The sequence below is a fragment of the Micromonospora sp. NPDC050795 genome (genome assembly GCF_044456785.1).
Classification (GTDB): Bacteria; Actinomycetota; Actinomycetes; order Mycobacteriales; family Micromonosporaceae; genus Micromonospora.
Genome location: NZ_JBITGE010000047.1, coordinates 1 through 42,783 on the forward strand (window position 1 = coordinate 1; position 42,783 = coordinate 42,783).

Annotated in this window: 41 protein-coding genes and 3 pseudogenes; 34 read left to right on the forward strand and 10 right to left on the reverse strand. The window is 69.5% G+C overall.

Annotation, left to right across the window (positions count from 1 at the left end; translation table 11 throughout):
• Nucleotides 1–345: 345 nt before the first annotated feature.
• Together dprA and ACIBEF_RS29165 are read right to left on the reverse strand one after the other, a co-directional pair.
• Complete coding sequence (dprA, locus tag ACIBEF_RS29160) at nucleotides 346–1,563, reverse strand: DNA-processing protein DprA (protein ID WP_396796497.1); 1,218 nt, start codon at nucleotides 1,561–1,563, stop codon at nucleotides 346–348.
• Nucleotides 1,560–2,217 (reverse strand): annotated as a pseudogene (locus ACIBEF_RS29165) (ATP-binding protein); the annotation flags it as partial. The pseudogene ACIBEF_RS29165 and the gene dprA, both read right to left, overlap by 4 nt.
• Nucleotides 2,218–2,327: 110 nt before the next feature.
• Here ACIBEF_RS29165 and ACIBEF_RS29170 point away from each other — a divergent pair.
• The 5 genes from ACIBEF_RS29170 to ACIBEF_RS29190 are packed head-to-tail and all read left to right on the forward strand — an operon-like array spanning nucleotide 2,328 to nucleotide 5,941.
• The gene (locus ACIBEF_RS29170; protein ID WP_396796498.1) at nucleotides 2,328–2,942 is read left to right on the forward strand and encodes a helix-turn-helix domain-containing protein; all 615 of its coding nucleotides are present in this window, start codon (nucleotides 2,328–2,330) and stop codon (nucleotides 2,940–2,942) included.
• The gene (locus tag ACIBEF_RS29175; RefSeq protein ID WP_396796499.1) at nucleotides 2,939–3,106 is read left to right on the forward strand and encodes a hypothetical protein; all 168 of its coding nucleotides are present in this window, start codon (nucleotides 2,939–2,941) and stop codon (nucleotides 3,104–3,106) included. Before ACIBEF_RS29170 ends, ACIBEF_RS29175 begins: the two co-directional genes overlap by 4 nt.
• Before the next feature lie 11 nt (nucleotides 3,107–3,117).
• Nucleotides 3,118–3,849 (forward strand): DUF2637 domain-containing protein, encoded by a 732-nt coding sequence (locus ACIBEF_RS29180; RefSeq protein ID WP_396796500.1) that lies wholly within the window; start codon nucleotides 3,118–3,120, stop codon nucleotides 3,847–3,849.
• Nucleotides 3,846–5,600 carry a helicase HerA domain-containing protein gene (locus ACIBEF_RS29185; RefSeq protein WP_396796501.1) on the forward strand — a complete coding sequence of 585 codons (1,755 nt, stop codon included), beginning with the start codon at nucleotides 3,846–3,848 and terminating at the stop codon, nucleotides 5,598–5,600. The genes ACIBEF_RS29180 and ACIBEF_RS29185 overlap by 4 nt, the downstream gene beginning before the upstream one ends.
• Nucleotides 5,597–5,941, forward strand: coding sequence for a hypothetical protein (locus ACIBEF_RS29190; protein WP_396796502.1), 345 nt, complete (start codon nucleotides 5,597–5,599; stop codon nucleotides 5,939–5,941). The genes ACIBEF_RS29185 and ACIBEF_RS29190 overlap by 4 nt, the downstream gene beginning before the upstream one ends.
• A gap of 138 nt (nucleotides 5,942–6,079) precedes the next feature.
• Here the strand turns inward: ACIBEF_RS29190 and ACIBEF_RS29195 are convergent, their stop codons facing one another.
• Entirely contained in the window at nucleotides 6,080–6,283 is a 204-nt protein-coding gene (locus tag ACIBEF_RS29195; protein ID WP_396796504.1) for a hypothetical protein, read from the reverse strand.
• 220 nt (nucleotides 6,284–6,503) lie between these two features.
• On the opposite strand from ACIBEF_RS29195, the gene ACIBEF_RS29200 reads away from it, so the two are divergent.
• The 11 genes from ACIBEF_RS29200 (at nucleotide 6,504) to ACIBEF_RS29250 (ending at nucleotide 12,624) form a co-directional block, all read left to right on the forward strand.
• Complete coding sequence (locus tag ACIBEF_RS29200) at nucleotides 6,504–6,662, forward strand: hypothetical protein (RefSeq protein ID WP_396796505.1); 159 nt, start codon at nucleotides 6,504–6,506, stop codon at nucleotides 6,660–6,662.
• Between the two features lie 437 nt (nucleotides 6,663–7,099).
• Nucleotides 7,100–7,552, forward strand: coding sequence for a hypothetical protein (locus ACIBEF_RS29205; protein WP_396796507.1), 453 nt, complete (start codon nucleotides 7,100–7,102; stop codon nucleotides 7,550–7,552).
• Nucleotides 7,553–7,891: 339 nt separating this feature from the next.
• A complete protein-coding gene (locus tag ACIBEF_RS29210) occupies nucleotides 7,892–8,080 on the forward strand; it encodes a hypothetical protein (RefSeq protein ID WP_396796508.1) in 189 nt (62 codons plus the stop codon).
• Nucleotides 8,077–8,220: a hypothetical protein gene (locus ACIBEF_RS29215; RefSeq protein ID WP_396796510.1), complete on the forward strand. Its 144-nt coding sequence runs from the start codon at nucleotides 8,077–8,079 to the stop codon at nucleotides 8,218–8,220. The genes ACIBEF_RS29210 and ACIBEF_RS29215 overlap by 4 nt, the downstream gene beginning before the upstream one ends.
• Nucleotides 8,217–8,420 (forward strand): hypothetical protein, encoded by a 204-nt coding sequence (locus ACIBEF_RS29220; protein WP_396796512.1) that lies wholly within the window; start codon nucleotides 8,217–8,219, stop codon nucleotides 8,418–8,420. Before ACIBEF_RS29215 ends, ACIBEF_RS29220 begins: the two co-directional genes overlap by 4 nt.
• Nucleotides 8,417–8,989 carry a hypothetical protein gene (locus ACIBEF_RS29225; protein ID WP_396796514.1) on the forward strand — a complete coding sequence of 191 codons (573 nt, stop codon included), beginning with the start codon at nucleotides 8,417–8,419 and terminating at the stop codon, nucleotides 8,987–8,989. Before ACIBEF_RS29220 ends, ACIBEF_RS29225 begins: the two co-directional genes overlap by 4 nt.
• Before the next feature lie 305 nt (nucleotides 8,990–9,294).
• Nucleotides 9,295–9,540 carry a hypothetical protein gene (locus ACIBEF_RS29230; protein WP_396796516.1) on the forward strand — a complete coding sequence of 82 codons (246 nt, stop codon included), beginning with the start codon at nucleotides 9,295–9,297 and terminating at the stop codon, nucleotides 9,538–9,540.
• Nucleotides 9,541–9,575: 35 nt separating this feature from the next.
• Nucleotides 9,576–10,061, forward strand: coding sequence for a hypothetical protein (locus ACIBEF_RS29235; protein ID WP_396796518.1), 486 nt, complete (start codon nucleotides 9,576–9,578; stop codon nucleotides 10,059–10,061).
• Nucleotides 10,058–10,297: a hypothetical protein gene (locus ACIBEF_RS29240; RefSeq protein ID WP_396796519.1), complete on the forward strand. Its 240-nt coding sequence runs from the start codon at nucleotides 10,058–10,060 to the stop codon at nucleotides 10,295–10,297. The genes ACIBEF_RS29235 and ACIBEF_RS29240 overlap by 4 nt, the downstream gene beginning before the upstream one ends.
• Before the next feature lie 109 nt (nucleotides 10,298–10,406).
• Complete coding sequence (locus ACIBEF_RS29245; protein ID WP_396796521.1) at nucleotides 10,407–11,468, forward strand: hypothetical protein; 1,062 nt, start codon at nucleotides 10,407–10,409, stop codon at nucleotides 11,466–11,468.
• A 661-nt stretch (nucleotides 11,469–12,129) separates the two neighbouring features.
• Nucleotides 12,130–12,624 (forward strand): hypothetical protein, encoded by a 495-nt coding sequence (locus ACIBEF_RS29250; RefSeq protein WP_396796522.1) that lies wholly within the window; start codon nucleotides 12,130–12,132, stop codon nucleotides 12,622–12,624.
• Nucleotides 12,625–13,133: 509 nt separating this feature from the next.
• On the opposite strand, the gene ACIBEF_RS29255 is transcribed toward ACIBEF_RS29250, so the two are convergent.
• The 3 genes and pseudogenes from ACIBEF_RS29255 to ACIBEF_RS29265 form a co-directional block, all read right to left on the reverse strand.
• Nucleotides 13,134–14,696, reverse strand: coding sequence for a recombinase family protein (locus ACIBEF_RS29255; RefSeq protein ID WP_396796524.1), 1,563 nt, complete (start codon nucleotides 14,694–14,696; stop codon nucleotides 13,134–13,136).
• An 88-nt stretch (nucleotides 14,697–14,784) separates the two neighbouring features.
• Nucleotides 14,785–15,699: pseudogene (locus tag ACIBEF_RS29260) on the reverse strand (YifB family Mg chelatase-like AAA ATPase); the annotation flags it as partial.
• Between the two features lie 30 nt (nucleotides 15,700–15,729).
• Nucleotides 15,730–16,089 carry a YraN family protein gene (locus tag ACIBEF_RS29265; RefSeq protein ID WP_396796525.1) on the reverse strand — a complete coding sequence of 120 codons (360 nt, stop codon included), beginning with the start codon at nucleotides 16,087–16,089 and terminating at the stop codon, nucleotides 15,730–15,732.
• 167 nt (nucleotides 16,090–16,256) lie between these two features.
• Between ACIBEF_RS29265 and ACIBEF_RS29270 the strand changes: the two are divergent.
• From ACIBEF_RS29270 to ACIBEF_RS29305, 8 genes and pseudogenes are all read left to right on the forward strand, one after another.
• Nucleotides 16,257–17,304, forward strand: a pseudogene (locus ACIBEF_RS29270) (hypothetical protein).
• A gap of 266 nt (nucleotides 17,305–17,570) precedes the next feature.
• Nucleotides 17,571–18,470 carry a 30S ribosomal protein S2 gene (gene rpsB / locus ACIBEF_RS29275; protein WP_357205559.1) on the forward strand — a complete coding sequence of 300 codons (900 nt, stop codon included), beginning with the start codon at nucleotides 17,571–17,573 and terminating at the stop codon, nucleotides 18,468–18,470.
• A gap of 134 nt (nucleotides 18,471–18,604) precedes the next feature.
• On the forward strand, nucleotides 18,605–19,432 hold the full coding sequence (gene tsf / locus ACIBEF_RS29280; protein WP_091400300.1) for a translation elongation factor Ts: 828 nt from the start codon (nucleotides 18,605–18,607) through the stop codon (nucleotides 19,430–19,432).
• A 161-nt stretch (nucleotides 19,433–19,593) separates the two neighbouring features.
• Entirely contained in the window at nucleotides 19,594–20,361 is a 768-nt protein-coding gene (pyrH, locus tag ACIBEF_RS29285; protein ID WP_030335195.1) for a UMP kinase, read from the forward strand.
• 83 nt (nucleotides 20,362–20,444) lie between these two features.
• Nucleotides 20,445–21,002 (forward strand): ribosome recycling factor, encoded by a 558-nt coding sequence (gene frr / locus ACIBEF_RS29290; protein ID WP_088946658.1) that lies wholly within the window; start codon nucleotides 20,445–20,447, stop codon nucleotides 21,000–21,002.
• A 271-nt stretch (nucleotides 21,003–21,273) separates the two neighbouring features.
• The gene (locus ACIBEF_RS29295; RefSeq protein WP_396796527.1) at nucleotides 21,274–22,677 is read left to right on the forward strand and encodes a phosphatidate cytidylyltransferase; all 1,404 of its coding nucleotides are present in this window, start codon (nucleotides 21,274–21,276) and stop codon (nucleotides 22,675–22,677) included.
• A 104-nt stretch (nucleotides 22,678–22,781) separates the two neighbouring features.
• Nucleotides 22,782–23,939 carry a 23S rRNA (adenine(2503)-C(2))-methyltransferase RlmN gene (gene rlmN / locus ACIBEF_RS29300; RefSeq protein ID WP_355005223.1) on the forward strand — a complete coding sequence of 386 codons (1,158 nt, stop codon included), beginning with the start codon at nucleotides 22,782–22,784 and terminating at the stop codon, nucleotides 23,937–23,939.
• Between the two features lie 31 nt (nucleotides 23,940–23,970).
• A complete protein-coding gene (locus ACIBEF_RS29305) occupies nucleotides 23,971–25,125 on the forward strand; it encodes a DivIVA domain-containing protein (protein WP_396796528.1) in 1,155 nt (384 codons plus the stop codon).
• 86 nt (nucleotides 25,126–25,211) lie between these two features.
• Here ACIBEF_RS29305 and ACIBEF_RS29310 read toward each other — a convergent pair whose 3' ends face one another.
• Nucleotides 25,212–25,433, reverse strand: coding sequence for a DUF2631 domain-containing protein (locus ACIBEF_RS29310; RefSeq protein WP_036412111.1), 222 nt, complete (start codon nucleotides 25,431–25,433; stop codon nucleotides 25,212–25,214).
• 198 nt (nucleotides 25,434–25,631) lie between these two features.
• On the opposite strand from ACIBEF_RS29310, the gene ACIBEF_RS29315 reads away from it, so the two are divergent.
• Nucleotides 25,632–27,212, forward strand: a complete 1,581-nt coding sequence (locus ACIBEF_RS29315) for a Rieske 2Fe-2S domain-containing protein (protein WP_396796530.1) — start codon at nucleotides 25,632–25,634, stop codon at nucleotides 27,210–27,212.
• A 96-nt stretch (nucleotides 27,213–27,308) separates the two neighbouring features.
• Here the strand turns inward: ACIBEF_RS29315 and ACIBEF_RS29320 are convergent, their stop codons facing one another.
• The gene (locus tag ACIBEF_RS29320; RefSeq protein WP_396796532.1) at nucleotides 27,309–28,904 is read right to left on the reverse strand and encodes a phytoene desaturase family protein; all 1,596 of its coding nucleotides are present in this window, start codon (nucleotides 28,902–28,904) and stop codon (nucleotides 27,309–27,311) included.
• 124 nt (nucleotides 28,905–29,028) lie between these two features.
• Nucleotides 29,029–29,868 carry a YhjD/YihY/BrkB family envelope integrity protein gene (locus tag ACIBEF_RS29325; protein ID WP_396796534.1) on the reverse strand — a complete coding sequence of 280 codons (840 nt, stop codon included), beginning with the start codon at nucleotides 29,866–29,868 and terminating at the stop codon, nucleotides 29,029–29,031.
• A 51-nt stretch (nucleotides 29,869–29,919) separates the two neighbouring features.
• On the opposite strand from ACIBEF_RS29325, the gene ACIBEF_RS29330 reads away from it, so the two are divergent.
• From ACIBEF_RS29330 to ispG, 7 genes are all read left to right on the forward strand, one after another.
• On the forward strand, nucleotides 29,920–30,471 hold the full coding sequence (locus ACIBEF_RS29330) for a GNAT family N-acetyltransferase (RefSeq protein WP_396796535.1): 552 nt from the start codon (nucleotides 29,920–29,922) through the stop codon (nucleotides 30,469–30,471).
• A gap of 450 nt (nucleotides 30,472–30,921) precedes the next feature.
• The gene (locus ACIBEF_RS29335; RefSeq protein ID WP_396796536.1) at nucleotides 30,922–34,893 is read left to right on the forward strand and encodes a CARDB domain-containing protein; all 3,972 of its coding nucleotides are present in this window, start codon (nucleotides 30,922–30,924) and stop codon (nucleotides 34,891–34,893) included.
• A gap of 325 nt (nucleotides 34,894–35,218) precedes the next feature.
• Nucleotides 35,219–35,668, forward strand: a complete 450-nt coding sequence (locus tag ACIBEF_RS29340) for a hypothetical protein (protein WP_396796538.1) — start codon at nucleotides 35,219–35,221, stop codon at nucleotides 35,666–35,668.
• A gap of 149 nt (nucleotides 35,669–35,817) precedes the next feature.
• The gene (locus ACIBEF_RS29345) at nucleotides 35,818–36,480 is read left to right on the forward strand and encodes a Uma2 family endonuclease (protein ID WP_396796539.1); all 663 of its coding nucleotides are present in this window, start codon (nucleotides 35,818–35,820) and stop codon (nucleotides 36,478–36,480) included.
• Between the two features lie 202 nt (nucleotides 36,481–36,682).
• Nucleotides 36,683–37,894 (forward strand): 1-deoxy-D-xylulose-5-phosphate reductoisomerase, encoded by a 1,212-nt coding sequence (gene dxr / locus ACIBEF_RS29350; RefSeq protein ID WP_396796541.1) that lies wholly within the window; start codon nucleotides 36,683–36,685, stop codon nucleotides 37,892–37,894.
• Nucleotides 37,894–39,144 (forward strand): M50 family metallopeptidase, encoded by a 1,251-nt coding sequence (locus ACIBEF_RS29355; RefSeq protein WP_396796542.1) that lies wholly within the window; start codon nucleotides 37,894–37,896, stop codon nucleotides 39,142–39,144. The genes dxr and ACIBEF_RS29355 overlap by 1 nt, the downstream gene beginning before the upstream one ends.
• A 9-nt stretch (nucleotides 39,145–39,153) precedes the next feature.
• The gene (gene ispG, locus ACIBEF_RS29360) at nucleotides 39,154–40,326 is read left to right on the forward strand and encodes a flavodoxin-dependent (E)-4-hydroxy-3-methylbut-2-enyl-diphosphate synthase (RefSeq protein WP_112588507.1); all 1,173 of its coding nucleotides are present in this window, start codon (nucleotides 39,154–39,156) and stop codon (nucleotides 40,324–40,326) included.
• Nucleotides 40,327–40,475: 149 nt separating this feature from the next.
• Here ispG and ACIBEF_RS29365 read toward each other — a convergent pair whose 3' ends face one another.
• Nucleotides 40,476–41,069, reverse strand: a complete 594-nt coding sequence (locus ACIBEF_RS29365; protein ID WP_357200254.1) for a PadR family transcriptional regulator — start codon at nucleotides 41,067–41,069, stop codon at nucleotides 40,476–40,478.
• A 206-nt stretch (nucleotides 41,070–41,275) separates the two neighbouring features.
• Here ACIBEF_RS29365 and ACIBEF_RS29370 point away from each other — a divergent pair, with 206 nt between their 5' ends.
• Both ACIBEF_RS29370 and ACIBEF_RS29375 read left to right on the forward strand, forming a co-directional pair.
• Nucleotides 41,276–41,575 (forward strand): hypothetical protein, encoded by a 300-nt coding sequence (locus ACIBEF_RS29370; protein WP_396796544.1) that lies wholly within the window; start codon nucleotides 41,276–41,278, stop codon nucleotides 41,573–41,575.
• Nucleotides 41,576–41,580: 5 nt separating this feature from the next.
• Nucleotides 41,581–42,420: a DUF4081 domain-containing GNAT family N-acetyltransferase gene (locus tag ACIBEF_RS29375; RefSeq protein ID WP_210815761.1), complete on the forward strand. Its 840-nt coding sequence runs from the start codon at nucleotides 41,581–41,583 to the stop codon at nucleotides 42,418–42,420.
• Nucleotides 42,421–42,783 lie beyond the last annotated feature (363 nt).

Consider the following 42,783-nt stretch of genomic DNA (forward strand, 5'->3'; position numbering starts at 1 on the left):
TCCATCGATCACTGAGCGTAGACAACTCTGATGATCGATTCCCGTGCCTGCTTGCTACATCGGAGTACCCGCCTGTCCGGATCTTGGACGCCTACTGCCGGTCGCTCTTAGCGACGGTTGTTCCTCTTGCTCAGCAACACGACCAGGCCGACAACGAGCACGGCGGTCACGGCGAGACAGAAGAGCACGCTGATGTGCCACGGCTTGATTGCACCCATGAGCGGGCACGGTACCGGCAGTGTCGGCTGGCCGGGATCCCGACGGCGAGAGGCTGCCGGGATCCCCACCACGACAGGACGCGGGCATCCGGACGACCACGCCGGCCAGGCAACGGTGACGCATCCCTCAGGCAACAGGCCGACCGGACGTCTCCGCCGGCGCACGCCGCTGTCTGGCGGGTGCGGCGAGGGCGTAACCGTCGTCGCGACGGACCACCATGGACAGTTCCTCCAGCAAAGACAACTTGCGCAACGCCGTCCGTACGTCGACGCCGGCGCGCGCGGAGAGCCGGTCCACGCCCATCGCGCCACGGCGGGGCAGCGCCTCCAGCAGCGACCGCGCGTCGTCGTCCAACGCGTCGGTGGCCAGCTGCGGTCCACGCACCAGCGGGGCCAGGTCCGCGCCGATCCGACCCACCTCCTCCAACACGTGCGCCACCCCGGTGACCAGCCGGACCTTGTCGGGGAACTCGCGCAGGAACTCGTGCGCGCCGACGGACATCGCCGAGGTCACCGGCCCGGGCACCACCATGGCCACCCGATCGGCGTGGACGGCTCGACGCGCGGTCTGCGTCGCGCCACTGCGCGCCGACGCCTCCACCACGACGGTGCCCCGGGTGCCTGCGGCGATCACCCGGTTGCGGATCAGGAACCGGGGCCGCAGCGGCTCGGCACCGGGCGGCCACTCGCTGACCAGCAGCCCCGTCTCGGCGATCCGGTCGAAGAGGGCGGCGTTGCCCATCGGGTACGGACGGTCGAGCCCGCAGGCGAGCACCGCGACGGTCAGACCGCCAGCGGTGAGTGCGCCCCGGTGGGCGGCGGCGTCGATGCCGAACGCGCCACCGGACACTATTGTCCAGTCCCGCTCCGCCAAGCCGTACCCCAGCTCGGTCGCGACGTGCTGCCCGTATCCGGTGGCCGCCCGCGCCCCGACCACGGCCACCGAACGATCCAGAGCCTCGCCGAGCGGCCAGCTTCCGCGCACCCAGAAGCACAGCGGCGGGGCGGTCTCAGCGTCGACCCGGCGGCTGACATCCGGCAGCCGCAACGCGGCCAGGCTGGCGACCTGGGCCGGCCACTCCTCGTCGTCCGGCGTGACCAGGCGGGCACCCAGTCGGTCGGCCCGCTCCAGGGCCTCCGCGGCCACTGCCCTCGCGTCGCCGGCCGCCGAGCGTGCGGCGACAGTGGTGTGCAGCCAGCCGTCCGGACTGCCCCCGTCGAGCAGCAGTTCCAGGGTTTCCACCGGACCGTGCCGTGCGACCAGGTGATGCACAGCGCGCGTGCCCGGCTCCGCCAACCAGGTCAGGGCGACCCGGGCCAGCCGTCGTTCCTCCTCGGCGCTCACGTCGCCTCCCCCGTCCGTAGTTGAAGCGCTTCCCGGACGTCGTCCTGGTCAGGTCGGTCGCGGCCGTCGAGATCGGCGATGGTCCAGGCCATCCGGATCACCCGGTCGAAGCCGCGCGCCGACAGCGAGCCGGAGTCGAGCCGGCCCCGCAGTTCCACGGTGACCCGGGCCGGCAGCCGCCACGGCGGTCGGCGCAGGTGCGGCCCTTCCACCTCGGCGTTGAGCCGTCGGCCGAGGTCTGCCCAGCGGCGGGCCGCCGCCTGCCGGGCCGCCGCCACCCGGGCGGCGACCGTCGCCGAGGGCTCGACGCCGCCGTCGGTCGCCATCAGCTCGGCTGCCCGCACCGGCATCAGCCGTACCTGGACGTCGATCCGGTCGAGCAGCGGCCCGGAGAGCCTTCCCAGGTAGCGACGGCGAACCAGCGGCGAGCACTCGCAGTGCGCGTCGCCAGCCGGTTTCGCGCACGGACACGGGTTGGCAGCCAGCACCAGCTGGGTCCGGGCCGGATAGACGGTGCCACCCCCGCTGCGGCTCAGCTGGATGCGGCCGTGCTCCAGTGGCTGGCGCAGCGCCTCCAGCGCACCCTTGCTGAACTCGGGAGCCTCGTCGAGCGATCACCATTGACTCCGCCAACGAAGCGGCCCCGGCAGACGCGCCAACGTCTGTGATCCGGGGCCTTGACGGACACTGGAGGTCCGCCCGCCATGAGCATAGAGGCTGTCTCATGGGCGCTGAACGATGCGCCCGATGTGCCCCCGCAGTGCATGACCGTTCTGATCGGTCTCGCCAACCACGCCCACGCCAACGGCCGGGCTGCGTTCCCGTCTCAGGATCGGCTCGCCCACTACGCCCGGAAGTCTGTCCGGTCGGTGCAGCGGGACCTGACCGAGCTTGCCCACCTCGGGATCATCCGGCGTGGCGATCAGCGGCACGTCGCCTTCATCCCCGTTGACCGTCGCCCGGTCGTCTGGGATCTGGCGATGGAGCGTCGGCGGATCGTTCCCGGCTCGCTCGACCCGTTCGCCGAGCCGGCATCCGGCAAGCCGACCGAGGTCCCCGAGCCTGTGGATAACCGGGGCGACGCTCACGTCATCCCGCTCGACCGGGGCGACGTACACGACCGAGCGGCACGACGTACACGACCGAGCGGGGCGACGCCTACGTCGTACAAACCGTCCTTGAACCATCAAGAACCCTCAAGCCGCGCAAGCGCGGGAGAGTCCTCTCCGAAGATCAAGGGCAAGAAGACCTTCACCCCCCGCGCTCTCACTGGTGCCGCTCTGCCTGTCGCTGGCACCGAGCAGTGCCCGCGTCACCGGGGCAGCTCGGCTGCCAACTGCGGCCCGTGCCGTTCCGAGGCTCTGGCTGGTGGGCGATGAACGAGACCGCTGCCTACGCGCTCGCCCTGGTCCTCATCGGCGGACCCCTGGCGATGCTCGCGCCGTTCGTCATCGCTCGCCTGCTGGTCGACCAGCACGGCGACCAGGTCGCCGACCACGTCGCCCACCTCTCGGACGTTCCGAACGTCCCCACCAAGTTCTGAGGAGTCAGCCCGTGTCCCGTACTGCCATCACCTCACGGCTGACCACCGCCCTGGTTGCCCTGGTCGCCGGCTACGCATCGTTCTCCCACATCTTCAAGGTTGCTCGGCAGGCTGGCGAGCACGTCTCGGTTGCCGCCGTGCTTCCGCTGTCCATCGATGGTCTGATCCTGGTTGGCACGCTGGCGATGCTCGATGACAAGCGCAGCGGCCGGAAGCCTCGCCTGTCTGCTCGGCTGGCCGTGGCGTTCGGCATCGTCGCCACCCTTGCCGCCAACGTGGCATCCGCTCACCCGACGTGGACTGCCCGTGCCGTTGCCGCCGTTCCTCCGGTTGCCTTCCTCATCGCTGTCGAGGTGCTGAGCCGTCGAGGCAAGCTGATCCACCCTGAGCCGGTTGCCCCGGTCGAGCCGGTCACCGCTGAGCCGGTTGCCGTCGAGCCGGTTGCCCCGGTCGAGCCGGTTGCCGTCGAGCCGGTCGAGCCGGTCAAGGCTCAGCGGGTCAAGGCTCAGCGGGTCAGCGAGCCGAGCCGCAAGCCTGTACCCCGGTCGCTCACGTCGGCTGACCGGATCATGTCGGCTCACCTCGCCGAGCCAGACGCCACCCATGGCCGGATCGCTGAGCTTGCCGGGGTGTCCCTGGCGACGGTGAAGCGTTACCGCCCGACCCGCTCGGCTTCCACGGCGCAGCCTGCCGAGGCTGTCGTCAGCGAGCGCGCACCTGAGCTTGCGGGGGTGGCGGCATGACGGAGCTTGAGCGGGCTCTCCGCAAGCTACAGCGCAAGCACACGGTCTCCCGCGTGGCGTATCGGTACCTGTCTGGTCGGCCGCTCAGCGGCAAGCCTGGCTACCCGTACCGCCACCGGGGACCGGGCCGGCTGGCCGGCTGGCAACGTCAGGTGATCCGGCTCAGCGTGCCGGCTACGGCTGCACTGGCTGTGGCTCAGCCCGAGCAGGTCGGCTCACTGGTTGGCTCGGCTGCCCTGGTCGTGAGCTACCGGCTCAGGCGTCGGTTCACCATGCGCCGGTTCAACCGGGAGTACGTGACCCCGACCCTGGCTGCCCTTGCCCCGGCCATGGGTCTACAGACCGGCGTGAGCCTGCACGTTGATCCCTCGCTCGGCAACCTCACGCCCCGGCTGGCGAAGCCGCTGAGCCCGGCTGAGACGGCCGTACGCACCTGGTACGGCGAGAAGGTCGAGCCGGTCATCCGGTGGCTTCCTGAGCGCGCTCAGCGGGCAGCCTGGTCGGTGCAGCGCAAGGCTGAGCCGGTCACGTCCAAGCTGGCTGTGTTCCGCCGTCCGGTCGATGGCGACCAGGGGCCGCGTATCGAGCTGACCGCAGACACCCCGTACCTGACGAAGGAACAACGGCAGCTTGTCTCTTCCATCATCGGCAGCAAGATCCCCGTTGCCGACCTGGTCGAGTCGTGGCACCAGGTTGGCCCTCGGGTGCGTGCCGTCTGGACTGTGCGCAAGCGTCCCCCGGCCCGGGTTGGTGTCGACCAGGTAGCCGAGCACCTGCCCCGGCTGGCTGAGTGGGAGTTCTACATCGGTCAGGGTGCTGGCGATCGGCCGGTGACCCTGTCCCTGCGGGACGACTCTCCCCACCTCGCGGTGAGTGCGGGATCCGGCGCGGGTAAGAGTGTGCTTGCCGAGCTGATCGCCGTTCAGGTGCTCGCCCGTGGCGGACGGGTGGTCATCCTCGATCGGAAGGGCTCGCACCGCTGGGCGGTCGGCTTGCCTGGCGTCGACTACTGCACCAAGCCGGCGCAGATGCATGACGCCCTGGTGCGCCTCGCCGCTCTGGCCGACGAACGGAACACCCTCGCCCTGCATGCCCCGGAAGACTGGGATCCAGGCGCGCGGGTGCTGGTCATCTGCGAGGAGTTGAACGCGACCATCGGGCAGTTGGTCAACTTCTGGGCCGAGGCACGCGGCAAGGGTGACCCCAAGCGGTCCCCTGCCGTGTCGGCCCTGGCTGACCTGCTGTTCATGGGTCGCAGCGCCAAGGTCAACGTGCTGGCCATCGCGCAGATGTTGACCGCTCGGGCGATCGGCGGACCCGAGGCGCGGGAGAACTTCGGCATCCGCTGCCTTGCCCGATACACCGCGAACAACTGGAAGATGCTGGTTCCCGAGGCAGCCATGCCCCGGGCATCCCGCACCCTCGGACGGTGGCAGATCGTGATCGGTGGTCAGGCGACAGAGACGCAGGTCGCCTACCTGACCGCTGCCGAGGCTCGGGAGTTGGCTTGTCCCCGGTCCCTGGGGACATCCGAGGTCAGCGGCCTATCAAGCCCTGCCAGGGACTTCCTGACGCTGCGGCAGGCAGCCGAGGCGGGAGTCATCCCGTGGAAGCTCGACGCAGCCAAGAAGCGACTACAGCGCGGAGTCGGTGAGGTGCCTGCACCGAGGGGCAAGGACGGGAACGCCGACCTGTACGCACGTCAGGATCTCGCCCGCTGGGCAGGGACCGGAGAGAGGATCAGCCAGTGATCGAGACCATCAACTACGCGGACCACGTTGCCCACCTGGACCCGATGACCGGTGAGGGGCTGTTGGTGCTCCCGTTGGTCGCCGACGACATCGACCCGCTCGGCGGCATGGTCACCTTGCAGGCGGCCGGCTGGGACCACGCGATCAGGGATCTCAACCGGCGAGGCTGGGAACCGACCGAGGATGACGACGGCGGAACGATGCACGTCGGCACCACGGGGGACGGGCGGCCGGTCATCGGTCTGTACGGACGGGAGCCGATCACCTCTGAGCCGAGCATCGAGCAGGCGGCCGAGTCGCTGCGGGAGCTGCTTGCCGTCGCCCTGGTCGTCACCGAGTAGCCGAGCAACGAAGATGCCCCGGCACCCATCACGGGTGACCGGGGCTCTTGCTGTCGTTGGGGTGAGCCCGGTCACGAGCGCGCAACAAACGCCAGGCTGAGCCGGAATAACTCTTGAGAGGGTTCCTCGTCCGCCGGGTCAGTCAGCCTGGTCGGGTCGGTGCTCAGCGATCCAGCGGGCAACGTCTCGCCGACGCCACACCTTGCCCATGGCGAGCACGGCAACCGGGTCAGGGAAACCCTTGCTGTTCGCGATGATGCTGACCCGCTGGCGGGAGATGCCGCCGAGCATGTCTCGGATCTCCGCAACGCCGACGAGGTCCACGCCCTTGACAGTAGGCAACGACGCATGGTAACCGAGCGGCAACGCGTCACGTTGGTGATGCACGTTGTTGACGCATGCCATCCCACACCGACAGCATGTGAGCATGCCGTCACGCCACGCTCCGTCTGGTCACTGCCTGCCGATCTCCGTTGGTCACGCGCCCGTCCGTCCGATCTGGCACTGCCGCCGAGGCTGCGGAGTCTGGCCATGCCCGACTGCCCGACTGACACTGCGGGCTGTGTTCGACGGCGATCCGGTCGGGCTGTCGATCGAGATGGCCGGCTACCTGTTCGACGCGACCGGAGACCTGGTGAAGCTCAACCCTCACGAGGTGCCCGGACCTGATGCGCTGTTCATCCGGTTCATCGGGTGGACCCGTCGCAGGCTGGTCGAGTGACGGAGCAACTGCCAGGAGTGACCGAGGATCTTGTCCTATCGTTGCAGGTCAGAGCCAAGATCCACTCACCTCAACTCAGCTTCAACTACGTTCTCGCAGCTCAGAGGGGGGTCGACTGTCCACAGTGAAAATGTTATGACACCTTGCGCCGGATCGGGGCAGTTGCTGTCATAGCTGAGTGAGACACGGGTCACATACCACACAAGTTCTTGCAGGTCAAGTACCCCGCCAGAATGAGTGACCCAGGACACAGATCAACAAGTCGGCCAAACGAAGATCAACTGCCGACTTATACATGTAGGCGTAACGCGCTCCGGGCTCGGCGAACCGGTCCCGTGACGGTCCGCCCACCCTGACAACCGAACATCCTGACACCCTCGCTGGCCCGGCAACCGCCGGGCCTTGCTGTCGTCCCCAACCGGAAGGACCCCCACCCCTTGGACCTCTACGACATCGACCTGATCAAGATGGAAGACGGCACCGTGCGTACCCGGCGATCCGTCTACCCCGCCGAGATGATCGACCTGCCCCGGCGGGACGACGCCAAGCAGGATCCGTACGCCTGGCGGACCAACATCATCCGCCGCCTGTGGGTCGACTCGCTCGACGGCATGGCGGACAGCCTGGCGGACCTACGCGGCAACCAGGACTCGCACTGGTTCTGGCTGGGTGCTCACCAGTCGGACGGGCGAGCGGTGATCCGGCTACGAGGGAAGGTCAAGAGCATCCCCCGCGTGCTGTGGACCCTGCTGCGTGGCGGTAGCCCGGACACCCGCCGAGTGGTCAAGCGGACGTGTGACCATGCCGAGTGCGTCAACCCGTTCCACCATGAGCTGATGAAGCGTGGTAGCTGGCAGACGAAGGGCACAGAACCGCAGGTCAACCGATAGTGAACCAAGAGTAGGTAGAGCCGGTACACACACCGACCGGGCAGTCTGCCTGCCGTCAGGTGCTGTGAGTTCCGTGACCCCGGCCACAGCGATGGTGCCAAACGCCAAGCTGGGACCGAATAACTTGTAGAGGCTCACCGCCGAGCAGGTCGACCAGGCAGCCAGGTGACCCCGGTCACGACGGTGGCTAGAACGCCAAGATCAACCCGAATAACTTGTAGAGGCTCACCGCCGAGCAGCCCACCAGCACCACCCAGCCCGTACCCGATCAGGGGTGCGGGCTTCTTGCATTTCCCATCGATCCGTAACACACCCACCTACGACAGGAGGAACTACCCCGTGGACATCTTCACCATCAACGGCGTCGAGGTGGTCGACACCAACACCGCCGCAGCCATCCTCGGACTACAGCCCCGCACCCTGATCGCTGCCCGCTCCGAGGGTCGCCCGCACGCGAAGGTCATCAAGCACGGCGGTCGGGTCTGGTACGACCTGGCCAGCGTCTACGCGGCGGCGAGTGCGGCATGACCGAGATCCTTGCCGAGCTGCGGCACGCCCCGATCAACCAGGCCACCCGCCAGAGGTTGGCCAACCTGCTCGACCGGCTGACCAGCCTGCCCCGGTGGCAGCGCGACGGCGACGACCACCAGGAGGTGGCCGAGCTGTGAGCGAGCGCAAACCCGTGCGGCTGGCGACGGCAACGACCAGCCCGCCGTTCCGCATGACCGTCGAGGAGTGGGCAAGGGACACCGGCCTGACCGTCGAGCAGGTGCACGAGAACATCGACTCTCTGGTGGCCAAGGGGTGGCTGATCCCCCTCGCCCCCGATACGTGGATCTTGACGGTCCCGCCGGGGGACACCCCGTGACGAAGAGGAACGAGTTCGACGTGCTCGGCACCATGCGAGCCGTTCGAGGCGATGTCGAGCTGTCCGCCACCGAGAAGGCCATGGTGGTGTTCGCTGCGCTGAGGACGAACAACGGCGACGGCAAGGTCAGAGCCAGCTTGGAGATGATCGCCGAGGATGCCGGGCTCTCCCGCAAGACTGCACACCGAGCGTTCGGCGAGGATCGGCCCGAGGTGCTGAAGTACTTCCGGCAGGTTGAGCGGAGCCGGCGACGGGTCGATCTCTGGTTCAAGCTCCAGCCCGACCGGGTCGCCGAGAGGGACAGAGAGTCCCACTCGCAGCCCGAGCAGGCAGAGCCGAGAGGGACAGAGAGTCCCACTCGCGAGAGGGACAGAGAGTCCCGCTCAGAGCCGAGAGGGACTCTCTGTCCGCCGAGAGGGACAGAGAGTCCCACTGAGAGGGACACAGAGTCCCGCCATCTACCTCTATCTACCTCCTCATCTACTACAGAGATCCCCCCTCTCAGGATCTTCTTCCGGCCGAGCCAGGTCGAGGAACCCCCGTTCGACCCCTGGGCAGGGCTTGAGTAGCCCTGTGCGTCTTGCGCTACGCGCGCCGTCGCGCTGCGCTCCGGGTAGACCAGCGGCGGCGAGGAACGTCAAGACCTGGTCAACCGAATGGGCCACGAAGTGGCCACCAGCGGCTACCTGCCCTGCCTGTTGATGGCCCCTGACGGGGCCTCATCGATCTGCCGCCGATCTTCCTGCCGGTGCCCTCTGGCGCTCCGGTGCTCGGCTTCGCCCTGGACCACTGCGCCGGGAAGCCAACCCCCACCGATCACCTTGCCGGCGACAGCCGGCGCTCACCCATGCCCACGAACAGGAGACCCGTCCCCGTGTCCGAGCAACCCAAGCCGGAGAAGTTGACCAAGGCCGAACGGCTCGCCCGTGAAGCTCTCGCACAGCAGCGATACGCCTGCGCGTTCGACATCAAGCACCGTGCCGCCGATCGGCTCGCCCGGCTGACCGCTGATCCCACCTCCACTGCCGAGGAGATCCGCCAAGCCGTCGATGACTTCGAGCAGGCGAGCAGGAACCTTCTCACCGCTCGTTCGGCCACTGGACCGGACGGCACCTGGTGACCATCCCCAACCCCCGACAGGAGAACACCCTCCCCGTGTCTGAGACCTTCATCCGCACCCGCACCCGCAAGCGTGACCGTTCGATCCGTCCCAACCGGATGTGGAACGCCGAAGGCATGATCCTGCCGACCCTGGTTGTTCAGGTGCTCACCAACGCCCACGGCGACCGCTTCCACGTCTACGCCCATCCCGACCAGACTGGCGACTCTCGGCCCGAGGTGCTTCCGGCGATCCGGGTTCGGTCGAAGGCTGCTCCGTGGACCCATCAGGGCCGGATGTTCGGACGGTTGACCGTCGTCACGTTCACCCCGGACGGCATCCCGCCGATCATCGACCCGCTCACCCTGGTCGACCCGCTGACCGGCGATGTGCTGCCTGAGTACATGGCCGGCATCCCCGGAGTGTCGTTGCGCCTACGCGCTCTCGCCGATGAGCCGGTCATCCGTGCCGGCGACCCCACCAAGTCGAGCTACAGCGCGGTCTACTGGTCCGCCGTGGCGACCATCGGGGATGCCCAGTGAGCGGCTACCTGAGCCCGCGTCTGCGGCGTCTCATCGCCAAGGCCGACGAGCTGTACCCCGACGACGAGCACCAGGCCGACGAGGTGAACGGCGACCAGGCGGACGACGACGAACCGGCCACCCCGGAACACCTGTCCGGCGGGATGGACCCGCACGACACCGGCGGCACCTTCGGCCCCGACCAGTGGGCCTATCACCGGGCGATCGGAGCGAACCGGCCGCGTAGCCGGTACTGACCAGCACGACCAGCACCAACCGAACACGCACCACCACCCAACCGGGGCCGGCAACCATGTCGGCCCTTCTTGCTGCCCGGACTCGGGCACCCACCCAAGGAGTAACCCAGTGGCGAACGCTGCCAAGAAGACGAACACCACCACCACCACCGACCCGGTTGCCGACGCTGCGCGGGTACTCGCTGATGCGCGGGAACTGCTGGTCATCCGTGAGGCTGACGCCGAGCAGGCCACCGAGGGCGAGTTGGTCGTCAAGTCCCGGCTCAACCAGGGCGACGCCGACGTAAAGGCGGACGACATCATGCGGGCACGGTTCGAGGTCGAGCGGACCGCCGGCCTGGTCAACGCGGCCAAGGGTGCGATCAACGCCGCCGAGCGTGCCCTGTCTGCCGCCATCGCCGAGCATGAGCCGCACCTTGCCGAGCGGGTTGCCGAGTCCATCCGCACCAACGGTTGGGGCTGGGGCCTGCACGGCGTTTCGGTCCACCTCGGCAAGCCGACCAAGGATGCCCCGTCCCCGTCCGTTTGGGCGTACCAGGACAAGCCCGCGACGGCCGACAAGTCCGGTGCCCTGTCCGGCTCGGTGAACCTGGTCATCGTCACCCCCGATGGCGCGCACATCGAGGACGCTCGCACCATGATCAGCGGCGCGCAGGAGTTGGCCCGCAAGGGTGGCGGCGATGTGGACGCGTACGCCGGTCCGCACGGGCAGGGGACCTCGATCAGGCTGACGTTCCGTGGTCTGCGTGCCGGCATCCCCGTCCTGCCGGTGGGGCAGATCGACCCGAAGGACGCTCCCTGGTCCCTGCTCCGTCAGGTCATCGACGAGGGTCCGAAGGACTGGCGGCGGACCGGCAGCCTGGGCCGGCGCGAAGTCATGCCGACCATCACCGGCAGCGTCAGGGACGCCGAGCTGTCGAGCAGCGAGGTTGACGGCCGGGACCTGGTCCGGGTCATCGACGGAACCATCGTGATGTTCGCCGTCAACCGGGACCACTTCGACCGGGTTGCCGCCAGCATGGCGGGCAACTGGTCTCCCGGTGTCGGGGCGTTCGTGTCGGTCGAGGTGACCGGCTGGACCACGCGTGAGGTCCACAGCCCGGGTCGGGCGTACGGCATCGAGACGACCGCCCGCGTCCGGCTGACCATGCGGGCTCGGGTCGCCCGCTGACCGAGGGATGACAGGGGCGGGAGGTCCGCCCCGCCCCCCATCCTCCGGCGACAACATGACGAACAACGAACACCCCAACCAGGGATGCATGGTCTACCACTGCACCCGCCCCCACCTTGCCCGAGGGCTGTGCGGGACTCACTACGCGCGCCGTAGGCGCAACGGGCATGCCGCCCTACTCATCGGCCAGGAGCCGAGCGACAACCCGACCTGTGTCGACTGTGGTCGGCCCGTGCCGATCAAGAGCGGCAGGGCTTCCAAGTTCTGCTGCGGCTACCACCGGAACCGATGGCAGCGCATGCAGCGCAGAGCAACCCGCTCAGATCAACGCTGACGGCCGAAACCACCACACCCACACCCATGCAGGGGTACGCAGCCTCAGCCTGTCTCAGGGCTTCTGAGCGGGTTGCGTGCCCCTGCTGGTCATGAGCTACAGGAGTTGAACAGAGTGAACGACACCACCATTGACAAGGCGACCGAGCGAGCGTGCCAGCACTGCGGCGGCACGATGGAAGGCAAGCGACCGCAAGCCATCCACTGCGGCGACCGTTGCCGGGACCAGGCTCGACGGCAGCGTGAGCGGGAAGCCAGGCAGGCCAACCCGCGACCCGGGAAGCCTCGGACGACCAGCCGGCCGAGCCGGCAGAAGCACAAGCCGGGCATGCGGTACGGGAGCCTGGTTCTGACCGAGCGCACGGAGCGACGCGACGGCGACGGGTACGCGCTGTTCCGCTGCGACTGCGGGAACGTCAAGGATCTCCGCATCAGCAACGTGGCCCGGAGCGTCACGATCAACTGCGCCGACCGGGCGAACCATCCCGACCCCCGGCGCAAGGCCGAGCTGACCTACGACGGCGCGCACTACCGGGTGAGGGGCGAGCGAGGCAGCGCCAGTCAGTACCTCTGCCGATGCGGCAACCAGGCCGAGCAGTGGGCGTACTCGCACGCCGACTACGACGAGCAGGCGATGGCCGAGGGTCGCGAGGCTGGCAAGCCGTACAGCACCAACCCCGACCACTACTCCCCGATGTGCCGTGGCTGTCACGCCCGGTTCGACAACGCACACCGCCGGATGGCTGGTGGCCCGCTGTCCCTAGTGCACGTCGCGTTGTTCATGGCGACCACCGACGAGGCCGACGAGGTGACCCCCGCATGATCCCTGACGATGCTGAGCGCATCCGCCGATGGGGAGCCGACCTGTGTGGATGGTGCGAGGGGGAGTTGCCTAGGGATGCCGCGTACCTGCGGGAGTTCTGCTCCGACCGATGCCGACAAGCGAACCACCGCGCGATGAAGCGAGCCGGGCTGCGGTAGATCCGGCCCTGTCACGTCGACCTCCCCGGGGTCTCCCGCATTTCTGGGCACCTCACACCTCGGGGGTCGGCGTAGCCGGCGATCCCCCCGGCCAGACAGGGCTATCGGATGGCTATGCACCCGCCTGCATGGACATGTCACATCGACCTTGGGACTGGGGCGCGATGGGAGCTACTAAGACTAGGCGGTAGGGGCGTTTCGGCCGAGAGGGTCATACCCCCAGGGCAGGGGACACCCTGACCACCGCAAACCCGCTGAGAGCCACGCTGAGCCGTCCACCGTGCCGGGGGTAGGCAGGACTACCCACGAGCGGAGAGCGGGGCTCAGCGGGCAGCACAGCGGGCCGACTGTTCAGGCTGTCTTCGCGGCGTGCGCCTGTACCCGCTCCATCAGATCCTCGGGCAGGATCACCCGTACCCGGCTGTGCTCATCGGGATCGTCCATCGCTTCCAACTCTTCCTCGGTTGGCACCCCGCGCACGATCACCTTGAGCCCGGCCTCCCGCATCTCCCGGTTGCGTTCGTCCACCGTGGTCAGCGACTCCCACCGCTGGCGGTACGTCTGCCCCGTCGGTTCCAACTCCCACCGATCCGGCTCGGATGGCAACGCTTCCAACGCTTCCCGGCGAGCCTCAAGCGCGCCGTACATCTGGCGGAACTCTGCCCTGCCCCGCTCGCCTCGGAACATTCCGGCGTCAAGGTGCTCCCGCAGCTCGGCAAGCGACTCTTCCACGTCGGCGAGGTTGGCAGCGTGGTCCGAGCCGGGGACGAACACGCGGCGCTGAACTTCGAGGTGCCCAACGGTCAGCAGGAAGAACTGTTCGGTGACGTGCTCCAGGAGGTGAGCGGGGATCGACGTCATGCCCTTGGGGCAGTTGCGACCAGCGCGGGCACGCAACCCGCAGCGGTAGTACATGCCGGCCCGTCCCCGGTTGCGGTAGACAGGCTCTCCGCACTCGCAGTAGGCCACGCGCAGCAGGGGAGAGCCACCGACCCGGTTGCCTGAGTTGGGGTTGGCGTTCTTCCGCAACGTCTCTTGCAGTCGTTCCCAGTCGGCAGCGTCGATGATCGGATCAGCCCGCCGCAGCGGCAACCCATCCTCGCCACGAACCAGCCGAGTGAACGTCTCCTTGGTGCCGTCTGGCTTGGCACGGGTCTCGGTCATCTCCGCGTACCCGAGCAGGGTGTGAGAGCGCAGCATCTTGAGCAGGTTTGCGACGCGCCACTCAGTGCCCGTTGTCGCCTTGCCGGCGCGCTTCCGCTGAGCATCGAGCGGGCTCGGGGTGGCGGTCTCGTTCAGCCAGCGCACCACCGAGTTGGTCGACTCCCCGCCAACGATCCGACGCACGATCTCGCGCGCAACCTTGCTGGTCTCTGGGTCAACGTCCAACCGCCAACCCTTGCCAGCGTCAGCCTTGACAGCCTGGTACCCGTACGGCACGAACCCACCACGCCAGCGACCTTCCTTCATCAGGTGAGCGAACGATGAGCGGGCACGCTCGCGGATCGCTTCCAACTCACCTTCTGCCAGTGCGGCAAGGATGTTGACGAACACCGCGCCCATCGGGCTGTTGATGTCGAACCCTTCCGAGGTCGACACGATGGCTCGCCCGGTGGACTTGCACCAGTCCATGAGTGCGGCGAGGTGGAGCACCCGCCGGCTGATCCGGTCCAACCGCCAAGCACAGAGGATGTCGAACGCCGGAGCGTCTGCCTTGCCGCCGAGGCTGGTCGGCAACCACTTGCCGAGCTGCGGACGTTCCCCGGGCGGAACGCTTCCGCTCACCCCTTCGTCCTCAGCCCATCCAACGATGGTGTGCCCGTTCTGCTCAGCCCATGTCGTGATGTAGGCACGCTGCCGAACTACCGAGGTCGACTCTTCCCGTTCCCGAGAGAGTCTGATCACGCCGAGCACCCTGCCCACTGCTTTCCCCCTGTTGTCGGTCGCCTGGTCCAGCGAGGGTAGGTGCAGCGGGGGAGCGGAGTCAAAGAGTTGACTTTGGTTCATCCAGAAAAAGCACCCCGCGATGCGCCAGCGACACCGCGCCGGGTCGGGCCAGCCCCGAGCCACCCCCGACCAGCGACGGAATGGTCGCGGTGTGGTGCGGCGCCTGGAACGGCGGGCGACGCAGCAGCCGACCACCCGGCGGCAGCAGCCCGGCGACCGAGTGCAGCGCGGTGACCTCCAGCGCCGCGTCGTCGTCCAGCTCGGGCAGGATCGACGGCAGCCGTTCGGCGAGCATCGTCTTGCCGGCGCCCGGTGGGCCGAGCAGTGCCACGTGGTGCCCGCCGGCCGCGGCGACCTCCAGGGCGCGCCGACCCAGTTGCTGCCCGGCGACGTCGGCGAGATCCGGCCCACCGGTCAGCGGCTCCGGGATGTCCGCCGGTGGTTCGATCAGCGGGATCCCGTCCCGAACGAAGGCGACGAGTCGGTGCAGGTTGTCCACCGCTCGCACCCGTACCCCGGGGATGACGGCGGCCTCGGCGGCGTTGCCGACCGGGACGATCACCCGCGCGATGCCGGCCTGGGCTGCGGCGGCGACCATCGGGAGTACGCCGCGCACCGGCCGGACCGTCCCGTCGAGCCCCAGCTCGCCGAGGACCACCACTCCCTCCAGTGGGAGCAGCGGCAACTCACCCGAGCCGCCCAGTAGCGCTGCGGCGATGGCCAGATCGAAGGCCGACCCGGACTTCGGCAGCGTGGCGGGCAGCAGGTTCAGGGTGATCCGCCGGTTGGGCCAGCGTTGGCCGGAGTTGACCACGGCGGCGCGGACCCGGTCTCGGGCCTCGTGCAGGGCGGTGTCCGGCAGGCCGGAGATCACCACCGCCGGCAGGCCGGCGGCCAGGTCGGCCTCCACCTCGACGAGGTGTCCGGTCACCCCGACCAACCCCACGCAGAGCACCTTGGCGTAGCTCACGGCGCATCACCGATCCTCCGGGTACGCATGTCAGAACGCGCCCTTGAGGTGGTCGACCTGCGCCGGACCGGCGTCGGGCAGCCGCACCGACAGCACGTCGAAGCGCACCTCCTCGGCGGTCGTACCGGTCTCGATCAGCCATCGCGCGGCGAGCCCTCGCAGCCGGCGGGCCTTGGCCGGTACGACCGCCTCGGCCGGGGTGCCGAAGCCCTCACCCCGGCGGGTCTTCACCTCGCAGAAGGCGAGCACGGGCCCGTCCCACGCGATGATGTCGATCTCCCCGGCCGGGCAGCGCCAGTTCCGGGCGATCGGGCGCAGCCCCGCCTCGGTCAGGTGCCGGGCCGCACACTGCTCGCCGTACGCGCCAACCGCCTGGTTCCGCTTCGTCATGGTCGGCACGGTGCCCGCCGGAGGGTGGTCGCCGCGACCCGGCAGCAGCCCGCCTGTGGACAACAGGGGCGCTGTGGACAGTCGGACGATCATGCCCGCGCTGTGCTACGACACCACCCGTGTCCGCGCTGCCCCGACGATCGAGGGCCCCGTTCGGTCGGGCTGAAATGGCGCGGGCGTGGCCGGTCGCATACGGTGCCTGACGTGGACGGACGACGGAGTTTCCCGGAAGATCAGGAGTCGCGCTGGTACCCCGACGAGCGGGGTCGCGGTTACGGCGAGTCGGACTGGCGCGGCGCGGGCGAACCGCGGTACCGGGATGGTGAGATCCCCGAGCCGCGTGGCGCTGAAGACGGCCGCTCCGTCGAGGACACCGGCGTCGGCCGCCGCCGTGAGCCGGACTCGGGACGCTTCGGCGCCGTCGACGAGAGCCGCTTCGGTACGCCCGAGTCGGACTCGGGTCGCTTTAGTGCCCTGGACGCTCAGACCGGTCGGTTCGGCGGGAGCGAGGCTGATTCGGGGCGTTTCGCCGCGGTCGACCCGCTCGGTGTGGGGCGACCGGAGGCGGACGGTTACCGGGCCACCCGGTCGCGGCGGGCGGACCGGGACCCGTCGGAGACCTCCGGGGAGCTACCCGGACGTCGAGCCGCCCGAGAGACGATCACTGCGGGGTCTCCGGTGACCAGCGCAGTGCCGGAGACCACCCGCGACAGCACGTCGACAGTGCCCGCCGGCGTGCTCGCTGACCAGGCTCGTCCCGCTCCGCTCGGTGGGTACCCGATCATCGAGCCGACCCGGGGTGGCGTCGACACGCCGCACCCGCTGGAGATGCCGACCGGCCCGATGCCCGGCATCGGCCCGCGACCCGACCTGCCCGCAGGTGAGCCACCGGTGTATCCGCCGGCCGCTGACGGCGTCTATCGGACCAGGCGACCGGTGCTGGCCGTACTCTTCGCTCTATTGGTGTTGGTCTTCGAGGTCCCCGCGTTGCGGGTGCTGCTCGCGGGCGTGACCGGCGACCCGGTGGACGCCGGGAACGTGGTGGTGGGTATCGCCCTGGTTGCCGGACTGCCGATCTTCGCGACTGGGCTGTACGGGCTACGAACCGGAGGTCTGGCGCTCGCCGACAACGGTCGGGGCTGGCTGCGCCCACCGACGGCCTACCTGACCGTCGGCCTGGTGCTCTTCGTGGCCGCCGCGCTCGCCGCCGGCTGACCCGGCCCGCGCAACTCACGCGAGAGGGCGCGGAGCAGCACGCCACGCGCACCCCGGGACGGCTGAACGGGTGAGGGGCGTACACTGGCCAACTGGCGACCGCCTCGTGCGGTCGACCTCGCGCGCCCTCTTCACGAATCGTCGTGGAGCGACGGCCTCCCTGGTCCCGATCTTGATCGGGTCCACCATGGGTCGGCGACCAGGCGCCAGGACGCTCGGCCACCGGCCGGGCGTGACAACCAGGGACCTTGAGGAGTACCCCAACCATGGCCGTCGTGACCATGCGTCAGCTGCTGGAGAGCGGTGTCCACTTCGGGCACCAGACCCGGCGCTGGAACCCGAAGATGAAGCGCTTCATCATGACCGAGCGCAACGGCATCTACATCATCGACCTGCGCCAGACCCTCGAGTACATCGAGAAGGCGTACGAGTTCGTGCGTGGGACCGTCGCCGAGGGCGGCAGCATCCTGTTCGTCGGCACCAAGAAGCAGGCCCAGGAGGCGATTGCCGAGCAGGCGACCCGGGTCGGCCAGCCGTACGTCAACCACCGCTGGCTCGGTGGCATGCTGACCAACTTCCAGACCGTTTACAAGCGGCTCCAGCGGATGAAGGAGCTGGAGGGCCTGGGTGACCTCAGCGGCACCGCCGCCGGTTACACCAAGAAGGAGACCCTGCAGCTCTCCCGCGAGAAGATCAAGCTGACCCGCACCCTCGGTGGCCTGCGGGACATGCAGAAGCTTCCCGCCGCGGTGTGGATCGTCGACACCAAGAAGGAGCACATCGCCGTCGACGAGGCCCGCAAGCTGGGCATCCCGGTGATCGCGGTGCTGGACACCAACTGTGACCCGGACGAGGTCGACTTCCCGATCCCGGGTAACGACGACGCGATCCGCTCGGCGGAGCTGCTGACCAAGGTCGTCGCCGCCGCCGTCGCGGATGGCCTGATCGCGCGTTCCGGCCGTCGCCGGGGCAACGACGAGAAGCCCGAGGGTGTCGCGAGCGACGAGCCGCTGACCGAGTGGGAGCGCGAGCTGCTGGAGCCGAAGAAGGCCGACGAGGCCGCCCCGGCCGAGCAGCCCGCCGCTGCCGCCACCGAGCAGCCCGCCACCCCGGAGCAGCCCGCGCAGGCCGCCACCGAGCAGCCGGCGGCCGCCACCGCGGAGTGATCGTACCGTCGCTGCCCCGCCGTCCGTTTTCGCGGACGGCGGGCAGCGACGGTACGCCGGGCACTATCGGCCCGGATCCGGGTAACCGGCACCTCTGACCATCCACACGCCGTCTCAACACCGAAGAGAGAGCCATGTCCCAAATCACCGCCGCGGACGTCAAGAAGCTCCGCGACCTCACCGGCGCCGGCATGATGGACAGCAAGAAGGCGCTGACCGAGGCCGAGGGCGACTTCGACAAGGCCGTCGAGATCCTGCGCGTCAAGGGCGCCAAGGACGTCGGCAAGCGGGCCGGCCGTACGGCCGCGAACGGCCTGGTCGCCCACTCCGGCAAGGCGCTGCTCGAGCTCAACTGCGAGACCGACTTCGTCGCCAAGACCGAGTCGTTCATCGCGCTGGGCCAGCAGCTGGTCGAGCACGGCGAGCGCGCCGGCGTGAACTCCGCCGAGGAGCTGCTCGCCTCCGAGCTCGACGGCAAGGTCATCGCGGACCTGATCCAGGAGCAGTCCGCCAAGATCGGCGAGAAGCTGGTCCTCAACCGGTTCGCCCGGGTCGAGGGCACCACCGCCGTCTACCTGCACCGCAAGGCCCAGGACCTGCCTCCGGCCGTCGGCGTGCTGGTGTCGTACACCGGCAAGACCGACGAGGCCGGCGACGCCGACGCCCGTGGTGTGGCGATGCAGATCGCCGCGATGCGGCCGAAGTACCTCACCCGGGACGAGGTTCCGGCCGAGGTCGTCGAGTCCGAGCGGCGCATCGCCGAGCAGACCGCCCGCGAGGAGAACAAGCCCGAGGCGGCCCTGCCGAAGATCATCGAGGGTCGGGTCAACTCCTTCTTCAAGGACTTCGTCCTGATCGAGCAGTCGTCCGTCTCCGACAACAAGAAGTCGGTGAAGCAGCTGCTGGCCGAGGCCGGCATCGAGGTCACCCGCTTCGTGCGGTTCGAGGTCGGCCAGGCCTGAGCCGCCACCGGGCGCCACGCGCGCCCGTGGGCAGAAGACGTCAACGAGGAGGCCGCCGGTGTACGTGACAGGCACCGCGGCCTCCTCGTCACATAGGGTCGGCAGCGGCAGGTTCGCGGTACGCGCCGCACGGGGCGTGCGCGTGGGGAAGGGCGGGGCGGATGACGCAGGTTGTGAGTGACCGGACGCTGGAGCTGGACGACCCGACGGCACCGCCGCCGGGGCGCGCCCGCCGGGTGGTGCTGAAGCTCTCCGGTGAGGTCTTCGGTGGCGGCGCGATCGGCGTCGACCCGGACGTCGTCCAGGCCATCGCCCGGCAGATCGCCACAGTGGTCCGCCGCGGCGTGCAGGTCTCCGTGGTGGTCGGCGGGGGCAACTTCTTCCGCGGCGCGGAGCTGCAGAAGCGTGGGATGGACCGGGCCCGCGCCGACTACATGGGCATGCTCGGCACGGTGATGAACTGCCTCGCGCTCCAGGACTTCCTGGAGAAGGAGGGCATCGAGACCCGGGTGCAGAGCGCCATCACGATGGCCCAGGTCGCCGAGCCGTACATCCCGCTGCGGGCCATCCGGCACCTGGAGAAGGGCCGCGTGGTCATCTTCGGCGCCGGCGCCGGGATGCCGTACTTCTCCACCGACACGGTGGCCGCCCAGCGGGCGCTGGAGATCCGGGCCGACGTGGTGCTGATGAGCAAGAACGGCGTGGACGGCGTCTACACCGCCGACCCGCGGATCGACCCCACCGCCAGTAAGCTCGACTCGATCACCTTCTCCGAGGTGCTGCGCCGCAACCTGCGGGTGGCCGACGCGGCGGCGTTCAGCCTCTGCATGGAGAACGGCCTGCCGATGCTGGTCTTTGGCGCGCAGGGTGACGACACCATCATCCGCGCAGTGGGTGGCGACAAGATCGGCACCCTGATCACCGCCTGAGTCCCGCCCATCGGCGACGACGACAGCGGTCTGACGACTTTCAGCAGAGCCCACCACGAGCACAGAAGGAGGCGAGGAGACCGGTGATCGACGACACCCTCCTCGAGGCCGAGGAGAAGATGGAGCGTGCGGTTGAGCACGCCAAGGAGGAGTTCGGCGCCATCCGTACCGGTCGCGCCAACGCCGCCATGTTCTCCAAGGTCATCATCGACTACTACGGCACGCCCACACCGCTGACGCAGATGGCGTCCATCGCGGTTCCCGAGCCGCGGATGGCCATCATCAAGCCGTACGACAACTCGCAGATCAATGCGATGGAGAAGGCGATCCGCGACTCGGACCTCGGGGTGAACCCGAACAACGAGGGCAACCAGCTGCGCATCCTGCTCCCGCAGATGACCGAGGAACGCCGCCGCGACATGATCAAGGTGGCTCGGCACAAGGGCGAGGAGGCCAAGGTGGCGATCCGCAACGTCCGCCGCCGTGGCAAGGAGGAGCTGGACCGGATCGTCAAGGACGGCGAGGCCGGCGAGGACGACGGCCGCCGCGCCGAGAAGGAACTCGACGACCTGACCCAGCGGTACGTGGCCAGCATCGACGACCTGGTGAAGCACAAGGAAACCGAGCTGCTCGAGGTGTGACCCATGCTCCGAGGCCCGTTCCCGACGTCGGGAACGGGCCTCGTTCCATCGGTCGGGGTCGGCGGGCGGCGCGGGTGGTGTCGGTGGCGTGCCTCGTCCGCCGTGCCGATCCGGCGTGTGCAGTAGGCTCGGCAGGATTCCCGGCCACCGGGTGGTGAACACCGGGGATCGACCGACCGTCGGGGCGGTCAATCGGAGGAACATCGCACGTGTAGGGGATGCTTGTGGTCTTGCGTCATGTGGTGGTTCTCGTGCCGCTTCGCGGTGCGTGATGTCCCACCCCGACCCCTACGGCAGTGAGCCTCGCGGCTGGGACCGGCCGGAGCGCCCGGTGGCGCTGCCCTGGCCGGAGCAGCAGCTGGAGGCCGGCCAGTGGAGCCGCCGTCCGGCCGCCGGCCCTGAGCTGTACGCCGATCCGCACGCCCGGCCGTACGCCGAACCGCGGCCACCGGACCCGTACGACGAGCGTGGCCGCCCGGTCCGCCCGGTCCGCCCGGACGACCGTTTCGACGACCGCGACCGGCACGTCGACGACCGCAACCAGCCCGACCGGTACGACGACCGGGGTCGCGGTGACCGCTACGGCGACCGCGCGCCCGCCGGTGCGGACGGTGCCCCTTCCCGCGGCGGCCTCCCGCCTTTCGACGAGCCCGGCCGGTACAACGGCCCGGGACGGTTCGACGGGCCGTTCCGTCATGACGACGACGCCGATTACCCGACCACGCAGCTGGCGCCCATCGGGGCCGAGATCGGGCCGGACCCGGAGCCGGTTGTCGAGCCGGAGCCGACGACCGGTCGACGGTCGAAGGGGCGACGTCGGGCCAGCCTCGACCGGCCGGCCACCCAGCAGGTGGGCACCGGGCGGGCCGGGCGCAACCTGCCCGCGGCGATCGGGGTCGGGCTCGGCCTCGGCGCGCTGATCGTGGTGCCGCTGGCCTTCTATCCGTTGGCCTTCCTGCCGGTGATCGCCGCCGCGGTCGCCGTCGGCACCTGGGAGATGGCCCGCGCGGTACGACGCAGCGGCGCGCACCCTCCGCTGGTGCCACTGATCGCCGGCGGCGTGTTGACCGTGGGTCTGGCCTGGTACGCCGGCCCGGACGCGCTCAGCCTGGGGCTGCTGGTCACCGTGCTGGGCACCATGATCTGGCGGCTGGGTGACGGGCCCGCCGGCTTCCAGCGGGATCTCACAGCGGCCACCCTGATCGCCGTCTACGTGCCGTTCCTCGCCGGTTTCGCGGCGTTGCTGGCAGCGGCCCCCGACGATGGGCATCTGCGCATCCTGGCCACGCTGATCGGGGTGGTCCTCTCCGACACCGGTGGGTACGCGGCCGGGGTCTCCTTCGGCAAACACCCGATGGCTCCGTCGATCAGCCCGAAGAAGTCCTGGGAGGGCTTCGCCGGCTCGGTCACCGCGGCGGCCCTGGGTGGAGCGTTGCTGCTGTGGCTGATGTTCGAGGTGGCCCCCTGGTGGGGCGCGCTGTTCGGGGTGGCCGTCTCCTGCGCGGCGGTCCTCGGCGACCTGGCCGAGTCGATGATCAAGCGGGATCTCGGCGTGAAGGACATGAGCAACCTGCTGCCCGGCCACGGCGGTCTGATGGACCGGCTGGACTCGATCCTGTTCGCGGTGCCGACGGCCTACCTGCTGTTGGCGGTCTTCGTGCCGGTGGTGAGCTGAGGTATGAATCACGGCGTCCCGGTCATCCGGCTCCGGCGGTCGCGGCCCGTTCGACACCTCCGGACCGGCAGCCGCCGCCGACGGCGTGACACACTGGACCAGCCATGACGAGCCTGCCCTTGATCCCCGCCATCTCGGTCGCCCCCGCTGCGCGCCGGGCCTCCATGCCCCCTCAGCACCTCGCTGACCTGGACCTGGCCGGTCGCCAGGCGTTGGTCACCGGGCTGGGTGAGCCGGCCTTCCGCGCCAAGCAGGTCTCCAACCACTACTTCGGGCGGTTGGTCCGCGACCCGCAGGCGATGACCGATCTGCCCGCGGCGACCCGGGAGCGGCTGGCCGACCAGTTGCTGCCGACGTTGCTCAACCCGGTGCGCGAGCTGGCCTGTGATGACGGCGCGACCCGCAAGGCGCTCTGGCGGCTGCACGACGGTGCGCTGGTGGAGAGCGTGTTGATGGGTTACCCGGACCGGGTGACCGTCTGCATCTCCAGCCAGGCGGGTTGCGGCATGGCCTGTCCGTTCTGCGCGACCGGTCAGGCCGGGCTCACCCGCAACCTGTCGACGGCGGAGATTGTCGACCAGGCGGTCTACATGGCCGGGGTGGCGGCCTCCGGCGTGGTGGCGGGTTCCCCGCCGAGGCTGTCGCGCGTCGTCTTCATGGGCATGGGCGAGCCGCTGGCCAACTACAACCGGGTGATCGCGGCTATCCGCCGGCTGGTCAGCCCGGCTCCGGAGGGGCTCGGCCTGTCCCAGCGGCACATCACCGTTTCCACGGTTGGCCTGGTTCCGGCCATCCACCGACTGGCCAGCGAAGACCTCTCAGTGACCCTTGCGTTGTCGTTGCACGCGCCCGATGATGATCTGCGCGACGAACTCGTGCCGGTAAACCAGCGCTGGAAGGTAGCCGAGGTGCTGGACGCAGCGTGGGACTACGCCGCCCGGACGGGCCGCCGCGTGTCGATCGAGTACGCGATGATCAAGGACATGAACGACCAGCCGTGGCGAGCCGACCTGCTCGGGCGGCTGCTGGCCGGCAAGTTGGCCCACGTGAACCTCATTCCGCTCAATCCGACGCCGGGCAGCCGCTGGGACGCGAGCCCGAAGCCGGTCGAGCGGGAGTTCGTCCGGCGGTTGCGCGACGCCGGGGTGTCCACCACAGTTCGGGACACCCGAGGTCGCGAGATCGACGGCGCGTGTGGCCAGCTTGCCGCTGCTGAAGACAACGACACCAACACCGACCGCGCCGGAGAGGCACCGGCGTGACCGGGCGTGGCGAACGAGACCAGGAGACATAGTGGCGAGTCAGGGTCAGCGTTTCCGGCGCAAGGCGCTCCGCCGGGGATACAAGGTCGACGAGGTGGATGCCTTCCTCGACCGGGTCGAGGCGACGCTCGACGGCCGACAGGTCGGTGCCCCGGTGGCCTCCCAGGAGGTTCATGACGTCGTCTTCCGGGTCCGCTTCAACGGCTACGACGAGTGGCAGGTCGACCTGCACCTGGACCGGGTCGAGCGGCAGCTGGCCGAGCTGGAGGAGCGCAACAGCGCCGGACGCGGCGGCGACCCCCGGATGGGCCCACCGGACCGGATGGGTCCGCCGATGCGTGATGACCGGGGCATGGTCCCGCAGCCGATGCCGCCCCGGCCGATGCCCGCGCAGCCCGGCCCGCCCTACGGCCGCTACGACGAGCCGACCGGTGCCTTCGCCGGTGGCTACGACGCCCCCCGCGGCGGTGGTTACGACGCGCCACGTGGCCCGGCCGGCCCGCCGATGGGTCCCGGTGGCCCGATGGGCCCCGGCCCGATGGGTGGCCACGGCATGCCGCAGCGCGGCCTGCCCGCCGGTCCCAGCGGGTACGGCCCCCCGGACGACCAGCGCTCACCCGGTGGCTACGGCCCGGATGACCAGCGCGGCGGGTACGGCCAGGACGACCAGCGCGCGCCCGGCGGTTATCCGCCGCCGCCGGAGGAGCCGCGCTTCGACGGCTTCGAGGCCGGGCGGCACGGTCGCGCCGACATGACGGCTGAGATCCGGATGCCGGAGCGGGATCTGCGCGACATGCGCCGTGGTCCGGCCGGTCCGCCTCCGCTGCCGCAGCAGGGCATGGGTGGCCCGCCGATGGCCGGTCCGCCGGCGATGGCTGGTCCGCCCGCGGTGGCTGGTCCGCCGATGGGTGGTCCGCCGATGGCCGGTCCCCCCGGCAGCGACCTGTACCGGGTCGACCAGATCCGTCGCAGCTTCCAGGTGCGCCGGTTCGGCAGCGGGTACGACCCCGACCAGGTGGACCGGTTCTTCGACACCCTGCTCGGTGGCATGCAGCGCCGCAACCCGATGCCGGTCGACCCGAAGGACCTGGACACGCTCCGGTTCGGCCTGGTGCCGGGTGGCTACTTCGAGGCCGAGGTCGACGCCGCGCTGAAGGACGTGCAGGACATTCTCTTCGGGCGCTGACCCCGACGCGATGCGGACGAGGGCCCGTCCCCCAGGTGGGGGCGGGCCCTCGGCGTACGTCGGCCGGTCGTCCGGCGGTGGGTCGGTCAGGAGCGCAGACCGCTGCGCCGCAACACGATGTCGCCGATCACGATGATCAGCAGCAGCGCGGCCAGGCCGATCAGCCAGATGTCCTCGACCCTGCCCTCGTGGTTGCCGCAGATCATCGCCAGCAGCGCCAGTGCGGACAGCACGGCGCCGATCTGCCCGGCCTTGCGGTGCCCGGGCTTGTGCTGGTCTGGCGACGTTACCGGCTCGCTTCCTGCCACTGTCGGTCCTTCCCTCGCGATCGGATCTTTGGTTAGTCTGGCACGCCTCGTACGCGGTGCGGTGGGGTGGGGGTTTCCTGGCCATCGGCCCTGCCCCACCTGGGCTGGACGGCACTACCGGCGTCGCGGGGCGGCGGTCAGACTCGCTCCGGTAGCGTTTGGCGTACACCTGATTGTCTGTTTGAGGGGGACTGTGCGGTGCGAGTGACCGGAACCGGGCACGCCAGCATGCGGATCGACACGGCCGCGGGCAGCATCCTGTGCGACCCGTGGGTCAACCCGGCCTACTTCGCGTCGTGGTTCCCGTTTCCCGACAATTCACTGCTGGACTGGGAGAGTCTGGGTCAGGTCGACTACCTGTACGTCTCCCACCTGCACCGGGACCACTTCGACGCGAAGCACCTGCGCGACTTCATCTCGAAGGACGCCACGGTCCTGCTCCCCGAGTTCCCCACCTCGGAGATGGAGGACGAGTTCCGGGCGCTGGGCTTCACCAAGTTCCTGAAGGCGCCCAACGAGCAGGTGGTGGAGCTGCCCGGCGGGCTGAAGATCATGATTCAGGCGTTGACCAGCCCGACCGACGGGCCGATCGGCGACTCCTCGCTCTGGGTCGAGTACGAGGGTGTGCGGCTGCTCAACCAGAACGACGCCCGCCCCACCGACCTGAGCGTCTTCGCCGAGCTGGGGCACGTGCACGCGCACCTGCTCCAGTTCTCCGGTGCGATCTGGTACCCGATGGTCTACGAACTTCCGCAGGCGGCGAAAGCCGCGTTCGGTAAGCAGAAGCGTGACCGGCAGTTCGACCGGACCTGGCGGTACATCGACGACCTGAAGGCGTCGCACGTCTTCCCGATCGCCGGCCCGCCGTGCTTCCTCGACGACGCGCTGTGGCAGTTCAACGACATCCACGGCGACGAGGGCAACATCTTCCCCGACCAGTCCGTCTTCCTGTCGGAGTACGCCAAGGTCGGTGGCACCAACGGGATCGTGCTGCTGCCGGGCAGCGTCGCCGAGGTCACCACCGAGGGCGCGAGCACCACCCACCCCGTGCCGGTGCAGGAGTTCTTCGCGAACAAGGTCGCGCACCTGGAGGAGATGCGGGAGCGCAAGCGCCCGATCATCGAGGCGGAGAAGGCGTCCTGGCGGCACCCCGAGGTGGACGTGCTCGGCGAGATGAAGCGTCGGATCGAACCGCTGCTCGACGAGTCGATCTACCTGGCCAAGGGGGTCGGTGGCCCGGTCCGGTTCGACCTGGTGGGGTACGACGGCGAGAGTGTCGAGTCGATCGTGGTGGACTTCCCCGGCAAGGAGGTCCGGCCGTACGCGGACGAGAAGGTGCGCTACCGGTTCCGGACCGAGCGGTCGCTGATCGAGCACCTGCTCTTCATCGACGAGGTGGACTGGGTCAACTCGCTCTTCCTGTCCTGCCGGTTCTCGGCGGCCCGGATCGGCCAGTACAACGAGTTCGTCTACGCGTTCTTCAAGTGCCTCTCCGAGGAGCGGCTCCAGTACGCCGAGGGCTGGTACGACGAGCACGAGCGCAGCACCGACGCCGAGGACATCACGTTGGGCGACTGGGTGGTGCAGCGGCGGTGCCCGCACCTGAAGGCGGACCTGACCCGCTTCGGCATCGTCGACGGTGACCAGCTCACCTGCCAGTTGCACGGCTGGCGCTTCGACCTGCCCAGCGGCCGCTGCCTGACCAGCGTCGGGCACAAGGTGCGAGCCCACCGGGTGGACGCGGAAACCCCCGCCCCGGCCGGCGAAGCCGTGATCTGACCCCGCGCCCCACCCGCGATCTTGCACTTTCTGTTGCGCCACAGCAGGGCGTACCGCCCATAACGGCTACCGAAAGTGCAAGATCGCGGGAGTTCGTCAGCGGCCGAGGTCGGTGAGGATGCGGCGGGCGGCGTTGTGGCCGGCCGCGCCGATGACGCTGCCGGCCGGGTGGCAGCCGGCGCTGCCGGCGTACACACCGTCGACGCCGGTGGCGTAGGGCATCCGGTCGGTGAACGAGACGGTGTTGTCGACGTGGTGGATGTGCCCGCCGGTGATGCCGAAGTGCTCCTCGATGCCGGGCGGCGGCAGGGGCACCGCGTCGGCGATCAGGTCGGCGGTGCCGGGCGCGTACCGCTCGACGATCCCGATCAGCCGGTCCACGTAGCCGGGCAGCTCCGCGTCCCAGGTGGTGCCGGCCAACTCGTAGGGCACCGACTGGACGAAGAGCGCCGACGAGTGGTGCCCGGCGGCGTCGGAGAGCGACGGGTCGACAGTGGTGTGCAGGTACCACTCGATGGTGGGCTCCGCCGGCAGCAGCCCGGCCTGCACGTCCGCCCACATGGCGCGCAGCGCGGTCATCGGTGAGGTCTCCGCCCCGCCGACCAGCGACGCCGACCCTGGCAGCAGGTGGATGGTCGAGCCGAACGGGCTCGGCGTGCCGTCCGGCAGGCAGGAGAACCGCGGCAGCCCGGTGAGCGCCAGGTTGAGCTTGAGGGTGGTGCCGGGCCGGCGGACCGCCGCCATCCGTTCGCCGAGCCGCGCCGGGAGCGCGCCGTCGGGCAACAGGTCCATCAGCCGGTACGGGTCACACGCGCCGAGCACCACCCGGGCGGCGACCTCCCGACCGTCGGCCAGCACCACTCCGCTCGCCGCGCCGCCGTCCATGGTCACCGCGTGCACCGGCGTACCGGTCAGGATTGTCGCTCCGGCGGCGCGCGCGGCCTCGGCGAAGGTCCTGGAGACGGTGCCCATCCCACCCTCGGCGATCATCCACGTGCCGCCGGAGCCGGGCAGTCGGCACATGTTGTGCACGAGGAAGTTGTGGCCGGTGCCGGGGTCGTCCGGGCCGGCGTTGAGCCCGGACAGGCCGTCGGTGACCGCGTACATGCTGACCAGCAGCTCCGAGCGGAACTCGAACCGGGCCAGGTAGTCGGCGACCGAGCCCTGCACGAGGTCGACGAAGACCTGGCGCAGCGCCGGACGGACGTGCTGCTCGGCGGTCTCCTGGACGCTCAGCGGCTCGGCCAGCCAGGTCGGGGCGAGGTCTTCCCGCAGCGCGGCCAGCTCGGCCTGCATGGCGTCGTCGGCGGCCACGTCGGCGGGGGAGAAGAACTCGGCGAGCTGCGCCCGGGTGGCGGCGGTGTCGCGGCCGTTGAGCAGGTACGGCGAGCCGAGGCCGCCCGGGGTGGGGAGGAAGTAGTGCGGGTCGCGGCGCAGCACCGGGATCCGTACGTCGAGCGTGGCGAGCAGCTCCGGGGGCATCAGCCCGAGCAGGTACGACCCGGTGGAGTGGCGCAGCCCCGGCACCTTGGGGAACGGGTTCTCGGTGCGGGTCGCGCCGCCGATCACGCCGGCTGCCTCCAGCACGAGGACGTCCAGGCCGGCCCGGGCCAGCAGGATAGCGGAGACCAGACCGTTGTGCCCGGCACCGATGATCACGACGTCGGCGCGGGCCGGAATCTCACTGCTCATGCCGCGGCAGCCTAGTCCGCCCCACCACCCCAGAGAACCCCGTCCACCCTCTCACCCCCCACCGCTGCGGTGATCATGGAGTTGGCGTCGCGACACGCCGACCCGGGTGACGCCAACTCCATGATCAACCCGGGGTGGGGGTGGGGGTCCGGCGCCAGTTTGAGAGGGCCAGGGTGGCGGAGTAGCCGGCCAGGACGATCACGTGGAACAGGTAGAGCCAGAGGAGGACGGCCACGCCGGCGCCGATGTCGTCGAAGCCGCCGAAGGGCACTCCCAGGTCCAGCGGGAGCGAGGCGAAGAGCACGAAGCCGTGCAGGAAGCCGGAGAGGTTCGCCGCGGTGAACGACCCGACCCCGAGGGTGGAGAGCCAGTCCGGTGAGGCCGGCCCGACGACCCGGAACACCCACACCAGCACCGGCGTCAGCACCAGCCAGACCGCCAGGAACGACAACACCACGCCGAGCACACCGAGCCAACCGCCCTGGCGTACGAGGCGGGTGGTGAGCGGAAGCGCCAGCAGGATCGACAGCAGCAGCGCGGGGGCGGGCGCGAGCAGTGGCAGCAGCAGGAGTCGGCCCCGCCAGCCGACCAGGTGCTCGTCGGAGCGGGGCGCGGCCACCGAGACGAACGCCCGGCGCAGGCCCTCGCCGTACAGTGAGGCGGGCAGCAGGGAGGCCAGCGCCAGCAGCGGGGTCAACCCCACCCCGGCGTCGACCAGCGCCTCCACCGCCCGGGGCGCGCCGATCGCGGTGGGCAGGGCCTCGACGGCGTACGAGGTGAGCCGGCGTACCCGGTCAGCCCCGGCCACCAGCGCGGTGAGCCAGATCGCCAGCAGGGCGACCGGCACCACGGCGATCGCCCCGTAGAAGGTGATCGCGGCGGCGTGCAGCGACAGGTCCCGTCCGCGCACCGGACGGAACGCCGCACTGGTGATTCGTTTCGTGCGCTGCCATCCGTTGCCCATCGGGTCCTCCTTCCCTGTCGTCGGAGCTGTCACTCCTTAAGATCGCCGGTCATGACTGTTCTCACCACCGAACGCCTGATCCTGCGCGATTGGACCGCCGATCCGGCCGATCTGGCCCGGATCTACGACATCTACTCCCGCCCGGAGATCAGCCGTTGGTTGGGAGTCGCGCCGGGCCTGCCGCTGACCGACCCGGCGCAGGCCGTCGAGCGGCTGCGGATCTGGCAGGAGCGGCACGCCACCGACGGCGGCCGGTACGGCACCTGGGCGATCGAGGTACGCGAGACGGGTCAGGTGGTGGGCACGGTTCTGCTCAAGCCGTTGCCGGGGCGCGACGAGTCGCGCCGGAGCGACGACATCGAGGTGGGTTGGCACCTACACCCGGACGCGTGGGGCCACGGCTTCGCCACCGAGGCGGCCCGCGCAGCGGTCGACCGGGAGTTCGCCGCCGGTACCCGGGAGATCTACGCGGTCGTGGCGCCGGGCAACGAGCCGTCGATGGCTGTCGCCCGGAGGCTGGGCATGACCCATGTCGGTCAGCGCACCGACTGGTACGGCGGGGAGCTGCTGGAGACGTTCGTGCTGACCGCACCAGATGCCTGATCGTTCCCGCACGACCTGACGCAAGATCCGCACAACTTCGGGGAAGGTGCTGCCTCCAGTCGTCAGGAGGCAGCACCTTCCCCGAATTTGCCTGCAGGTAGGGCCATGGGTCGACCCCCAGGGCAGACAAGTCCGTCAATAGTCACAGTGGTCGAAGTGTTGACGCTCCCGTAGCACGTCAGTAACCTTTGGGCCAAAGTAACGCAAGATTTCGACAAAGGCATGCACGGTTTTGTGCACGCACTCGGAAGATTCAACGGGCCTCCTGGGGAGGCCCGTTGATAGTCGTACCCCTCTGGTGTTTCCAGGGCGGTCGGCGCCCCCGCGCCGCCCGTACCATCCGTCTCTCTCGACACCGGCCCTCTCGCGTCGGCCGGCGCTGCACCGCCGCACCCCCCACCCCCGTGGTCCAGCCACCGCGGCAACCGTCCCCCGACGACAAGGACAGTGATGAGACGAACGAATCTGTTCAGGATGGTGGCGGCCACGGCCGCCGCCGCGCTGATCGCGACGGCCGGGGCGACCGCCCTCGCGAACCCGGCCGCCGCCGCCCGCCCCGCCGAGCCGGCCGCAGCAGCACCGAGCGCCTTCGCCCCGGCGGCCACCAACCTCGCACAGGGCCGTCCCACCCAGGAGAGCGGCCACGCCGACGTCTACGACTCGTCGAAGGTCGTCGACGGCAACGCGGGCAGCTACTGGGAGAGCCTCAACAACGCGTTCCCCCAGTGGGTGCAGGTCGACCTCGGCTCGTCGCAGAGCGTCAACCAGGTCGTTCTGAAGCTGCCGACTTCCGGTTGGGGGACCCGGACGCAGACGCTGAGCGTGCGGGGCAGCACCAACGGTTCGTCCTTCACCGACCTGGTCGGGTCGCAGACGTACACCTTCAACCCGGCGAGCGGCAGCACCGCCACGATCAACTTCAGCTCGACCTCCACCCGCTACGTCCGGATCAGCATCACCGCCAACAGCGGCTGGCCGGCCGGGCAGCTCTCCGAGCTGGAGGTGTACGGCAGCGGCGGCACCACCCCGGACACCACAGCGCCGAGCGTTCCCGGCAACCTCTCGTACACCCAGTCGGGCACCACCATCAGCCTCAACTGGGTCGCGTCGACCGACAACGCGGGCGGCAGCGGCATCGCCGGCTACGACGTCTACCGCAACGGCGCGTTCCTCCAGTCCGTCGGCAACGTGACCACCTTCAACGACACCCAGCCGGCCACGGCGACAGTGTCGTACTTCGTCCGGGCCCGCGACGCGGCCGGCAACCTGTCCGGCAACAGCAACACGGTGACCCGTACCGGCAGTGGTGACACCACCGCGCCGAGCGTCCCCGGGACGCTGTCGCAGAGCACGTCGGGCAGCACGATCACGCTCACCTGGGGGGCCTCCACCGACTCCGGTGGCAGCGGGCTCGCCGGTTACAACGTCTACCGGGGCGGCAGCCTGATCGCCACGTTGGGCACCGTCCTCACCTATCAGGACACCCAGCCGGCGACGGCGACCGTCTCCTACTACGTTCGGGCCCGCGACGGAGCCGGCAACCTCTCCGGCAACAGCAACACCGTCACCCGGACCGGCAGCAACCCGCCGGCCTGCACCAACGTGGCGCAGGGCAAGAGCATGACGGCGAGCGGCTCCACCTTCAGCTTCACCCCGGACAAGGCGAACGACGGGCAGCTCTCCACCTACTGGGAGGGCGCGGCGAGCTACCCGCAGAACCTGACCGTGGCGCTCGGCGCGAACCACTCCATCTCCGGCGTCACTGTGAAGCTCAACCCGGATTCGTCCTGGGGCACCCGTACCCAGACCATCCAGGTCCTCGGCCGCGACCAGGCCTCGTCCTCGTACACCAGCCTGGTGTCGGCGGCGGCCTACCAGTTCGCCCAGGGCAGCAACGTGGTGACCATCCCGGTCAGCGCGACCACCGCGGACGTGCAGTTGCGGTTCACCGGCAACACCGGTGCCCCGTCCGGCCAGGTGGCCGAGCTTGAGGTGTGCGGCACCCCGGCGCCCAACCCGGACCTGGTCGTCAGCTCGGTGACCTGGTCGCCCTCATCGCCCAGCGAGGTCTCCCCGGTCACCCTCTCGGCCGTCGTGCAGAACATCGGCTCGGCGTCGGCCGGTGCGACGACTGTGAACTTCAGTCTGGCCGGCGCGGTCGTCGGCAGCGCCTCGGTGGGCGCGCTCGCAGCGGGCGCCTCGACCACTGTGTCGTTCAACGCCGGTACCCGGCCGATGGGCAGCTACGCCGTCTCGGCGGTGGTCGACCCGGCGAACACGATCGTCGAGCAGAACAACGGCAACAACAGCTTCACGGCGGCGTCGCCGCTGGTGGTGGCGCAGGCACCGGGCCCGGACCTTCAGGTGCTCAGCATCGCCTCGAACCCGCCGAACCCGGCCGTCGGGGCGTCCGTCACCTTCACCGTGACGGTTCGCAACCGGGGCACCACCGCGACCGGCGCGACCACCGTCACCCGACTGGTGGCGGGCAGCACCACGCTCAACACCAACACCGCCTCGATCGCCGCCGGCGCGACGGTCACCGTGGCCGTCAGCGGCACCTGGACCGCCACCAGCGGCGGCGCCACCCTCACCGCCACCGCCGACGCCACGAACGTGGTCGCCGAGACCAACGAGACCAACAACGCGTTCAGCCAGTCGATCGTGGTCGGGCGCGGGGCAGCCGTCCCGTACGTCTCCTACGAGGCGGAGGCCGGTCGTTACCAGGGCACGCTGCTGGAAACCGACGCCCTGCGGACGTTCGGGCACACCAACTTCGCCAGCGAGTCCTCGGGGCGCAAGTCGGTGCGGCTCACCAGCACCGGCCAGTTCGTCGAGTTCACCTCTGCCAACCAGGCGAACTCCATCGTGGTGCGCAACTCCATCCCGGACGCGCCCGGTGGCGGCGGCATCGAGGCGACCATCAGCCTCTACGTCAACGACGTCTTCTCCCGGAAGTTGACCCTGTCGTCGAAGCACAGCTGGCTCTACGGCAACACCGACGGGCCGGAGGCGCTGACCAACACCCCGCAGGCCGACGCCCGGCGGCTCTTCGACGAGTCGAACGCGCTGCTGGCGCAGTCGTACCCGGCCGGCACCCGGTTCAAGTTGCAGCGCGACTCGGGTGACACCGCCTCCTTCTACGTCATCGACATGATCGACCTGGAGCAGGTGGCGGGGCCGGCGAGCCAGCCGGCCGGCTGCACCTCGATCACCTCGTACGGCGCGGTTCCGAACGACGGGATCGACGACACCGCAGCCATCCAGCGGGCGGTGACCGACGACCAGAACGGTGTCATCAGCTGCGTCTGGATTCCGGCCGGGCAGTGGCGGCAGGAGCAGAAGATCCTGACCGACGACCCGCTGAACCGGGGCATGCACAACCAGGTCGGCATCAGCAACGTCACGATCCGGGGCGCCGGCATGTGGCACTCGCAGCTCTACACGCTGACCGAGCCGCAGAACGTGGTGGGCGGCATCAACCACCCGCACGAGGGCAACTTCGGCTTCGACATCGACAAGAACACCCAGATCTCCGACATCGCCATCTTCGGCTCGGGCCGGATCCGCGGCGGTGACGGCAACGCCGAGGGTGGCGTCGGTCTGAACGGTCGCTTTGGCGCCGGCACGAAGATCAGCAACGTCTGGATCGAGCACGCCAACGTGGGCGTCTGGGTGGGTCGCGACTACGACAACATTCCCGACCTGTGGGGGCCCGCCGACGGGCTGGACTTCAGCGGCATGCGGATCCGCAACACGTACGCCGACGGCATCAACTTCAGCAACGGCACGCGCAACTCGCGGGTGTTCAACTCGTCGTTCCGCACCACGGGCGACGACGCGCTCGCCGTCTGGGCCAACCCGTACGTCAAGGACCGCAACGTCGACATCGCCCACGACAACCACTTCGTCAACAACACCATCCAGCTGCCCTGGCGGGCGAACGGCATCGCCATCTACGGCGGCTACGACAACTCGATCCAGAACAACCTGATCTACGACACCGCCAACTACCCGGGCATCATGCTGGCGACCGACCACGACCCGCTGCCGTTCTCCGGCACGACGCTGATCGCCAACAACGGGCTCTACCGCACCGGCGGCGCGTTCTGGAACGAGGACCAGGAGTTCGGTGCCATCACGATCTTCCCGGCCACCAGGGACATCGTCGGGGTCACCATCCGGGACACCGACATCATCGACTCCACCTTCGACGGCATCCAGTTCAAGAACGGTGGCGGCAACATCCCGAACGTCGCCATCACCAACGTACGGATCGACAAGTCCAACAACGGTGCCGGCATCCTCGCGATGAGCGGAGCGCGCGGCAACGCCAACCTGACGAACGTGACGATCACCAACTCGGCCGACGGCAACATCGTCATCCAGCCGGGCTCGCAGTTCGTCATCAACGGCGGCTAGTTCGCCGCTTGATCAACACGGTTTCAGTGAAATCGGGGTGTCCGCGGACTGCGGACACCCCGATTTCCATGAAGCCGAGTCGATCGCCGCAGCGCAGGGTCCGTCGTGGCCGTCGCGCCGCCGGCAGCGCACGGCGTCGCCGAGCAGGCCGTCACAGAACACTCGGGTACGCAGGAACTGCGCATCATCCTCGCTGAGCGTGGTCTCGCCGAACCTTCACCCCGTCGGCCTGGACAGCCTTCGTCATGTTCGCGGCGGTGAGCCGGCCCGTGTGATGATCAAGGCCGGCTCGCTGGCGGGAGGCTGACGAATCAGGATGGGTGTCGTGACGACCGGGCTCTGTCTCGCCGTACCCGCTCTGCTCGTGCTCTGGTGGTGGGGCCGACCCCTGCTCACCGGCCGCTGGAAGACTCCGGGCTGGTTCGCCGCGACGGCCGGGCTCTCGATCGTCGCCGCCGCTGTCACCTGGTTCGTCGGCGCGTTCGCGGGTTCCTCCATGAGCTCGGAGGAGTCCTGCCGACAGGCCGGCGTCACCTACGACAGTGCCTACCGCGCCGCGCACTGGCGTGAGTCGTCGCGGTGGTTCCCGCTCCGCGACCGATGCAACGCCACCTACGACCTGGTGCCCGCCTGGGTCAACCCGGCCCTGGTGCTGCTGTCCCTGCTGGCCGTCGTCTGCGTCGGCGCAGCGGTCTGGCTGGCCGTCGTGCGACACCGGACCACGACGAGTCGGGCACCGGCCCGCAGATCTTGGACACTTTCCGTTCGTCCATGACGGAAAGTGTCCAAGATCTGCACGCGTCTCGCGCCTCGTCGCGGTGCAGTCATCTCGGGCCGACGGACCCTGTGTGCGACGACGCGTTTCTCGGGCTGCGGTGGCTAGGCTGACCTGAGCAGAATGTCCCGCTGAGGGGGTGAGCCCGGATGGCCCAGGCAGCGTTCGCGCCGGAGCCTGCGCCGCAGCACACCGAGCCGTCGTTCGACGTGCTGCGGTGGCACGACGAACCCTGGACTGCGCAGCTCGCCCTCGACCTGTTGCCGGAAACCAACGGCCCCAAGGTTGAGGTCCTGAGCGGAAGCGTGATCGTGACACCACACGCGGGATACGACCATCAGGACGCCGAGCTTGACCTTGCCTACCTCCTCAAGCAGGCGGCCCGTCGCGCGAAGCTGTGGCTCTACCTTGAGACCAACATCGTCTCGGGGCAGGATCTCTTCATCCCGGACATCGTCATTCTCGACGCTCCGGGGGGCGGTCGAACGACGATGGGCATCGGGCATGCCGTGCTTCTCGGCGAGATCGTCTCTCCCGGAAACCGGCGCAAGGACATCATCGACCGGCCGCGTGAGTACGCCGCCGCCGGCGTGCCCTTCTTCATCCGGGTCGACCTGCGCAATCGGGTGCCCACCATCGCGTTGTACGAGCTGACCGAGGGGGAGTACCGGCCGGTGGCTGCCGCCGCGGCCGGGACGCGCTTCGTGATGCGGGAGCCGTTCGAGTTCTCCATCGATCCGGCCGACCTGCTCGGCGAGGAGGCACCGCCAGACCTCACGACCACCACCGACTCGCCCGACGACCTGGCTTGATCGACACGGGTTCTTGGAAATCGGGCCGTCCTAGCGCCAGGAATGCCCCGACTTCCGTGAACCCGAGTCGATCGTGACGGGGTAAGGGCAGGCGGCTCGTGCGGCCGGGGCGGGGTGACCGGTGTGGCGAGGTGGCGGGCGTTGAGCGGGTAGGGCTGAGGCTCCCAGCGGGCGTGCAGCGGCGGTGGGGAAGAATGGCCGGGTGACTACCCCCCGCGACCTTGTTCTGCTCGGGTCCACCGGCTCGATCGGCACCCAGGCCATCGACATCGTCCGGCGCAACCCGGACCGGTTCCGGGTGGTCGCCGTGGGTGCCGGCGGCGGCAACGTCGAGCTGCTCGCCACGCAGGCCCTCGAACTGGGCGTCGAGGCGGTCGGGGTGGCGAAGGCGTCCGCCGCGCAGGATCTGCAACTCGCGTTCTACGCGGAGGCGAGCCGGCGTGGGTGGGCCACCGGTGACTTCAAGCTTCCCAAGATCGTGGCCGGCCCGGACGCGATGACCGAGCTGGCCCAGTGGCAGTGCGACATCGTGCTCAACGGGGTGGTCGGCTCGCTGGGCCTCGCTCCTACGCTGGCCGCGCTGCGCGGTGGTCGTACCCTCGCGCTTGCCAACAAGGAGTCGCTCGTGGCCGGCGGCCCGCTGGTCAAGGCCGCGGTGACGCGGCCGGGGCAGATCGTGCCGGTCGACTCGGAGCATTCGGCGCTGGCCCAGTGTCTGCGCTCCGGGACGCGGGGTGAGGTGCGGCGGCTGATCGTCACGGCCAGCGGCGGCCCGTTCCGGGGTCGGCGGCGTGACGAGTTGACGCAGGTCACACCCGAGCAGGCCCTGGCGCACCCGACCTGGAACATGGGGCCGGTCGTCACGATCAACTCAGCCACCATGGTCAACAAGGCGCTTGAGGTGATCGAGGCGCACGAGCTGTTCGACGTGCCCTACTCCGACATCACCGTGATGGTGCACCCGCAGTCGGTGATCCACTCGATGGTCGAATTCGTCGACGGGTCGACGATCGCCCAGGCGAGCCCACCGGACATGCGACTGCCGATCGCGCTGGGCATGGGCTGGCCCGACCGGGTCCCCGAGGCGGCCACCGCCGTCGGCTGGACGGCCGCGCACACCTGGGAGTTCGCGCCGCTCGACGACGACGCGTTCCCGGCCGTCGCCCTGGCCAAGGCCGCCGGGGAGGCCGGGCGCTGCCGGCCGGCGATCTACAACGCGGCGAACGAGGAGTGCGTGGCCGCGTTCGTGGCGGGCCGGCTGCCGTTCCTCGGCATCGTCGACACCCTCGAACGGGTGTTGGAGGAGGCTCCGGACTTCGACGAACCAGGTACCGTCGAGGACGTGCTCGCGGCCGAGTCGTGGGCGCGCGCGCACGCGCAGGAGATCATCGCGGGTTCGGTGGAAGGAGCTTGATGTCGTACCTGCTCGGGGTGGTCCTCTTCGCCCTGGCCATTCTCATCTCGGTGAGCCTGCACGAGGCGGGTCACCTGTTGACCGCCAAGGCGTTCGGGATGAAGGTCACCAAGTACTTCGTCGGTTTCGGGCCCACCATCTGGTCGTTCCGGCGAGGTGAGACGGAGTACGGCCTCAAGGGCATCCCCCTCGGCGGCTTCTGCAAGATCGTCGGGATGACGCCGCAGGACGACGACGTCGAGCCGGGCGACGAGTCCCGGGTGATGTGGCGTTACCCGGTCTGGAAGCGGACGATCGTCATGGCCGCCGGGTCGATCACGCACTTCGCGCTCGCCCTGGTCACCATCTGGATCCTGGCCGTCTCCGCCGGCCTGCCCAACCCCGACTTCCCGACCACCGACGCGCAGGCCCGCCAGGAGCCCGCCGTCATCCAGCTCAGCCAGTGTGTGGTCCCGGAGAACGCGGTGCGCGCCTGCACCTCCGCCGACGCGGCCAGCCCTGCCGCCCAGGCGCAGTTGAAGAGCGGGGACCGGATCACCTCGATCAACGGCACCCCGGTCAACTCCTACGGCGACCTGCTCACCACGCTGCGCGGGCTCAAGCCGGGCGACACCGCGCAGATCGCGTACGTCCGCGACGGGCAGCCGGCCACCACCAGCACCGTGCTCGCGCAGACCCAGCGTCCGCCGCTGGACAACCCGACCGGTGCCGCCGCCCCGGTGGCAGCCCTCGGCGTCGGGCTCGTCCCCAGCACGCCCACCCGCGTGACGTACAGCCCGGTCGGGGCCTTCGGCGCCACCGCCGACTTCACCGGCGACCTGGCCGTCGGCACCGCCCAGGCGCTCCAGCGCCTCCCGCAGAAGGTCCCCGCCCTGTGGACCGCCCTCACCGGCGGCGAGCGCGACATCGACACCCCGATCAGCGTGGTCGGCGCCAGCCGGCTCGGCGGCGAGGCGGTGGAGAACAACGCCTGGCTGGTCTTCTTCATGCTCTTCGTGTCGCTGAACTTCTTCATCGGCGTGTTCAACCTGCTGCCGCTGCTGCCGGTGGACGGTGGCCACATCGCCATCGCCTGGTTCGAACGGGCCCGCTCCTGGATCTACGCTCGGATCGGCCGGACCGACCCCGGCCGGGTGGACTACCTCAAACTGATGCCCTTCACGTACGCGGTGATCCTGATCGGTGGCGCGTTCACGCTGCTGACCATCGCCGCGGACGTCGTCAACCCCATCACGCTCTTCTCAAGGTGAGTGCCTGAAGTGACAGCTATCAGTCTCGGTATGCCCGCCGTGCCGCCCCCGCCGCTCGCTCCTCGTCGGGCCAGCCGCCAGATCATGGTCGGTTCGGTTCCGGTCGGCGGCGGTGCGCCGGTGTCGGTGCAGTCGATGACCACGACCCTCACCTCCGACATCAACGCGACCCTCCAGCAGATCGCCGAGCTGACCGCGTCCGGCTGCCAGATCGTCCGGGTGGCCGTGCCGTCCCAGGACGACGTCGAGGCACTGCCCGCGATCGCCAAGAAGTCGCAGATCCCGGTGATCGCCGACATCCACTTCCAGCCCAAGTACGTCTTCGCGGCGATCGACGCCGGCTGCGCGGCGGTCCGGGTCAACCCCGGCAACATCCGGCAGTTCGACGACAAGGTCAAGGAGATCGCCCGTGCCGCGGGGGCGGCGGGGGTGCCGATCCGGATCGGCGTCAACGCCGGGTCGCTGGACAAGCGGCTGCTGTCCAAGTACGGCAAGGCGACCGCCGAAGCGCTCGTCGAGTCGGCGCTGTGGGAGTGCTCGCTGTTCGAGGAGCACGGTTTCCGCGACATCAAGATCTCGGTCAAGCACAACGACCCGGTCGTGATGATCCGGGCGTACCGGCAGCTCGCCGAGCAGTGCGACTACCCGCTGCACCTCGGCGTCACCGAGGCCGGGCCGGCGTTCCAGGGCACCATCAAGTCGGCGGTCGCCTTCGGAGCGCTGCTGGCCGAGGGGATCGGCGACACCATCCGGGTGTCGCTGTCCGCCCCGCCGGTGGAGGAGATCAAGGTCGGCAACCAGATCCTGGAGTCCCTCGGTCTGCGCGAGCGGGGCCTGGAGATCGTCTCGTGCCCGTCCTGCGGGCGGGCCCAGGTGGACGTCTACAAGCTCGCCGAGGAGGTCACCGCCGGCCTGGAAGGGCTGCCGGTGCCGCTGCGGGTCGCCGTCATGGGCTGCGTGGTGAACGGTCCGGGTGAGGCCCGGGAAGCCGACCTCGGCGTCGCCTCCGGCAACGGCAAGGGCCAGATCTTCGTCAAGGGGCAGGTCGTCAAGACGGTGCCCGAGGCCCAGATCGTCGAGACCCTCATCGAAGAGGCGCTGCGGATCGCCGACGAGATGGGCGCCGAGCTTCCCGAGGAGCTGCGCGGGCTGGTCACCGGCCCGACCGTCACCGTGCACTGATTTTCCAGGTGGAAAAGCGGCCGTTCCCCGTGCGGGGAACGGCCGCTCTGCGTTTGTGCTGATCGTGCGCCTGCGCGCTGCGGTGTGGCTTGACGCTGTGGTGCGGGCTGACGCTGTGGTGCGGGCTGGCGCTGTGGTGCGGCCTGGGGTCACTCGGATTCGGCGAGGATCGCGTACAGCTTGCGCCGGGTCTCGTCGAGCACCTGGGCGGCCCGCTCACGCTGGTCGTCGGTGCCGTTCATCATCACCTGGCGCAGAGCGTTCATCGCCTGCGTGCCGGAGTCGCGGATGTCGTGCCAGCTGCTCACCGTGCCCTGGGCGACGTCCGCCCATGGCGGGGTCTGCGCGGCTTCGGTTGCCTCCGCCTGACCGGCCTCGGTGACAGTGAACCGCTTCCGCCCACCACCGGACTCCTCGGTGCTGGCGACGATCACGCCCTCATCCTCCAGAAGCTGAAGGGTGGGGTAGATCGAGCCGGGGCTTGGCCGCCACGCACCGCCGGTGCGGGAGTCGATCTCCTGGATCATCTCGTAGCCGTGCATTGGCCGCTCGGTGAGCAGGGCCAACACGGAGGCCCGGACGTTGGGTCGTCGGCCTCGACCCCGACCACGGCCCCGGCCGCCCCAGGGGCCGCCGTGTCCGTGCTCGTGACCGTGGCCGTGCGGACCGGGCGGGACCGGTGGGAAGCCGAACCCCCGCATCCGGGCCTCGTGCATCGGGTGGTGCTGTCGGTGGAACCTCATGAGGCTCTTCCTTCCCTAGGACTATCGCTGATGCATCAACGATATATCGGCAATGCATCGTCGACAACCCTCATCTAACAAACCCGTACGAGCGGGTGTGGCCATCGCCCTGGCCTGCGTACTCTTCGCCGCCAGCGCGCGCTGCCCACCGCCGGGGCGGTGGGCCTGCTCGGCCTCGGGGCGCTCGCGCACATCACCGGGGAACTGTGGCACTCCGCCGCCGGCTGGGGATCTCCTTCGGGCTGGCACCGGCGGACGACCAGGGGCGGTACCAGGGGGCGTACGGCATGGGCTACGAACTGGGCAAGATGCTCGCACCGGTAGTGGTGACCACCCTGGCCCTCGGCTGGGGCGTACCCGGCTGGCTCGTACTCGGTGCCCTGTTTCTCCTGCTCGGAGCCCTGGTGCCCCCGGTCGTCCGGTGGGCCGGGCGGACCCGGCCCCGGGTAACCGGTGCCGGCCTTGTCACTCGACCGGCGAAGCGGGGGGCTGATCTGGCAGGCTGATAGCCGTGCTGACGGTGCCGGTACGCCAACTGGGGGAATCGGAGCGCCGCGCGGTCGAGCGACTGCTCGACCATGACCCGTTCGCGGGCGCGCAGGTCGCCGAGCGCATCGCCGCGCGCGGACTCTCGTGGTGGCGGGCCGAGGGCAGAATCCTGGGGTACGGAGCCCGCCGCAACCTCGAATCACTCTGCTGGCTCGGCGGCAACCTCACGCCGGTGCTGGCCAGCGACGCCGCGGTGGCTGCCTTCGCCGACCTGCTCGCGGGCGAGGAGCGGCTCTGCTCCTCCATCGTCGGCCGGGCCGATGCCGTCCTCGGGCTGTGGGACCGCCTCTCCGACACATGGGGGCCAGCGCGAGACGTTCGACCCAATCAGCCTTTGCTGGTCACCGACACGCTGCCACCCGTACCGGCCGATCCGGAGGTACGCCAGGTTCGCTCCGGCGAGGTCGACCGGCTCTTCCCGGCAGCGGTGGCCATGTACACCGAAGAGGTCGGCGTCTCCCCGCTGGCCGAGGACGGCGGACGCAGCTACCGCCGACGGGTCAACGACCTGGTCCGGACCGGTCGCGCGTACGCCCGCATCGTCGACGGCAAGGTCGTGTTCAAGGCCGAGTTGGCAGTGGTCACCAAACGGACGGCGCAGATCCAGGGCGTCTGGGTGGCACCGGAGTGGCGAGGCCGGGGGATCGCCACCGCCGCCATGGCAGCCGTGGTCCGCGACGCGCTGCTGCGGGTCGCCCCCACCGTCAGCCTGTACGTGAACGACTTCAACCTCCCGGCCCGCCGCGTCTACGAGCGGTGTGGCTTCCAGCCGATCGGCACCCTGGCCACCGTCCTCTTCTGACCGCTGCGGGTGCGGGTGGTGATGCATCCCCGTAGATCTTGGACAGTTTCCGTTCGCGCCTGACGGAAACTGTCCAAGATCTGCTGAGAGCCACCGGGCAGGGGCGCCAACTGACTCCGACGGCGCGACTCTGCGGCCACCGGCGTGCGCCTGCCGGACGGACAGGCAGATGCCGGCACCCCGGGTTGGGGTATCGGCCAGCAAGTCGGTGTCGTGGTGCGGTCTGTGCGGAGTCAGGGCACGGAGATGCCGCTGGCCGGCACCCCACGTTGCGGGTGCCGGCCAGCGGTCGGTGTGCTGTTGCCGTGTGGTGGTGGTGTGGGTCAGCTGTTCCAGTGCTGGGCGACGAGGTCGGTGGCCTGC

What these genes read in the sequence shown, in the direction of transcription:
- ACIBEF_RS29170 (WP_396796498.1), top strand. Translation starts at nt 2,328, where the DNA reads ATGACCGTTCTGATCGGTCTCGCCAACCACGCCCACGCCAACGGCCGG.
- ACIBEF_RS29175 (WP_396796499.1), top strand. Translation starts at nt 2,939, where the DNA reads ATGAACGAGACCGCTGCCTACGCGCTCGCCCTGGTCCTCATCGGCGGA.
- ACIBEF_RS29185 (WP_396796501.1), top strand. Translation starts at nt 3,846, where the DNA reads ATGACGGAGCTTGAGCGGGCTCTCCGCAAGCTACAGCGCAAGCACACG.
- ACIBEF_RS29215 (WP_396796510.1), top strand. Translation starts at nt 8,077, where the DNA reads ATGACCGAGATCCTTGCCGAGCTGCGGCACGCCCCGATCAACCAGGCC.
- ACIBEF_RS29250 (WP_396796522.1), top strand. Translation starts at nt 12,130, where the DNA reads ATGCGGTACGGGAGCCTGGTTCTGACCGAGCGCACGGAGCGACGCGAC.
- ACIBEF_RS29265 (WP_396796525.1), bottom strand. Translation starts at nt 16,089, where the DNA reads ATGACGAAGCGGAACCAGGCGGTTGGCGCGTACGGCGAGCAGTGTGCG.
- rpsB (WP_357205559.1), top strand. Translation starts at nt 17,571, where the DNA reads ATGGCCGTCGTGACCATGCGTCAGCTGCTGGAGAGCGGTGTCCACTTC.
- tsf (WP_091400300.1), top strand. Translation starts at nt 18,605, where the DNA reads ATGTCCCAAATCACCGCCGCGGACGTCAAGAAGCTCCGCGACCTCACC.
- pyrH (WP_030335195.1), top strand. Translation starts at nt 19,594, where the DNA reads ATGACGCAGGTTGTGAGTGACCGGACGCTGGAGCTGGACGACCCGACG.
- ACIBEF_RS29295 (WP_396796527.1), top strand. Translation starts at nt 21,274, where the DNA reads ATGTCCCACCCCGACCCCTACGGCAGTGAGCCTCGCGGCTGGGACCGG.
- rlmN (WP_355005223.1), top strand. Translation starts at nt 22,782, where the DNA reads ATGACGAGCCTGCCCTTGATCCCCGCCATCTCGGTCGCCCCCGCTGCG.
- ACIBEF_RS29320 (WP_396796532.1), bottom strand. Translation starts at nt 28,904, where the DNA reads ATGAGCAGTGAGATTCCGGCCCGCGCCGACGTCGTGATCATCGGTGCC.
- ACIBEF_RS29325 (WP_396796534.1), bottom strand. Translation starts at nt 29,868, where the DNA reads ATGGGCAACGGATGGCAGCGCACGAAACGAATCACCAGTGCGGCGTTC.
- ACIBEF_RS29330 (WP_396796535.1), top strand. Translation starts at nt 29,920, where the DNA reads ATGACTGTTCTCACCACCGAACGCCTGATCCTGCGCGATTGGACCGCC.
- ACIBEF_RS29335 (WP_396796536.1), top strand. Translation starts at nt 30,922, where the DNA reads ATGAGACGAACGAATCTGTTCAGGATGGTGGCGGCCACGGCCGCCGCC.
- ACIBEF_RS29345 (WP_396796539.1), top strand. Translation starts at nt 35,818, where the DNA reads ATGGCCCAGGCAGCGTTCGCGCCGGAGCCTGCGCCGCAGCACACCGAG.
- ACIBEF_RS29355 (WP_396796542.1), top strand. Translation starts at nt 37,894, where the DNA reads ATGTCGTACCTGCTCGGGGTGGTCCTCTTCGCCCTGGCCATTCTCATC.
- ACIBEF_RS29365 (WP_357200254.1), bottom strand. Translation starts at nt 41,069, where the DNA reads ATGAGGTTCCACCGACAGCACCACCCGATGCACGAGGCCCGGATGCGG.